Source organism: Variovorax guangxiensis, from assembly GCF_003952165.1.
GTDB lineage: Bacteria > Pseudomonadota > Gammaproteobacteria > Burkholderiales > Burkholderiaceae_C > Variovorax > Variovorax guangxiensis.
Window position 1 is genome coordinate 1,111,398 of record NZ_RXFT01000001.1, and the last position, 56,883, is coordinate 1,168,280.

Consider the following 56,883-nt stretch of genomic DNA (forward strand, 5'->3'; position numbering starts at 1 on the left):
TGCTCGACACACCGCCCGGCCCCTCGGTCTACCTGCAGCAGGCGCTGCGCGCGGCCAGCTTCGGCGTGGTCGCGGTGCTGGCCGATGCGGGCTCCTTCGCCACGCTGCCCATCGTCGAGCGCATGCTCGACAAGTACGCCCGCCCACGCGGCGGCTACCTCGGCACCGGCTACGTGGTGAACCAGATCGACCCGGGCAAGAGGCTCAACCACGATGTCTTCGAACTTCTGCGCCAGCGGCTGCGCCCCGAGCTGCTGGGCATGCTGCACCTGGACCAGGCGGTGCCAGAGGCGCTGGCCTCGGCCGCGCCGGTGCAGCGCTACGCGCCCATGAGCCAGGCGACGCAGGACATCGACGCCTGCGCCGAGCGCCTGCTCGAACGCCTCGACACCGCGCGCCAGGCGGCGTCCTTCCCGACCCTGCGGACCACGGAAACGAACCGATGAAACACGCCCAGTCCGCCGCGCCGGCCCAGCCGGAGCCCCGTCCGGCGCCGGCCATCCTGAAGCTGCTGCCGGTGCGCATCCTCGGCTGGATCGTGGCGCTCACGATGCTGCCCGCGCTGATCATCGCGCCGATGACCTTCGAGCAGCAGATCGTGCTGTCCGTGGGCATCTTCGTGGCGGCGCTCGTCACCAACCGCTTCCGCGGGCGCTTCGCCAGCCTGGTTCTGATCTTCCTGTCGGTGGTGGTGTCCTCTCGCTACACCTACTGGCGGGTGACCGAGACCATGTTCATGGACAACCCGCTCGACCTGGTGCTGGGCGTGGGACTGCTGATGGCCGAGCTCTATGCCTTCGTGGTGCTGCTGCTGGGCTACGTGCAGACCGCCTGGCCGCTCGAGCGCAAGCCGGTGCCGCTGCCGGAGGACCCGGCCGAGTGGCCCACCATCGACCTGTTCATTCCGACCTACAACGAATCGCTGTCGGTGGTTCGCTCCACGGTGCTGGCCGCGCAGCTGATCGACTGGCCGCGCGACAAGATCAAGATCTTCGTGCTCGACGACGGCCGGCGCGAGGAATTCCGCGTGTTCTGCGAACAGGTCGGCGTGACCCACGTCACGCGCGACAACAACCGCCATGCCAAGGCCGGCAACATCAACGCCGCGCTGAAGAACACCACCGGCGAATTCGTCGCGATCTTCGACTGCGACCACATCCCCACGCGCTCGTTCATGCAGATCGCCATGGGCTGGTTCGGACGCGACCCCAAGCTGGGCATGGTCCAGCTGCCCCACTACTTCTTCTCGGCCGACCCCTTCGAGCGCAACCTCGACACCTTCGGCACGGTGCCCAACGAGGGCGAGCTTTTCTACGGCCTGATCCAGGACGGCAACGACCTCTGGAACGCCACCTTCTTCTGCGGCTCCTGCGCGGTGCTGCGCCGGACCATCGTGGAAGAAGTGGGCGGCATCGCGGTCGAGACCGTAACCGAAGACGCCCACACCGCGCTGAAGATGCACCGCCTGGGCTACAACACCGCCTACCTCGCGCTGCCGCAGGCCGCGGGCCTGGCGACCGAAAGCCTCTCGGGCCACGTGGGCCAGCGCATCCGCTGGGCGCGCGGCATGGCGCAGATCTTCCGCATCGACAACCCGCTGTTCGGCCGCGGGCTGCACTGGGCGCAGCGCCTGTGCTACGTGAACGCGATGCTGCACTTCCTGTACGGGCTGCCGCGGCTCATCTACCTGACGGCGCCGCTGGCCTACCTGTACTTCGGCGCGAGCGTGATCCACGCCTCGGCCTCGATGATCTTCGCCTTCGCGCTGCCGCACATCCTGCACGCCAACCTGACCAACAGCCGGATACAGGGGCGATTCCGCTACCTGCTGTGGAACGAGGTCTACGAGGCGGTGCTGGCCTGGTACATCTTCCGCCCGACGCTGGTGGCGCTCATCAACCCCAAGCTGGGCAGCTTCAACGTGACGGCCAAGGGCGGCCTGATCCAGGAAGAGTATTTCGACAGCACCATCGCCAAGGCCAGCCTGGTGCTGCTCGCGCTGAACTTCGTGGGCGTGTGCCTGGGTGTGTGGCGGCTGACCTGGGTCGACTCTCAGCACATCGCCACCGTGTGGCTGAATCTCGCCTGGACGGTCTACAACCTGATGATCCTGGGCGCCTGCGTGGCCGCGGCCAACGAGTCGCGCCAGCTGCGCGGATCGCACCGCGTCGAACTCAACCTGCCGGCCACGCTGTACTTCGCCGATGGCCGCTCCCTGCGCTGCAACACCTTCGATTTCTCCAGCGGCGGCCTGGGCCTCGAGCTCCCGCAGGACCTGAAGCTGGACCTCGAAACGCCGGTAGAGGTGGCGCTGTACCGCAACGACCAGGAATCGCGCTTCGCCTCCACCGTGCGCTTCAGCAGCGGCAAGCGCCTGGGCCTGAGCTTCGTGCCGATGAGCTTCGCGCAGGAACGCGCGCTGGTGCAGTGCACCACCGCCCGCGCCGACATCTGGGCCGCGCGCTGGGGCAACCACCCGCGCGTGCCGATCCACCGCGTGCTCGGCCACATCATCAGCATCAGCGGCACCGGTTTCCGAGACATGTTCAGCCATTATTACCGTGCAGCCGCCTCGCGGCTGCGTCCCGTCAAAGCGAAGGAATCCACGTGACGACCCACGTGACGCCCAACCAGCGCGCGCATCGCCGCGCCGAGCATCCCGTCAGCGTGGCTTCGTCCCCGTTCGTCTCCCGCGCCGTGGCCCTCGCCGTGGCCCTCGCCGCCGCCGGCACGGCCTTCGCCCAGCCCCGGCCGGCCGAGCCCCAGGCTGCGGCCGCCGCTGCCGCCCCGCAGGCGGCGCCGGCTCCCATTGCTGCCGCGGCACCTGCCGGCGGCGCGGTGCGCGAACTCAACCTCACGCAACTCGGCATCGACTACGCGGTTCAGCTGCGCGGCATCAGCGGCACGGTGGGCATCCCGTTCAACGTGCGCGCCGACGAGCTGGTGACCGCCGCCTCGTTCAGGCTGAACTACGCCTACTCGCCCTCGCTGATCCCGGAGCTCTCGCACCTGAAGGTCACGGTGAACGACGTGCTGGTGGCCACGCTGCCGGTGCCCACCGCGGGCGCGGGCCGGCCGCAGACGGCCGACATCCCGATCGACCGGCGCCTGATCACCGAGTTCAACCGCATCAACGTCGAGCTCATCGGCCACTACACCCGCGAGTGCGAGGACCCGGCGCACACCAGCCTGTGGGCGCGTATCGACGCCACCAGCACGCTGAAGCTGACGGTGGCGCCGCTGAAGCTGGTCAACGACCTGGCCGCCCTGCCGCAGCCCTTCTTCGACCGCCGCGACGTGCGCCGCGCGCGCATTCCCTTCGTGTTCGGCACCGCCGCCTCGGGCCCGGTGCTGGAGGCCGCGGGCGTGGTGTCGTCGTGGTTCGGCGCGCTGGCAGATTACCGCGGCGCTACCTTTCCGGTGTCCGGCGGCGACCTGCCCACTGGCCACGCGGTGGTGTTCGTCACGCCCGATTCGAGCATTCCGGGCCTCACGCTGCCGGCCATCCGCGGACCGGGCCTGGCGATCGTCGACAACCCGCGCGACGCCAACGGCAAGCTGCTGCTGGTGATGGGCAGCACGCCCGCCGACCTGCGCACCGCCGCCGCCGCGCTGGCGCTCAACGCCAAGGCCTTCGCGGGCGCGACCGCATCGATCACCGCCTTCCAGGAGCCGCCCGCGCGCAAGCCCTACGACGCGCCGCGCTGGGTGCCGAGCGACCGTCCGCTGCAGCTGGGCGAACTCGCCACGGCGGCCGACCTCTCGGTGTCGGGCTACAACCCCGACGTGGTCCGCGTGAACCTGCAGCTGCCGCCCGACCTCTTCACCTGGCGCAGCCGCGGCATTCCGCTCGACCTGGAGTACCGCTACACGCCGCGCGTGCGGCCCGACCAGTCGACGCTGAACGTCAACGTCAACGAGAACTTCGTGGGCGGCCTGCCGCTGCGCTCGGCCAACCCGGCCGGCGACCGCTGGTGGAACCCGCTGGCGGTGAAGCTGATGCCCGACGGCACGCTGGCCGAACGCAAGGAAATCATCCTGCCGCCGCTGGCCATGGGCCCGCGCAGCCAGCTTCGCCTGCACTACTACTTCGAGCCGGTGGGCGGGCGCTGCGTGCCGCAGCTGGACAACGTGCGCGGCTCGATCGACCCGACTTCGAAGATCGACGTGTCGGGCTTCCCGCACTTCATCGCGATGCCCGAGCTGGCCGCCTACGCCAACGGCGGCTTCCCGTTCTCGCGCATGGCCGACCTGTCGGACACCGCCGTCATCCTGCCCGACCAGCCCAGCAGCAGCGACACCGAAATGTTCCTCGGCCTGCTCGGCCAGATCGGCCGCTCCACCGGCTACCCCGCGCTGCGCGTGAAGGTGGGCCGCTCGGGCGAGGCGCCGCAGTGGGCCGACAAGGACCTGCTGGTCATTGGCAACCTGCAGAACCAGCCGCTGTTCACCCAATGGGCCGACCGGATGCCGCTCAAGCGCAACGGCACCGCGCCCGAGCTGAAGCTCAACAGCTGGATCGACAACGCCATCGACTTCGTGATCGGCGCACGCACCCGCGAGGACCTGCCGGGCTCGATGCAGATCTCGGTGAGCGCCGACGGCCGCGACGCGGTGCTGGCCGGCTTCCAGTCGCCGCTGCAAAGCGGCCGCAGCGTGGTCGCCGCCATCACCAACAGCGAGTCGAAGGACGCGCTGCTCAACGCGCTGATGACGCCCGAGCTGCTCAAGAGCGTGCAGGGCAGCATGACCATCGTGCGCGACACGCAGGTCAACAGCGTGCTGGGCCAGGACACGTATTACGTCGGCCGCCTGCCGCCCGTCGCCTGGGTGCAGTGGCACCTCTCGCGCAGCCCGCTGATGCTGGCCGGGCTGGTGATCGTGCTGGCGCTGCTGGGCGCGGCCGTGTCGTACGCGGGCCTGCAGCTGCGCGCGCGCCGCCGGCTGTCGGTGAAGGCCAAGGGGAAGTAAGGAACTCATGCGACGCTCGAACACGGCGCCCCCACCCGAGCGGCTTGCGAGCCGGCGTGCCCTGCTGGGCGCGGCCGGGCTGGCGCTGGCGCTGCCCCGGCTGGCCGCTGCAGCGCCCACCGCCGCGCCCCCGGCGCCTGCCGCTGCTCCAGCAGCCGCACCGGCCTGCCACCCCGCCACCGACTGGGCCGCCTTCGCCGCGCGCCACATACAGCCCGACGGCCGGGTGATCGACTTCAACACGCCGCAGCAGCAGTCGACCTCCGAGGGCCAGTCGTACGGCATGTTCTTCGCGCTGGTCCACAACGACCGCGCCACCTTCTCTCGCGTGCTGGCGTGGACCGAGGCCAACCTCGCAGGCGGCAGCCTCGCCAGGCAGCTGCCGGCCTGGCAATGGGGCCGCAAGCCCAGCGGCGGATGGGGCGTGCTCGACGCCAACGCCGCCTCGGACGCCGACCTGTGGATCGCCTATTCGCTGATGGAAGCCGGCCGCCTCTGGAACGATGCCGCCTATCGCACGCTCGGCCGCGAGGTGCTGGCGCTGGCGGTGCGCGAGGAGATCATCAACGTGCCGGGCCTCGGGCGCATGCTGTTGCCCTGGCCCAAGTCGGTGGCGAGCGGGCCGCTGTGGCGCCTCAACCCGAGCTATGCGCCGCTGCAGCTGCTGCGCTACTTCCAGCAGGCCGACGCGGCCGGCCCGTGGAACGAGGTCATCGACAACACGCTGCGCATGTTCGGCGCCGTCACGCCCAAGGGCTTCGCGCCCGACTGGTGCGCCTGGTCGCAGGATTCGCGCTCTTTCGTTGCCGATCCACAGAAGGGCGTCACCGGCAGCTATGACGCCATCCGCGTCTACCTCTGGGCGGGCATGCTTTCCGAGCGCGACCCGGCGCGCAAGATGCTGCTGCTGAGCCTGCGCGGCCCGCGCCAGGCACTCGCCGAGAACCACGCGGTGCCCGAGTACGTCGACACCGTCACCGGCCAGGTCCGCGGCATGGCGCCGCTGGGCTTCTCGGGCGCAATGCTGCCCTACCTCAAGGCGCTGGACGCCGCCGACGCCCTGTCCGACCAGGTCGCCCGCGTGCCCGGCGGCCGCGCGGCGCCTCCCGCACCCAACGCAACGACGCCACCCGTGGCGCCCTTGCCGTACTACGAACAGTGCCTGTTGCTTTTCGGACAGGCGTGGCTCGACGGCCGCTATGAATTCGGCCGCAACGGCCAGCTGCAAACCTCATGGAGAACGCTATGCCGTCCCAATCGACCGGCCTGAAGCCCCGGCGCTCGCTCGGCGTCGCCCCCGGCTCGCGTCCTTTCCCGAGCCCTTTTTCGCTCTCTCCGCAATCCCGTCAATGGACGGCCTGCCTCGGCATGCTCGTCGCGCTGTGCGCCGCCAACCCCGCTCACGCGCAGGCAGACGCCAGCGCCGCGCTGATCGAGCAAGGCAACTACTGGCAGGCCCAGGGCCGTGCCGATCTCGCCGAGGAAAGCTGGAAGAAGCTGCTGAGCGTGCAGCCCCAGTCGACCGACGCGATGTACGGCATGGCGCAGGTCGAGCTCTCGCGCGGCAACTCCGAGGCCGCGCGCGGCTGGATCGCCCGCCTGCGCACCGCGAATCCGAACGACAGCCGCCTCGCGCGCCTGCAGCAGCAGTCGCAGCAGCCCGCCGGCGCGCAAAGCACGCTGCAGCGCGCCCGCGCCGCCGCGCGTGCCGGCCGTGCCGCCGAGGCAGTGGAGCTGTACCGCAGCCAGTTCGACAACCGCCCGCCGCCCGAGGCGCTGGCACTCGAGTACTACCAGGTGCTGGCCAGCACGCCCCAGGGCGCCGACGAAGGCCGCCGGGGGCTCGAACAGCTGGTGAAGGATCACCCGGAAAACACCAGCTACAAGCTCGCGCTGGCGCAGCAGAAGACATACAGCGAATCGACGCGCCGCGCCGGTATCCGTGAGCTGGTCGAGCTGACCCGACAGCCCGCCGTTGCCAGCGCCGCGCGCGCCGCGTGGCGGCAGGCGCTGATCTGGCTCGACGCCCGCCAGCCCGATGTTCCGCTCTACCAGGAATACCTGAGCAACAACCAGACCGACGCAGCCGTGGCCGCGCGGCTGGAAAGCCTCACCACCGCCAAGGCCGCGGCCACCAGCTCGCCCGGCGTTCCGGTGGGCGAAGGCTTCAAGGCGCTGGACCGCGGCGACGCGAGCACCGCCGAGCAGCGCTTCCAGCAGGCGCTTCGCACCAAGGCCGACGACACCGAGGCGCTGGGCGGACTGGGCCTGGTGCGCCTGCGCCAGGAGCGTTTCGCCGAGGCGCAGGAGCTGCTGGAGCGCGCGGTGCGCGGCGGCGGCAGCAAATGGAATTCGGCGCTGCAGAGCGCCAGCTACTGGGTGCTGGTCGGACAGGCCCGGGCCGCCCAGGGCAAGAACGACCTGCGCGGCGCGCAGTCGCTCTACGAGCGCGCGGTGTGCATCGATCCGCGCGAGCCGGTAGGCCAGAACGCGCTGGCCGACCTGCGCGCCGCCGCGGGCGACTACGCGCAGGCCGAGCAGGGCTACAAGCGCGTGCTCGAAAGCCGTCCGCAGAACACGCAGGCGCTGCGCGGACTGATCTCTGTCTACGGCCAGACTGGCCGCCCCGACGAGGCGCTGGCCCTGTCGCGCCGCCTCACGCCCGAGCAGGCCACGCAGCTGGGCGGACTGCGCGACATCCAGGTCGAGCAGGCGCGCAACCGCGCCCGCCAGCAGGCCGATGCGGGCGATACGGCCGGCGCGCAGCGCACGCTGGAAGACGCGATGCTCGCCGCGCCCGACAGCCCCTGGGTGCGGCTTGACCTCGCCAATCTCTACCGCAAGCGCGGCATGGTGTCCGAAGCGCGCGGCGTGATGGAGGGCCTGCTGATGTCGCAGCCCGACATGCCCGACGCGCTCTACGCCAGCGCCCTGCTCGCCTCCGAGACCGGCGACGCGGCAGCGGGCATCCAGTACCTCGAACGCATTCCCGCCGGCTCGCGCACGCGCGACATGGCGGCACTGCAGCGCCGCCTCTGGGCGCAGCAGCAGGCGGCACGCGCGCTGGCGCTGGCTCGCCAGGGCCAGGTGGATGCCGCACGCGGCGTGCTCGCGCAGGCAGAGTCGGCGCTCAGCGCCGACATGCCAGCCGAGCTCTGGGGCCAGCTCGCGGGCGCCTATGCCGAGATCGGCGACGCGCCGCGCGCCCTGGCCATGAGCCGCCAGCTGCTGGCGCGCTCGCCCACGCCGAGCACCGGCGACCGGCTGCTGTACGCCTCGGTGCTGCTCAAGACCAGGCAGGACATCGAGCTGTCGGCCGTGCTGCGCCAGCTGGCCACCACCAACATGACGGCCAGCCAGCGCGCCGACTTCGACAACCTGCGCATCGCCTTCGCGCTGCGCCAGACGGATTCGCTGCGCGAGGCCGGCAACCTGGAAGCCGCCTACAACGCGATGGCACCAGTGCTCGCCGAGCGCCCGGAAGATCCGCAGGCGCTGGCCGCGCTGGCACGCCTGTACTCGGCGGCGCGCGACGAAGGCCAGGCGCTCGCGCTCTACCAGCGCGTGCTTCAGCGCAACCCGACCGATCTCGACACCCTGCTCTCCGCCGCGGCCAGCGCCAGCGCGCAGCGCGACCACAGCTCGGCCGAGAACTACGTGATGGCCGCGCTCAAGCAGGCCCCCGACCAGTCGCGCGTGCTCGCGGCGGCCGGGCGCGTCTACCGCAACGCGGGCGAGAGCCGCAAGGCCGAGCAGTACCTGCGCGCGGCGGTCGAGGCCGAGCGGCAGGTGGCATCGGGCGGCTTCGCGCCCGGCGGCATGGCGGCCTCGCCGTTGCCGCCGGCCAATCCCTTCGCGGGCATGACGGGCGGCGCGCCGAGCGCGGCCGTGCCGGCCAGCTATCCGGCGGCCAACGGCAATCCATTCGCTCAGGCGCGCATGCAACCGGCGTCCTATCAGGCATTGCCGGTGCCGGCGGGTTACCCGGTCGCGCAGGCCTATCCGGCGGCGAACCAGGCGTATCCGGCCTATCCCGCGGCTGCGGCACCGAATGCCTATCCGCCTGGCGCGCTGCCCTGGAACCCGGGCGCTCCGGCGTCGAACGCCAAGGGCCGCACGACGGCGGCCAAGTCGTCGTCGACGCGCACGGCACGCAATGCCGCCGCGAACCCGAACAATGTGCCGCAGGCCTCCGCGTACATCGCGCAGCCGATGCAGCAGCCGTTACCCCAGTACCCGGTGCCCGGCACGCAGCAGGTCGCGCCGGTCTACATTCCGCCGGCGCAGCAGCCCGGCGGCTATCCGGCTCCCGGCTATCCGCAGGCGAATGCCGCGTATGCGCAGGCCAACACGCCGCGCGCGGACACCGGCTGGAATGCGCCGCCGCGCAGCGCGCCCGCGGCGAGCTCGGTGGCCGCCGAGCTGCAGGAGCTCGAATCGCAGCGCGCCGTGAGCCTCACGGCGGGCACGGTGTACCGCAACCGCGCCGGCGAGGCGGGGCTGAGCCGGCTGTCGGACTTCCAGCTGCCGATACAGGCGCGCTTCCCGGCGGGTGAAGGCAAGATCGTCGTGGGCGTGACGCCCACCGTGCTCGATGCCGGCACGCCCGCGAGCGACTACGCCACCGGCAGCCGCTTCGGCGGCGGCCCCAGCGCCGCACTGAACGCGCTGCGCAGCGGCGCCTCGGCCGGCCAGCAGAATGCGGCCGGCGTCGGGCTCAACGTGGGCTACGAGGGCAAGAACATCGATGCCGGCATCGGCACCACGCCGTTGGGCTTTCCCACCACCAACGTGGTCGGCAACGTGACCTTCAAGGGCAGCATCGGCGACTCGTGGAACTACAAGGCCGACATCTCCCGCCGCGCCGTGACCGACAGCGTGCTGTCGTTCGCGGGCGCCAAGGACGAGCGCACCAACGAGCGCTGGGGCGGCGTGGTCGCCACCGGCGTTCGCGGCGACATCGGCTATGACGACGGCACCTACGGCGTGTACAGCTACCTCGCCGCGCACGGCATCACCGGCAGGAACGTGCAGAGCAATTCGCGCGTGGAAACCGGTGGCGGCGCCTACCTGCACCTGCTGAACAGCCCGAACTCCAAGCTCACGCTGGGCATGAACATCGGCCTGATGGGCTACCAGAAGAACCTGAGCTACTACACCTTCGGGCAAGGCGGCTACTTCAGCCCGCAGAGCTTCGTGAGCGTGGCCTTCCCGGTCGACTGGAGCGGGCGCAGCGACAGGCTCTCGTGGCGCCTGAACGCCTCGCTGGGCGTGCAGTCGTTCACCCAGAAGTCGTCGCCCTACTTCCCGACGGACCCGTCGCGCAACGCGGCCGCATCGAGCGCCGCCTACCAGGCGCTGGCGCTGGGGCTGAGCAGCTCGGCCTACAACAACACCTACGCCAGCAGCTCCAAGACCGGCCTGGCCTACAACCTGGCCGCGGTGGTGGAGTACCAGCTGGCGCCGAAGATGTTCCTGGGCGGGGCGCTGGGCTTCAACAATGCGCAGAACTACCGGCAGTTCACCGGCAGCGTCTACCTGCGCTATGTGTTCGGCGGCTCCAGCAGCATCGGCGTGCCTGGCTACGGCACCGGAAGCGGCACCACGCTGAACCCGATGACCTCGCCCTACACGCCGCTGCTCTGATCCGGGAGGCCCAAAGTGGGCCACCCGTCGCGGCCCCACAGCGGGGCGCGCTCGTACTGGGCCACCCACGGCGCCACGTCCTTGGCCGCCATCGGCTTGCTGATGCCGAAGCCCTGTCCCAGCGTGCAGCCCATGGCCAGCAGCGCCTCGCCCTGCTTCACCGTCTCGACGCCCTCGGCGACGGCCGTGAGGCCCAGCGCGTGAAGCAGCGCGATGATGCCCTGCACGATGGCCCGGTCCTGGCTGTTGTCGAGCATGCCGCGCACGAAGGACTGGTCGATCTTCACCGTCGACACCGGCAGCTGGCGCAGGTAGGTCAGCGACGAGTACCCGGTGCCGAAGTCGTCGATGGTGACGCCCACGCCGAGCAGCTTGCAAGCTTCGACGAACAAGGCGACGTTCGCGAACTGGCTGATGGCCGTGGTCTCGAGGATCTCGAGTTCGAGCATGCCCTCGCCCTGCTTCGGAAACTGCGCGAGGTGCCGTGCCAGGCGCTCGACGAAGTCCCAGCGCATCATGTGGCGCGGCGCCACGTTCACGCTCACCGAGATCTGCAGGCCCGCGAGGCGCCACTGGTGCGCCTGCCACAGCGCAGTGGCGATGGCCCAGTCGCCGACCTGCTCGACCAGCGCGTCGTCTTCGATCAGCGGCACGAACTGCGAGGGCGGCATCAGGCCGCGCTCTGGGTGCTGCCAGCGGATCAGCGCCTCGACGCCGACCACCACGCCGCGCAGCATGTCGACCTTGGGCTGGTAGACAAGGAAGAACTCGCCCTGCAGCAGCCCTTCCTGGATGCGCTGGCGCTCGCGCACCACCTGCTCGTCGGCGCGTGCCTGCGGGGCGTCGAAGTAGTGGACCTTGCCGTCGGCCGCGCGCTTGGCGAAGAAGGCCGCGTGCTGCGCCTGGCGCAGCGCCGTCTCGGGGGGCGGGCCATTGCTGTCGAGCAGCATGGCGCCGATGCTCGCGTCGATGCTGGCCGACTGGCCGCGCCAGTCCCAGGGCTCGGCGAGCACTGCCTGGATGCGTTCCAGCACCTGCGCGCACTGGGAGGTTCCGAGGCCGGCGAACAGGGCCGCGAACTCGTCGCCGCCAACGCGCGCCATCACGCTTTCGCGCGGCAGCTCGGCCTTGATACGGCGGGCCACTTCCTCCAGGGCCGCATTGCCCGCGACCATGCCCAGGCGCGAATTCAGCTCGGCGAAGCGGTCGACATCGATGTAGCAGACCGCGGCCAGCCGCTTGCCGGCCCGGGCCCAGTCCGCCATCAGCGGGCGCAGCACCTCATCCGGCGGGAGGCGGGCCGATCCGTCGTAGTACGACGGCAACGAGACTGTGGGTTGCTGGTTCGACAAAAGACTGGAGCTCCGGAAGTCGCGGGCTATTGTTCTCCCAATTGGGACTGATCCACCCTTTGCCGCGAAGATTTGTTACCGGTACGTGTTTGCACCACAACACCTTCGTATACATCACGGTGGCGTGGTCCGGCGAAGTCCGCTAGCCGCAGTACGCGCCGACCACCCGGCCGGTGGGCTCGACCTGCACGTTGAGCCGCATCATGTCCTGCGCCGGGTCGGCCGGCTCGGTCGCGAGCACGCTGCGCGCCATGCGGGCGCCGGCGCGCTGGCGCATTTCCTCCAGCAGCTGCTGGGTGATGCGCAGCCCCAGTCCGAAGCGCACGGAGGCCGCCTGACAGGTCTCGGGCGGCGTGACGAAGCTCGGGGGTTCGGGCACTTCCGAAGTCAGGGGCCGGTCGGCGGGGGGCGCCTGGCAGGCGGCCAGGGCGAGGCAGAGGCCCAGGGCAGCCATGCCGGGCAGGTGTCGACCGTTCGCGTGGATGCGCATCTTTCTTGCTCCTTCGTCGTTCTTCATGCTGTGCGGAAGCTTATTCAACTCCGGGGGCGGCCCTGTGGCACAGGTTAAGCCAGCGGGCCTCGATGCATCAACTAAATCACGGGGGCGCGGCCCGGCGTCGCATTCGAGGGGTATGCTGAAAGCAACGCGCGCAGCCCATTGCAGTCAAGGCCCCTCGGGCACGAACCCATGACACAAACCCCTGCCACGGTCTTCCTGATCGACGTCGACAACACCCTGCTCGACAACGACCGCTTCATCGCCGATCTCCATGCCCGCCTCGACGAGGCTTTCGGCGCCGAGCTCGCCAGCCGCTACTGGACGGGCTTCGAGAAGCTGCGCGACGAACTCGGCTACGTCGACTACCTCGGCGCGCTGCAGCTCTTTCGCGCCGGCGCGGGCCGCAGCGGCATGAGCGACCCGCAGCTGCTGCGGATGTCCGGGTTCGTGGTCGACTACCCCTTCGCCGACAGGCTCTACCCCGGCGCGCTAGAAGCGCTGAAGCACCTGCGCCGCCACGGCCCCACGGTGATCCTCTCGGACGGCGACGTGGTCCTGCAGCCGCGCAAGGTGCAGCGCTCGGGCCTGTGGGAGGCCACCGAGGGCCGCGTGCTGATCTACGTGCACAAGGAGGAGATGCTCGACGCCGTCGAGCAGCACCACCCCGCGCGGCACTACGTGATGATCGACGACAAGCTGCGCATCCTCTCGGCCATGAAAGCCATCTGGGGACCGCGTCTTACAACCGTCTTCGTGCGGCAAGGGCACTATGCGCTCGACGCCGGGGCCAACGCGGCCCACGCACCCGCCGACATCACCGTCGAGCGCATCTCGGATCTCATCAACTTCGACTTCCCGTCCACATGAGCCAAGCAAGCAACCCTCTCGCGGGCAAGCCCGCCCCCATCGAACTGCTGGTCGACGTGCCGCGACTCGTCTCGGCCTACTACACCGGCCGGCCCGACCCGTCGGTGCCTTCGCAGCGCGTGGCCTTCGGCACCTCGGGCCACCGGGGCTCCTCTTTCGACGATGCCTTCAACGAATGGCACGTGCTCGCAATCAGCCAGGCCATCTGCGACTACCGCAGGCAGCAAGGCATCGACGGCCCCCTCTTCCTCGGCATCGATACGCATGCGCTCTCCACTCCGGCCTTCGGCAGCGCAGTCGAGGTACTGGCGGCCAACGGCGTGGAACTGATGATCTCGAAGGACGACGAGTACACGCCGACGCCGGCCGTCTCGCACGCGATCCTGGTCTACAACCGCGGCCGCACCTCGGGGCTGGCCGACGGCATCGTCATTACGCCCTCGCACAATCCGCCCGAGAGCGGCGGCTTCAAGTACAACCCGCCCAACGGCGGGCCAGCCGGCACCGACATCACCTCGGCCGTCGAGGCAGCCGCCAACAAAATGCTGGCGAACGGCCTCGAAGGCGTGAAGCGCATGCCGCTCGCGCAGGCGCTGCGCGCTTCGACCACGCACCGCCACGACTACCTGAACACCTACGTCGAGGACCTGGCCCAGGTGCTCGACATGGATGCCATCCGCGACGTGAACATCGACCTGGGGGTCGACCCGCTTGGCGGCGCCGGCGTGCGCTACTGGCCGGCCATCGCCGAGCGCTACAAGCTCAAGCGCCTGAACGTGCTCAGCCGCGAGGTCGACCCGACCTTCCGCTTCATGTCGCTCGACTGGGACGGCCGCATCCGCATGGACCCGTCGTCGCCCGACGCGATGCACAAGCTGATCGAGCTGAAGGACCGCTTCGGCATCGCCTTCGCCTGCGACACCGACCACGACCGCCACGGCGTCGTCGCCGGCAGCACCGGGCTGATGCAGCCCAACAGCTACCTCGCGGTGATGATCGACTACCTCTACACGCACCGCCCGAACTGGCCCGCGCAGGCGGCCATCGGCAAGACGGTGGTGAGCAGCCAGATGATCGACCGCGTCGCCACCCGGCTCGGGCGAAGGCTGCACGAGGTGCCGGTGGGCTTCAAGTGGTTCGTCGACGGGTTGGTCGACGCTTCGCTGGCCTTTGGCGGCGAGGAGAGCGCGGGCGCGACCTTCCTGCGCAAGGACGGCTCGGTGTGGACCACCGACAAGGACGGCATGGTGCCAGCCCTGCTGTCGGCCGAGATCGCCGCGCGCACCGGGCGCGACCCCGGCGAGCGCTATGCCGAGCTGACGCAGGCGCTGGGCAGGCCGGTGTCGAACCGGGTTGACGCGCCGGCCACGGTCGAGCAGAAGAAGCGGCTGTCGAGCCTGTCGCCGCAGCAGATTCGCTCCACCGAGCTGGCAGGCGACAGGATCGTCGAGGTGCTGAGCCATGCGCCGGGCAACGGCGCGGCCATCGGCGGCGTGAAGGTCGTGACCGCGAACGGCTGGTTCGCCGCGCGGCCCTCGGGCACGGAGAACATCTACAAGATCTATGGCGAGAGCTTCAAGGGCGAGGAGCATCTCGCGCGCATCCTCGAGGAGGCGCAGCAGGTCGTGGACGGTGCGCTCTCAGGAAACTGAAGCCGCATGCGGACGCTGGTGCTGCGGCTGAGCCCGGGCGACGACCTGCGCGCTTCGCTCGATTCGGCGCTGGGCCGAAGCGGGAGCGATGCGGCCTTCGTCGTCTCGGGCATCGGCAGCCTGAGCGGCGCGAGCATCCGGTTCGCGGGTGCGCCGACGCCGGCCCGCATCGAGGGCGACCTGGAAATCCTCACGCTGGCGGGCAGCCTGTCGCCGGACGGATCGCATCTGCACATCAGCGTGTCGGATGCCGAGGGCCGTGTCTCCGGCGGGCATGCGGCGCCGGGGTGCGTCGTGCGGACCACGGCCGAGATCCTCGTCGCCGTATTGCCCGACTGGCGGTTCGCGCGAACGCACGATCCGCTCACCGGCTATGCCGAGCTGAGCCCGCTCAGCCTTCCAGCGACTCCACGCGCAGGGTCGTGACCGGGGCCGCCACCTCGGAGCGCGCCTGCAGCGCATGCACGGCCAGGTCGAGCGTGCCCTGCTCCACCTGCCCGGTCAGCACCAGCACCTGCGGGCTCATGCCGGGCCGCTCGGCCGCCAGCGCGACCTGGCGCACCGGCACTTTCTGCTCGGCGAGGCTGGCAGCGATTGCCTGAATCTGATTGACCGCATGCACCGGCACGCGCAGGTAGTGCGATGTGTGGACGGCTGCGCGCGGCAGCACGGCCAGCGCGTTGGTCGCATGCGCATGGACGCCAAGGTGTGGCACGTGCTGAGCGGCATGGACGCCATCGAGACGCGCCACGTCGACCAGGTCGGCGATCACGGCGGAAGCCGTCTGCTCCGAGCCGGCGCCCGCGCCGTAATACATCGTGAGGCCGGCTGCGTCGCTCTTCACCATGACGGCGTTCATCGAGCCATTCACCTGCGCCATCAGGTGCGCAGCCGGCACGAGCACCGGCTGCACGCGCAACTCGACGCCGGCCGCCTGCCGGCGCGCGACGCCGAGCAGCTTGATGCGGTAGCCCAGCTGCTCGGCGCAGGCCACATCCATGCCCTGCAGCGCGGTGATGCCCTCCACCTGTGCGTCGGCAAAGCGAAGCGGCATGCCGAAGGCGTTGGCCGCCAGCAGGGTCAGCTTGTGGGCCGCGTCGATGCCCTCGATGTCGAAGCTGGGGTCGGCCTCGGCATAGCCCAGCGCCTGGGCCTGCGCGAGTGCGGCGGCGAAGTCCAGGCCCTCGTCGCGCATCTTGCTCAGGATGAAGTTGGTGGTGCCGTTGATGATGCCGGCCACCCATTCGATGCGGTTGGCGGCAAGGCCTTCGCGCAGCGCCTTGATGATGGGGATGCTGACGGCCACGGCGCCCTCGTAGGCCACGATCACGCCCTTCTCGCGCGCGGCGGCGAAGATTTCGGTGCCGTGCACGGCCAGCAGCGCCTTGTTGGCCGTGACCACGTGCTTGCCGTGCGCGATGGCGGCCAGCACCCAGTCGCGCGCCGGGCCGGTGCCGCCGGCCACTTCGACCACCACGTCGACGTCGGGATGCGTTGCGACCTGCATCGGGTCGGCCGTCAATGCGACGCTGTCTCCCACGATGCCGGCCGCTCGCTCCAGGTTGCGCGCGGCGACCATCACCAGCTCGATGGACCGGCCCGCCCGCGCGGCGATGTCGGCCCGGTTGCGCGCCAGCACGCGGAAGGTGCCCGAGCCCACGGTGCCGATGCCGATCATTCCCACGCGCAGGGTACGAATGGCCGCCTGGCGGTGGTGCAAGGGCTCTAGGGATTCAACGGGATCGCGGTACATGGACAACTCCTGACGAAAAAACAAAACCCAGCTGCCAGAGCTGGGTTCATTCGTTCGGGGAGAGAGCGATACACCAGGTGGCTGCCGGAACGGCCACCTGCGCGTGCTCAGGTGGCCGCGGTGGTAATGGTGGTAATCATTCGGGCAACGACCATCGCCTGCGCGGAGGCAGGCGGCATCATGCGGCCCATGGGGGCTGCGAAGGATGCGAAGGGGAAGCGTTGGCTCGACATGAAGCCCCGGAGTGTACAGGAGCCGGCGGCGCCACCGGTCAGGGCGCGGCCGACAGCCGCTTTTCGAGCCACACGCTGTAGCGCGAGAGCCCGAAACACAGCAACCAGTAGACCGCCGCGATGAAGAGATAGCCCTCGAGGTAGAACGGCCGCCAGGTCGGGTCGCCGCCCAGCGCCAGCCCCAGCGCACCCGTGAGCTCGAAGAGCCCGACCACGGTGACCAGCGAAGTGTCCTTCAGCGTACCGACCACGTTGTTGGTCAGCGCGGGCACGACGAGCCGCAGCGCCTGCGGCAGCACGATGTCGCGCTGCACCGGCCAGCGGCCGAAGCCCAGCGCCATCGCCACTTCGGTCTGCCCGCGCGGCACCGCCTGCAGGCCGCCGCGGATGATCTCCGCAAGGTACGCGGCCACGAAGAGCGCCAGGCCCGCGAGCACACGCACCAGCACGTCGGGCTGCCACCCGGCCGGCCACAGCAGCGGCAGCAGGAACGAGGCCATGAACAACACCGAGATCAGCGGCACGCCGCGCACCAGCTCGATGTAGCTCGCGCTCAGCGTGCGCACCACCGGCCAGCCGGAGCGCCGCCCCAGCGCCAGCAGCAGCGCCAGCGGAAACGCCAGCGCCAGCCCCACCACGGCGAGCCCGATGGTCAGCGGCAGGCCACCCCATCGGCTGGTCGGCACCGAACTCAGGCCCAGCGAGCCGCCGCGCATCAGCAGCACGAAGAGCAGCAGCGCGACGATCCACAACGGCACCAGCCACCAGCGCCAGCTGCGTGGCCAGGCGCTGAGCATCGTCACCGCCGACAGCACGACCACGGCGATGGCCGGGCGCCATTGCTCCTCGTACGGAAAGCGCCCGAACAGCATCGGCCGCCACTTCTCGGCCACCACGCCCCAGCAGGCGCCGTGCTGCACGGCGCGGCAAGCCTCGGCATCGGGCCGGAACACCGCGTGCACGATGCCCCATTCGACGATGTGGAAGCCGATCCAGGCGAAGAGCGCCACCAGCAGCAGCGTCGCAACCGCGCGCAGCGGCGAACCCCAGAGTTCGCTGCGCCATGCGATGGGCTCCTGCACGGCATTCCTCATCGCCAGCCCCGCAATGCGACGCGCGCGTTGTAGCGGTTCATGCCCAAGGAGATCACCAGCGACAGCAGCAGGTAGACCGCCATGATGATCGCGATGCACTCGAAGGCCCGGCCGTTCGTGCCGATGGTGGTGTTGGCCACCGACACCAGCTCCGGATAGCCCACCGCCACCGCCAGCGACGAGTTCTTGGTGAGGCTCAGGATCTGGTTGGTGAGCGAAGGCACGATCACCCGCAGGGCCTGCGGCAGCACGACGATGCGCAGCTGCTGCACCGGCGACAGCCCCAGCGCCTGCCCCGCCAGCACCTGCCCCTGGGGCACCGACAGGATGCCCGCGCGCACGATCTCGGCCACGAAGGCGGCCGAATAGAGGCTCAGGCCGACCACGATGGTCACGTACTCCGGGCTCAGCGCCGCGCCACCGCTCACGCCGAAATCACCGCGCTCTGGAAGCTCGAAATGCAGGCCGCCCTCGCCCATCATCGGCCACGGCACGCTGAGGCCGCCCTTGCTCAGCCAGACGCCCGGTAGCAGCCGCACGGGCTCCGTCGGATCGGGCAGCAGGTTGGCCATCGCGAAAGCCAGCATCAGCAGTTGCACCAAGAGCGGCACGTTTCGCACCAGCTCGACATACGCGGTACAGATGCCGCGCAGCAGCACATGCGGGGCCAGCCGGCCGATGCCGATCAGCGTGCCCAGCACCACCGAGAAGATGGCCGCCGGCACCGCCGCGCGCACCGTGTTGATCAGCCCCGCGAGGAAGGCGCGCCAGAACGGCTGGCTGGCATCGAAGTCGAGCCAGCCTTCGCTGATGGAAAAGCCCGTGGGCTCGGTCAGGAAGTCGAAGCCCGAGCGCACGCCGCGGGCACGCAGCACTTCGAGCGCGTGGTGCACCACCCAGACGGCGCCGGCCACCACGGCCAGCACCAGCAGGGCCTGGACGGCCCAGGCCAGCCAGACCCCGCGGCGCGAGGCCCGGTCGTTCATCGAACGGGGGGTGCGTAGATCAGGCCGCCCTTGCTCCACAGGTTGTTGGAGCCGCGCGGCAGCTTCAGCACCGACTTGGGCCCGACGTTGCGCTCGAAGATCTCGCCGTAGTTGCCCACGGCCTTGATGGCGCGGAAGGACCAGTCCTTGTCCAGGCCCAGCAGCTTGCCGAGGTCTTCACCGCTGCCCAGCAGACGCTGCTGTGCCGGGTCCTTGCTGCTGGCCTTGAGCTCGTCGGCGTTGGCCTGGGTGATGCCGAACTCCTCCGCCTCGATGAGCGCGTTCGGCACCCACTTGGCGATGGCGAACCACTCGTCGTCGCCTCGACGCACCAGCGGCGCCAGCGGCTCCTTGGAGATCAGCTCGGGCAGGATGACGTAGTCGTCGGGGTTGGTCGCTTCCTTGTTGCGCAGGCCGGCCAGCGCCGAGGCGTCCGTCGTGAAGGCCTGGCAGCGGCCCGAGAAGAAGGCCTTGAACGAGGCCTCGAAGCTCTCGAACACCACCGTCTTGACGGGAATGCCCTGCGCGCGGAAGTAGTCCGACACGTTCTTTTCGTTGGTGGTGCCCGACTGGGTGCAGATGGTGGCGTTCTTCAGCTGCCTGGCGCTCGTCACCTTCAGCTTCTTCGGCACCAGGAAGCCCTGGCCGTCGTAGTAGGTGATGGTGGTGAAGTTGAAGCCCAGCGAGGCGTCACGCGTGAGCGTCCAGGTGGTGTTGCGAGCGAGGATGTCGATCTCGCCGGCCTGCAGGGCCGAGAAGCGCTGCTGCGAGTTGAGCGGCACGAAGTCGACCTTCTTGCCGTCGCCGAGCACGGCCGCCGCGATGGCGCGGCAGGTGTCGACATCCAGCCCCGACCAGTTGCCCTGCGTGTCGGGCGCCGAGAAGCCGGCCACGCCGTTGGTCACGCCGCACTTGACGGTGCCGCGCTGCTTGACCGCGTCGAGCGTCTTGCCGGCAAAGGCCGGAGCAGCGAAGGCCATGGCGGCGATGCAGGCGCCTGCGAGCAGTGCCGGGCGGAATCGTTTGTTCATCATTGGTGTTCTCCTCAACAACGGTAAGCAAAAGGCAGTGTACGGGCCGACGCCGGACTCTGCCAAAGAACTCCGGGTTGAATGCATATGCGCCGCACAAGGCTGGATCGACAGGCCCAGGGTTCACTACCATACGGCCCTTCAACAACCACTTAATGGGAATCCACACAATGGTCAAATCCGACGACACCGGCAAGTTCATCCTGCGCGTTTCGCTTGGCGTGCTGATCCTGCTGCATGGCATCGCCAAGCTCCAAGGCGGCGTCGGCTTCATCTCCGGCATGCTGGCCCAGCACGGGCTGCCGGGCGCATTGGCCTACCTGGTCTACGTCGGGGAAGTGGTGGCGCCGGTGCTGCTGATCGTCGGCCTCTACACGCGGCCTGCGGCCTGGATCGTGGCCATCAACATGGTGGTGGCGATCGCGCTGGTCCATACGAAGGAACTGGGCGCACTCGGCAAGCAAGGCGGCTGGGCGCTCGAACTGCAGGGCATGTTCCTGGCCGCGGCCCTCGGCCTCGCTTTCATGGGTGGCGGCCGCTTCGCACTGAGCAGCAAGTACAACTGAGCCGATCCGGCTCAATCGTCGTCGGCAGCATCGAGGCCCGGGAACAGCACCTCGGTGTAGCCGAAGCGCGAGAAGTCGCGCACCCGCATCGGGTAGAGCTTGCCCAGGAGATGGTCGACTTCATGCTGCACCACGCGCGCATGAAAACCGGTGGCGACCCGCTCGATCGGATCGCCATACGGGTCGAACCCGGAGTAGCGGATGTTGGCGAAGCGCGGCACCACGCCGCGCAGGCCCGGCACCGACAGGCACCCTTCCCAGCCCTCCTCTTCCTCGCCGTTCAGCGGCGTGATGATGGGGTTCAGCAGCACGGTGCGCGGCACCGGTGGCGCATCGGGATAGCGCGGATTCACGACGTCGGTGCCGAAGATCACTAGCTGCTGGTCGACGCCGATCTGCGGCGCGGCAAGGCCGGCGCCATTGACAGCATGCATGGTCTCGAACATGTCGCGCACCAGCATGTGCAGCTCGTCGGTATCGAAGGCGGCGACCGGCTGCGCGATGCGCAGCAGCCGGGGGTCGCCCATTTTCAGGATTTCGCGGATGGCCATGGCGGGATTATCGCGATGGCTCCGGTTCTCCACTCCCGACGGGGAATCAGGGAGGGGTCTGAGTCTTGGAGTCGGGAGAAGTCCACAGTCGCGCGTTGCCACGCGGTGGTGTGGGGATCGAACCCGGACCGCCACCAGCGATCGGCGGCCGGGGCGGCACCACCACCGGCGGAGCTACCGGCCGGCCACCGCCACCCCAGACCGGCGGGCGTGCCGGATAGCCCGGACGGTCGTAGTAAGGCCTGTCGTAGTAGCGCGGACGCCGCTCGTAGTAGGCCCCGCCGTTGATGTAGACCGGTGCCGGCACCACCACAGGCGCGGGCTCGCTGTAGTAAGGCCCCGACGAATAGCCCCCGCCGTAGTAGGGATCGGCGGGCACGCCCACGCAACCCGACAGCAGCACGACGCCGCCGGCTGCAGCAAGGGCACCGAGAACTCGAATTTTTTTCATGAGGGACTCTCCTTGTGGCCTTCAATTAGCTTTCAACGCCAGGTTGTAGACCCTGTTGACTGCGCTCCGATGAAGTCGCGTAACGGCCGGTAAAGAGGGCCGGTGGCCGCCTTTGCCGACTGCGCCCCGTTCAGGCCGCCGGAACGCCGTTGGCGAGGATCTCCAGCATACGCGCCTCGTCGATGATCTCCACGCCGGCTTCGCGCGCCTTCTCGAGCTTGCTCCCGGCCTCTTCGCCGGCCACCAGGTAGTGGGTCTTCTTGCTGACCGAACCGGACACCTTCGCGCCGGCCGCCTCCAATTTATCCTTCGCTTCGTCGCGGCTCAGCGTAGGAAGGGTGCCGGTGATGACGAAGGTCAGTCCCGCCAGCGGCTTCGGCGCCCTGGCGGCCGGCTCGCCCTCTTCCCAGGTCAGTCCGCAGGCGCGCAGTTGCTCGACCACCTCGCGGTTGTGCGGCTGGTCGAAGAAGGTGCGCAGGCTCTGCGCGACCACCGGGCCGACGTCGTTCACCTCGAGCAGCTGTTCTTCGGTCGCGTCCATGATCGAATCCAGCTTGCCGAAATGCTTGGCCAGGTCCTTCGCGGTGGATTCGCCCACATGCCGGATGCCCAGTCCGAACAGGAAGCGCGGCAGCGTGGTCTTCTTCGAGGCTTCGAGGGCATCGACGAGGTTCTTCGCCGACTTCTCCGCCATTCGATCCAGTCCCGCCAGCGTGGTGAAACCCAGCTTGTAGAGGTCGGGCAAGGTGCGGATCAGGTTCGAATCCACGAGCTGTTCGACCAGCTTGTCGCCCAGCCCGTCGACGTCCACGGCGCGGCGCGCCGCAAAGTGCAGGATGGCCTCCTTGCGCTGCGCCGCGCAGAACAGGCCGCCGGTGCAGCGGTAATCGACTTCCCCCTCCTCGCGCACGGCTTCCGAGCCGCACACGGGGCACTTGTGCGGCATGGTGAAGACCGGGCCGCGCTTCCTGATGGATAGTCTCCATTTGACAGGTTCTCGCTTAGGCACAGGCCGCTTGAATTGCTGTCGCCGATTGGGTTGGTGCCGTTTGTGACGCGCGCGCTTCGGATGCCTATAGCTTGGAAAACGTACCCCCACAATTTCTGGAATCACGTCACCCGCACGCCGCACAATCACCGTGTCTCCTACCCGCACATCCTTGCGTCGAGCCTCGTCTTCGTTGTGCAAAGTCGCATTCGTCACAGTCACGCCACCGACAAAGACAGGAGCCAACTTTGCGACCGGCGTGAGCTTTCCCGTGCGCCCAACTTGGACCTCGATCGCCAACACCTGAGTTGGCTGTTCCTGCGCCGGATATTTATGCGCTACTGCCCAACGCGGCTCGCGCGAAACAAAGCCCAATTGGCGCTGAAGCTCCACGCTATTGACTTTGTATACAACTCCATCAATCTCGTATGGCAGCTCATCGCGCTGTAGACCCATGACCTCATGAAAAGCAACTAGTTCGTTGGCGCCATTGGCGAGTCGTGTCTGCGCAGCCACGGGAAAACCCCAAGCATGGAACTGCTGAAGCCAATCAAATTGAGTGGTGCAAATCGGACCGCCCTCTTCAGGCGGACTAACCTCGCCGAGGCCATACGCAAAGAAGCTCAATGACCGACTAGCTGCTATCGCAGGGTCCAACTGACGCACAGCACCAGCCGCAGCATTGCGCGGATTCACGAACATTTTCTCGTTCTTCTGACCGGCAGCGATTTTCAGACGTTGTCGCTCGTTCAGCGCGTCAAATTGGTCACGACGCATGTAGACCTCACCGCGCACCTCCACCACTGGTGGCGCAGTTCCGTGAAGGCGCAAGGGGATCTGTTTAAGTGTGCGGATGTTCTGCGTTACATCCTCCCCAACTTCACCGTCACCTCGCGTGGCAGCCTGCACAAGTACACCGTCTTCGTACCGAAGATTTATGGCGAGTCCGTCAAACTTCAACTCGCACACATACTCGACAGGCGGAGCGTCAGTTGGCAGACCAAGTTCCCGCCTTACGCGACCATCAAAGGCAAGAGCACCAGCAGCACTATTGTCTGTCTCGGTATGAATCGACAACATGGGAACTCGATGCAGGACTTTTTCAAAGCCCTCAAGCACCTGCCCACCCACACGTTGCGTCGGAGAATCTGGTGAAACTGACTCTGGATAGATGCTCTCTAATGCCTGCAACTCGCGAAACAACGAGTCATATTCCGCGTCGGAAACCGTTGGTCTGTCCAACACATGGTAACTGTGCCAATGAGCGCGCAGACTCGCGCGAAGTTCGTCGATGCGCCTTAAGTCGCGCTCATTTACATCGCGCTCTGGCTGCCCAAAAAGGTCAAGATTTGGCACTGGAGTATTAGCTGAAGAGCCGCCGCGCCAGCGGAGAGCCCGCCGCAAGGTCGCGCCCGTCGAGCGTGTCGTAGAGCTGTTCTAAGTCGGCGCCGATCACGTCCATGGTCTCGTCGCGCAGCAGCTGGCCGTCGCTGTCGGTGACCACGCCGTCCATCTCGCGTGCCAGCGTGGCGGCGGCTTCGCGCATGCGGCGGAAGGGTTCCTCGGCACGGTCGACCTGCGGCACGTCCAGGCTCAGGCTGAGTTCGCGGATGGCCGACTGGGCCGGATCGTCGGCCAGCGCGGCCTGGGTGTCGAAGGCCAGCCCGAGGATCGGCGGCAGGCCTGCCTCGCTGGTCGGCAGCACCATGCGGCCCGGGATGATGCCGGCCACGAAACCGAGGCGCGCGGCGTTTTGCTGCACGTAGCCCGGGCTCCAGGCCGCATGCAGCGCGCGCAGCACGAAGCCCAGCTGCGCATCGTGCGCGCTGGCGAACTGGTCGAGCTCGCGGGCGCGCGCCACCTCGTCGAGCATCTCGGGAAACTCGGGCGCGCCGTTGACGGCATCGGCAAAGGCCTGGGCCTTGACCACGAACTCGGAGTACTCGATCTCGTTGAGCGCCCCGGTGCGGTTGGCCAGCTGCACGCCGACCTGGAAGGCGCTGTAGCGCTGGCCGGGCACGGGCGGCTCCCACTGGCCGGTGTGTTCGTTCAGGCCCTCGATGGCCACCGGCTTGCTGCCCGCGCGGCGCGTGGGCGGCATGGCGGCGATGGCGGCGTCGCCCGAGGCCAGGCCATCGAGCGAGATCGGCGCGATCACGTCGATCAGCGGATCGAGCCCGCCGCGGCGCTCGGCCGCGGGCGCGGGCACGCCGCTGGGCGCAGGAAGATCGGGGTCGAACAGCGGCTCATGCCGGTCGGAGCCCTGCACCTTGTTCGGATCGGCGTGCAGCACCGGCTCCACGCCGTCATCGCCAGCGGCCAGCGCGCGCTCGGCCTCGTCGAGCGCAACGTCGACTGCATCGGGTTGGCGGGGCGCGTTGCGGCGCGACATCATGGCCTCGTAGCCGACAACGGCCGCGAGAACGAGGCCGCCGAAGATTGCCAGGGCGAGTGTGAGATTGCTCATGGATCGTTGCCGCCCGGCCTATGCGGCTTCGACCATCGAGACCGCCGACTCCATGTCGACAGCCACGATGCGCGACACGCCCTGCTCCTGCATCGTCACGCCGATCAGCTGTTCGGCCATTTCCATGGCGATCTTGTTGTGGCTGATGAAGAGGAACTGGGTTTCGCGGCTCATGGCGGAGACGAGTTTGGCATAGCGCTCGGTGTTGGCGTCGTCCAGCGGCGCGTCCACTTCGTCGAGCAGGCAGAAAGGCGCCGGGTTCAGCTGGAAGATGGCGAACACGAGCGCGATGGCCGTGAGCGCCTTCTCGCCGCCCGACAGCAGGTGGATGGTCTGGTTCTTCTTGCCGGGAGGCTGCGCCATCACCTGCACGCCGGAGTCGAGAATTTCGTCGCCGGTCATCATGAGCTTGGCGTTGCCGCCGCCGAAGAGCTCCGGGAACATGCGGCTGAAGTGTTCGTTGACGATCTTGAAGGTGCCGCCAAGCAGGTCGCGCGTCTCGGCGTCGATCTTGCGGATGGCGTCTTCCAGCGTGCCGATGGCTTCGTTCAGGTCGGCCGACTGCGCGTCGAGGAAGGTCTTGCGCTCGCTGGCAATGGCGAGTTCGTCCAGGGCTGCCAGGTTCACCGCGCCGAGCGCCGCCACCTCGCGGTTGAGGCGGTCGATCTCGCCTTGCAGGCCGGTGAGCCGCACCTTGTCGGTCTCGATCGACTTCTCGATCGCCTCGAGGTCGGCGCCGGCGTCGTCCAGAAGCTGCTGGTACTGCTCGACGCCCAGGCGCGCTGCCTGCTCCTTGAGCTGGAACTCGGTGATGCGCTGGCGCAGCGGGTCGAGCTCGCGCTCGAGCTGCAGGCGTCGCTCGTCGCTCGCGCGCAGCTTGAGCGTGAGGTCGTCGTACTGGCTGCGCGCCGCGCCCAGCGCAGTCTCGCGTTCGAGCTTGAGCGCGAGCGCATCCTGCAGGCCGGCCTGCGCGGCCGCATCGGACAGGCGGCCCAGCTCCGCGCGGGCGCGCTCGTCCTCGTCGGTCAGCGCCACGGTCTGCTGCGCGGCGGTCTCGATGGAGCGGTTGAGTTCGGCGCGGCGGGCTTCGAGCGTGCGCTGCGAGAAGGTGGCTTCCTGCGCCTGGCGTTCGAGACTGCGGTGCTGCTCGCGGCTTGCGGCCAGCGCACGGTTGGCCTCGATCACGCGTTCGTCGAGCTCGGCGTGGCGCTCCTGGGCATCGGCCAGCTGCATGTCGAGTTCCTCGAAGCGGCCCTCGGCGGCGATGCGCCGTTCCTGCAGTTCCTCGAGTTGTGCGTCGACTTCGCCGATGTCGGCGGACAGCTGCTGGCTGCGGGCACGGGTCTGCTCGGCCAGCTGCGTCATGCGCAGCGTCTCGACCTGCAGCTCGTGCGCGCGCGACTGGGTTTCGGCCGCTTCACGCCGGGCCGTGACGAGGCGCGAGGCGGCGTCGGCATAGGCGGCTTCGGCACGGACCAGCGCGGTGCGCGCTTCCTCGGTGATGAGCGTCTGGGCGCGCAGCTGGCGCTCAAGGTTTTCCATTTCCTGCTGGCGCGCCAGCAGGCCAGCCTGCTCGGAATCGGGTGCGTAGAAGTTGACGCTGTGCGCGGAGACGGCATGGCCGCTCTGCACGTAGATGACCTCGCCCGGCTGCAGCGAGCCGCGCTGGGCCAGCGCCTCCTCGAAGCTCGCGGCGGTGTAGCAGCCGTGCAGCCAGTCGTTCAGCAGCGCCTGCTGACCGGCATCGTTCAGCCGCAGCAGGCTCGACAGGCGCGGCAGCGTTGCCGAACCCTCGGGCACGCCTGCGGCCGGCGGGCTGTAGAAGGCCAGCTTGGCAGGCGGCGCATCGTTGCCGAAGGCGCGGACCATCTCCAGCCGGCTGACCTCGAGCGCTCCCAGGCGCTCGCGCAGCGCGGCCTCGAGCGCGTTCTCCCAGCCCTGCTCGATGTGGATGCGGCTCCACAGGCCCTGCAGGCCTTCGAGGCCGTGCTTGGCGAGCCAGGGGGCCAGCTTGCCGTCGGTCTTGACCTTTTCCTGCAGCGCGCGCAGCGCCTCCAGGCGGGCCGAGAACTCGGCGTGGCGGGCGCCCTCGGTGTTGACGGCCTGTTGCTTCGTACGGCGGTCGTCGTCAAGCTGCGGCACGGCTTCGAGCAGCTCCTGCAGGCGCGCATCGGATTCGCTCGCCGCCTCCTGCGCCATCGCGTACTGCTCCTGCATGTCGAGCAGGCGGGCCTCGTCGGGCGCGGCCAGTGCGTTCTGGTCGGCGCGCAGGCGTTCGCTGCGCTGCATGAGCTGGCGGCTCTGTTCCTCGATGTTGCGCTGGTCGGCGGCCAGCACCTGGATCTGCTGCTGCACCTGCGACACGGTCGTGCGCTGGGCGTTGGCTTCGTCCTGCGCGCGCTGCACAGCTTCTTCGAGCTCGGGCATGCGCGCATCGTGCTCCTCGAGCTGTGCGGCCAGCATGATGGCCTGCTCCTCGGCATCGACGCCCGCGCCGGCCAGGGTCTCGATCTCGGCTTCGGCTTCCTCGCGGCGGCGGCCCCATTGGCCCATCTGCTCGCGCAACTGGACGAGGCGCTGCTCGACGCGCTGGCGGCCCTCGACCACGAAGCGGATCTCGCCTTCGAGCCGGCCGACTTCGGCGCTGGCCTCGTAGAGCTTGCCTTGCGCCTGGTTGACCTGGTCGCCGGCGCCGTAGTGGGCCTGGCGTACGGTTTCGAGCTCGGCCTCGATGTGGCGCAGGTCGGCCGTGCGCGATTCGAGGTCGTTGATGGCACGCTCGGAATCGGCCTTGATCTTCGCCTGGTCGGCATTGCTCTCGCTGCGCTTGAGGAACCACAGCTGATGCTGCTTCTTCGTGGCATCGCCCTGCAGCGCGTTGTAGCGGGCGGCCACCTCGGCCTGCTTCTCGAGCTTTTCGAGGTTGGCGTTGAGTTCGCGAAGAATGTCTTCCACTCGCGTGAGGTTCTCGCGCGTGTCGCCCAGGCGGTTCTCGGTTTCGCGGCGGCGCTCCTTGTACTTGGAGACGCCGGCGGCCTCCTCGAGGAAGAGGCGCAGCTCCTCGGGCTTGGATTCGATGATCCGGCTGATCGTGCCCTGCCCGATGATGGCGTAGGCGCGCGGGCCGAGGCCGGTGCCCAGGAACACGTCCTGCACGTCGCGGCGGCGCACCGGCTGGTTGTTGATGTAGTAGCTGCTGGTGCCGTCGCGGGTCAGCACCCGGCGCACCGCGATCTCGCTGAACTGGTTCCACTGGCCGCCGGCGCGGTGGTCGGCGTTGTCGAACACCAGTTCCACGCTCGAACGGCTGGCCTGCTTGCGGGTCGTCGTGCCGTTGAAGATCACGTCCTGCATCGACTCGCCGCGAAGCTCCGAGGCGCGCGATTCGCCGAGCACCCAGCGCACCGCATCCATGATGTTCGACTTGCCGCAGCCGTTGGGCCCGACGACGCCCACCAGTTGGCCCGGCAGCATGAAGTTGGTGGGTTCGGCGAACGACTTGAAGCCCGATAGCTTGATGGAATTAAGACGCACGACTTGTCGGCCTGCCTTGGCTGTAGAGCCAAGGTATTGATTTGTAAGGAAAATTGCACGGGCCCGCAGCTTGCAGCAGGCCGCCGCCCCAGCCGTGGATGATAACGTCAGGGCATGCACGATTCCCCGGTTTCACCCCTCGCCGCACGATGGGCCCGCCGCCCGGCGCGCATGGCCACCCGGCTTGCCGTTCTGCTCGCCGCCCTGGTCGGCATGGCCGGCTGTTCGTCGATGCGCGACACCGAGCGTGCCGAGCCCTACACCAACCAGGAGTGGCTGCAGTCCGGCGCCAACCGCATCGCCAATCTCTCGCTGCGCGACAACCTGCAGTCGGTGCGGCGGGTGCAGAGCACGCTCTACAAGCGCAACCCACGCGAATGGCGCAAGTCGGCCGCCAGCATGGACGAAGCCATCCAGCGCGCCTGGGATGCCGTGCTCAAGGGCCCGCCACTGCCCGAACTCAAGGGCGCCAGCGGCATCGACGCCATCCGCATGGCCTTCGACACCACGCCGCAGGGCTACCAGGGCGACCGCGTCGCGGCGCTGGTCTACGGCTGGGCCACCATGCTCAAGCAGGCCAACGGCGACACCTGGGACCAGACCATGCTCGACGGCGTCAACGCCGAGAACAGCTTCCGGGCCGCGCGCAACTTCGAGATCTCGCTGTGGCTGATCTCCTCCAAGACCGGCCCCGACGGCCAGCCACTGCTGCTGGCCACCGAGATCAGCGACCGCGGCCGCAATCTCGTGGCCGACCGCGAACTGTCGAAGGTGGTGGCGCGCCTCGACCTCATGGCTGCACAGGCGGACGAGAAATACCGCCGGGCTGCGCTCGACTTCGGGCAGAACTGGGTGATGGGGGTGGTCATGCCCCTGTTCACGCTCGTGCCCAAATGAGCCGGGCGGGCGCGTCTCTTGCTGCACGCCGTTACGCGATGGCCGCGGGTGGCAAGCCGAAGCAGAAAACCGCCCCCTAGAATGGCCCGGCCCTCCCCCTCTCTTCCTCAACCCATGCGAGGCAGCAGCAACTCATGAGCTCCATCAACTTCATCGGCGGCGAAAAAGGCGGTGTAGGCAAGTCGGTCACCGCGCGGGTGCTGGCCCAGTACTTCATCGACCACAGCCGGCCCTTCACCGGCTTCGACACCGACCGCTCGCACAGCTCCTTCACCCGCTTCTACGAAGGCTTCGCCTCGCCGGTGGTGGTCGACAGCTTCGAGGGCCTGGACACGGTCGTCAACGGCTTCGAGACCAATCCGCAGCAGAGCGTGATCGTCGACCTCGCGGCGCAGACGCTGGCGCCGCTGGCGCGCTGGATCAAGGAATCGGACCTCTTCGACGTGTTCGCCGAAATCGGCGTCACCGTCAACTTCTGGCACGTGCTGGACGACGGCAAGGACTCGACCGACCTGCTCGGCACGCTGATCGACACCTTCGGCAACCGCCCCAACTACATCGTGGTGCAGAACTACGGACGCGGCAGCGACTTCGGCATGCTGCTGGGCTCGCAGTCGCTATCGAAGGCCACCGCGAACGGCGCCCGCGTGATCGCCCTGCCGCGCCTGCACGACGCGAGCATGCGCAAGATCGACGCGCAGAACACCAGCTTCTGGAAGGCCGTGAACGACCGCGACGGCCCGCATGCGCTGGGCCTGCTGGAGCGCCAGCGGGTGAAGTCGTGGCTGGCCACGGCCTACGCGGCCTTCGACACGCTGCCCCTTTGAGCCTTCGCCCGGTCGGTCGAGGCTGCGCGCGCTCGGGCAGACCCTGCATCCCACAAGAACAGAAAGAGGGAGATTCGCCTTGCACATCCACGTCAACCGGAACGGCCAGGCCTTCGGCCCCTACGAAGAGAGCGAGGCCAGGGCGCTCTATGCCCGGGGCAACATCGCCGCCACGGACATGGTCTGGCGCGAGGGCATGGCCGAATGGCAGACGGCCCTGCAGATGTTCGGCGATCGGGCGACGCAGCCCGGTGCGCCTGCCGCCGTCTCGCCACCTCCCTTGCCGCCGCAGCAGGTGCCCGCGGTGCCGGGCTACGCCGCGCCGCCGTCCTCCTACGGAAAGCAGACCGTGGTCCCGCAACAGGACCTGCCGCCCAGGCTGCATTGGGCGCTGGTCCTGTTGTTCACGGTGCTGAGCTTCGGCATCTTTGCCCTCGTCTGGCCCTTCATCCAGTCGACCTGGGTGCGCAAGATCGATCCTCGATCCAATGCGACCCTGTACCTGATCGGCTACATGATCCTGGCGGTCATCGGGGGCCTGATGGACAGCGCCTCCGACTCCTCGGGCAACCAGGGGCGTGACCTGCTGCTGCAGATCCTGTCGTACGTGCTCTTCTATTGCGGGTGCTACTCGATGAGGCGCTCGATGATCGAGCACTACAACAATGTCGAACCGATCGGACTCAGGCTCTCCGCAGCCATGACCTTCTTCTTCGCCATCTTCTACCTGCAGTACCACATGACGCGGATCGCCAGGTGGAAGGCGACCGGAGACATCACGCCGCAGTAGCCGCCGCCGTGTTCCGGAGCAGGGTCCCTCAGATCATTCCGCCGTTGATCGAGATCACCTGCCCCGTGATGTAGCCCGCATCCTCGCTCGCGAGGAACGAGGCCAGCGCCGCCACTTCCTGCGGCGTCCCGGCGCGCTTCACCGGCACCATCTGGTTGATGACGGCGGGGTCGAACACCGCATCGGCCATCGGCGACGAGATGATCCCCGGCGCGATGGCGTTCACCGTCACGCCGCGCGAGGCCACTTCGAGCGACAGCGCCTTGGTCGCGCTGTTCAGCGCACCCTTGGCCGCGGCGTAGTTGACCTGCCCCCTGTTGCCCGCGATGGCCGCCACCGACGAGATGTTCAGGATGCGCCCCCAGCGCGTGCGCATCATCGGCAGCAGCAGCGGCTGCGTGACGCGGAAGAAGCCGTTGAGCGACACGTCGATCACCTTGTGCCACTGGTCGGCGCGCATGCCGGGCAGCACGGCGTCGTCGTGCACGCCCGCGTTGTTGACGAGGATCTGCACCGGCCCGCCTTCGAGGATGCGCGCGCAGGCGGCTGCCGAAGCCTCGTCGCTGCACAGGTCGAAGACGTGGCATTCGGCCTTGCCGCCCGAAGCCGTGATCGATGCCGCCAGCTGCTCGACCGCCTCGGGCCGCGAATTGGCGTGCAGCAGCACCGTGGCGCCGTCGCGCGCCAGGCGCTCGGCCATGGCGGCACCGAGCGCGCCGCTGGCGCCCGTGATCAGTGCGCGTTTTCCTTCGAGGCTCATGGAGACGGCGTGCTTTCTTGTGCTGCCGCGGCGAGCGGCGTGTTCAGGACCACCACGGCGCGGCCTTCGGCCAGCATGCGGCCGTCCTCGGCCGCCACCGTGAATTCATAGAGGATTTGCCGGTCGTCGCCCGACAGGCGCCGGGCCCCGACTTGCAGGGCGCCGGCCACGTCGTCCAGCCGCGCCACCGCCAGCCTCACGTTGCGCGCGCTCGCGAGAAAGCCGGCCGACGGCGCGCTGCCCTCCTCTGCCAGCAGGCAGCCATGCAGGGCCATGGCCTGCGCGGCGTATTCGATGGCGTTCGGCGCCAGCAGCCCGCTTTCGGTGCGCAGAGGGTTGTCTGCCAGCGCGTGGGTGGTGGTGGTACAGCGGATGGATTCGGTGTCCCAGCCTTCGAGCCGCTCCAGCAGGCACATGCTGCCGCTGTGCGGAATGCGCAGGGCGATGCCCGCGCGGTCGAGCGTCTGTGGCGCGGTCAAGCGGCCGGCTCCAGGTCGGCCACCAGCAGCACGTTGGCGAAGGGAGTGCCTTCGCTCATCGGAATGCTCTGCACTCGGAAGCCCAGGCGGTCCAGCACAGCCGTCCACTCGGCCAGCGGACGGCCCCAGGTCGGCGAGACCTTGTGGCCGCGGATGCGCGTGACCGTGCGGTCCACCCACTGGCTGATGGCGAAGCCGCGCCGGCTGGACGCATCGCCCACGCGCAGCAGCAGCCGCGCGTGCGGGTTGCCGCCACGGCGCAGTGCGTCGCGCACGCGCAGCAGCACGCCCTCCTGCGCTTCGAGGTTGACGTAGTGCAGCACGTCGAGGATCACGACGAGGTCGCACTCGGGCAGATCGGCCTTGCACATGTCGGCGCAGACCAGCCGGGGCGTGGGCTCCAGGTGGCCGATGGAGGCCTCGGCGCGCGCCACGTCCTTGGGCATGAGCTCGATGCCGGTGTAGTCCGCGCCGTGCGGCGTGGCGTCCCACGACGAGGGCCATCGGCCCTGCTTCTGCATCGCGCTCATCGAGGCCAGCAGGCTCGCGAAAAGGCCCTGGCCGCAGCCGATGTCGACCACGCGCTGGTGCTGCGCGCCGAAGAGCCGGCGTTCGAGGAGCCCGCGGAACACCGGGTCGCGTCCCAGCTTCCCGCGCGCGAAGTGCCAGGCGAAGTTGCCACCCTTCTTGTACGGAATGGTGGCGGCCTCGTGCAGCTCGCGCCACGCGACCTCGGTCGAAAGCGAAGGCGACATCGCGGCGTTCATGGTTTCAGCCCTTCCGGCAGGGTCACGGAGCGCAGTCCATCGGCGCGCAGGCGTTCGAGCAACAAGGGCAATACCTCCAGCAAAACAGGTTGTCCCGCAGCGGTGCGCGCGGCGTTGCCGTCATGCAGCAACAGGATGTCGCGCGCCTGCAGGTTGCGGCTCAGGCGCGCCATCACCTTGGCGGCGTCGCCCTCGCGGGTGTCGAAGCCGCGCCGCGTCCAGCTCACGAGCGAGAGGCCGAGGCGGTGCAGCACGGGTTCCAGGAACGGGTTGCGCAGGCCGGCCGGCGCGCGGAAACAGGTCGGGCGCTGGCCGGTGACCTCGGCGAGGATGTCCTGCGCCCGCGCGATCTCGGCGGCGAAACCGCGCGGCCCGAGAAACGAGAAGTTGTGCCGGTGCCGCGCCGTGTGGTTCTGGATGCTGTGGCCACGCGCGACGATCTCGCGCGCCAGCGCCGGCTGCGCCAGCACCCGCTCGGCGATGCAGAAGAAGGTGGCGCGCTGGCCGTGCGCATCGAGCAGGTCGAGCACGCGTGGCGTGACCTCGGGCTCGGGGCCGTCGTCGATGGTGATGGCGACTTCGCGCCGCGCCGCGGCCGCCTCGGGCAGCCGGGTGACGTTCGGGCCCAGCAGGCTGCTGCGCGGCGTGAGGCCCGCGCCGGTGATCAGCGCGTGGTTCAGCACGATTGCGCCCACGGCCCACGGCAAGGCGCCCGGCACCAGCACGCCCGCGCCGATGGCTGCCACGTGCCAGGCCGCGCTGGCGCGGATGGCCGGCGGCCAGGGCCAGGATTCGTTGGTGGACGCGGGAGCGGAAGACATGGCGCCGGATTTTCCCCTCATGCGCCGCGCGAAGCCTTCGAAGGCCCCACTCGCCGCGCGAAAGCCGCCGACAGCAGCAGCGCCAGCAGCGCCCCCGGCGCGACCACCCGGCCGATGGACGACAGCGCCGGAATGTCGGAGATCGCGATCAGCCCGAAGGACACCACGGTCGTCAGGTTGGCCAGCATCAGCGAGGCCAGCGTGTCTTCGTCGGCCCTGCCGGTCGTGCGCAGCTGGTCGAAGAAGAGCGCGTAGTTCGAGCCCACCGCCACGATCAGCAGCAGCCCCACCAGGTGCAGGATGCCCAGCGCCGCCTGCAGCACCGCCATGCCTCCGAGCGTGAGCACCACTGCGAACAGCAGCGGCTGACACACGGCCAGCAGCCGGCGCCACGAGCGCAGGTAGATGCCGAGCAGCACCACCACCGCCAGCGCGCCGAGCAGCACCTGCACGAAGGCCTCGTGCAGGTAGCGCTGGTACAGGCTGGCCAGCTCGCGCCCCACGTCGACCACCTGCACTTCGGGCAGACCCGCCAGCGCCGCTTCGAGGCGGCCCTGGTCGAACTTCGCGCCGGGGTGCAGCACCACCAGCGTGCCCCAGCCGCCGCCAGGGCGCTGGTACATCAGCGTGTTCAGGACCGGCCCCAGCGGCCCCTCGGCCAGTTCGGCGCGCTGCACCGGCGGCAGCTTGCGCGCGGCCTCGATGTCGGCCAGGAAGGGCTCGAGCCGCGAGGCCGGCAGCGGCAGGCCCTTGGTGGCCTCGGCCAGATTGGCGCGCAGGGTCGCGGCATCGGGCAGGCCCGCGATGCGCGCGAGCTGCACCTCCATGCTCGGCAGCACGCGGGTGACGGTCTCGTAGCCGACCAGTTCGCCGCTGTCGACCAATGCATCCAGCTTCGCGGCGGCCGCCTCGGTGTGGCGCAGCGCGGCCTGCTCGTCGTCGCCGAAGGCGACCACCAGCACGCCGCCGTCGCTGGCGCCGATGTCGTTGCGCAGCATTTCGTCGAGCTGCTGGGAAGCCTTGGGCACCGGGCTCATGGCGCCGAGGTCGGCGCGCCACAGGTGGCCGCCCTGCCACAGCACCAGCGCCAGCGCCGCCACGCCCAGCGCTGCCAGCGGCCAGCGCAGGCGCGGCAGGCCGCGTACCAGCGCGCCTGCCAGCTGCGCCATGTAGCGGCGCATGCCCATGCCGGTGGCGCCATCGGGTGCCAGCACCGGCAGCACGTAGCGCGTGGCCAGCGCGGCCGAGACGAGCCCGGCGATGGAGAACACGCCCAGTTGCGCCAGCCCCGGGAAGCCCGAGAACACCAGCGCCGCGAAGCCGCACACCGAGGTCAGCAGCCCCAGCCGCACGGTGGGCCAGTTCAGGTCGCGCCAGCGCTGCCAGCCGGTACCGGCCACCGCGCCCGCGCCGACCTGGCGCGCCTGGATCAGGTAGTAGATGGCGTAGTCGACCGTCTCGCCGATCAGGGTGCTGCCGAAGCCCAGCGTAAGGCCGTGCACGGAGCCGAACACCAGGCTCACGCTCGCGGTGCCGATCACCACGCCGGTGGCCACCGGCAGGAAGGCGATCACCAGCGCGCGCGGCGAGGCGAAAGCCAGAAGCAGCAGCCCGCCCATGACGATGCCGCCCACCACGGCGAGATGGATCGCCTCGGTCTTGATCTTGTCGCGGCTCATCACCGAGAACACCGGCGGGCCGCTCAGCAGCAGCTTGGGAGCCTCGGCGCCCATGCCGCGCGTCGCGGCCTCGTAGGCCGAGTGCACGCGGGCGATGGCGACGGCCTGCGCGTCGAGGTCGCTGCCGGCGGCGCGCGTGGTGGCGATCATCAGCGCGCGCGGCGCGGTGCGCGACATCCACACGCCGTCCTCGCTGCGCGGCGAGCTGGCCGGCACCAGCTCCATGGCGATGCGCTGCGTCTCGCCGGTCGGGTCGCGGTCGAGGAAGGGCTTGATCACGTTGCCGGCCGGCGTGCCCAGCATCGACAGAGTCTCGTTGATCGCGTCGCGCAGGCCCTCGACCGTGAAATGCCCCGGATTCATGCCCGGCGAGAGCTGGTAGCGGTGCTGGAACACCCAGGTGCCGCTGTCGCTCCAGTCGCTCACGTCGCCGTTCTGCACCAGCTCGAAGAGCTTGCTCTCGCGCATTTCCTTCGCAACCGCGCGCGACACGGTGGCCCGCTGCGCCGTGCTGCCGCCTTCGATGCCCAGCATCAGCGTGCGCGAGGCAACGCCGCTTTGCAGCTGCTCGATCAGCACGCGCTGGCGCACGTCGGGGCTCTTGGGCAGGAAGGCCGAGAGATCGGCGCCGATCTGCGTGCGCGCGATGACCACCACGCCGCACAGCAGCACCAGCAGCCATGCCAGCAGCACGGCCGCCCTGCGCCTCCAGGCCGGCGGACCGCCCGCCTGCTGCAGCTGCCCCGGCTGCATCACGGCGTGGTGCGTCCGGGAGCGCCGGCCGGCGCTGGAGCCGGCCCGGGGCCGGCGGCGCCCGGCGTGATGTTCATGACCGAGCGGTCGCCGCCGACGAATTCCATCTCGAGCCCCAGCACGTCGCTCGCGCGGCCGCTGATGCGCATGCTGCGCACCTGCGCGGCAAGGCGGCTGTCCAGCGGCGCGAGGTCGAGCGTCCACTTGGCGGCGGAGCCCGACACGGTGCTGCGGAAGTAGCGTTGCAGCGTGGCGCCGTCGCCCGTCAGCGTGCCGCGCATCGCTTCGACCAGGCCGAGCAGCTCGGGCATGCTGTCGAGCGCGAGCGTGCGGTTGCGACCGCCGCGCGAGAGCGTGAGCGTGTTGCCTTCGACCGCCATCGTCTCGACGCGCGGCGACAGCGTGCGGCGCACCAGCTTGTCGGGCGCGTCGAAGCTCAGCGTGCCGCTGGCGTCCAGCGGGCCTTCGAGGCCGTGCACGAAGCGCTGCTCGGTGAAGCGGGCCTCCCCGCTCTTCTGTTTGGCCAGCAGCGTCATCAGTTCGGGCAGGTCGAAGGCCGCCCAGGCCGGCACGGCGCAGAAGGCCAGCGCGAGCACGAATGCCCTGCAGAGCCGGTCAAGCCGCATCTTCGAGCCAGAAATCATGGAAATTGAACCAGTTGTAGGGGTACGCACGGCACATCGCCTCCAGGCGTGCCACGTAGGCTTCGACCGCCGCGCGGATGCGCTGCTCGCGCTCCGCCGGGCTGGCGGCCCGCTCGCCGAAATCGGCCAGCGGATCGAACCGGACATCGTAGCGCGCGCCGCCGCCGTACAGACCCGCCATGAAGAACACCTTGCGGCGCAGCAGCGCGGCCAGGCGGAAGGGACCGTCGTTGAAGACGGCAGGCTGCCCGAGGAAAGGCAGCACGATGTTGTTGCCGCGCTGGTGCGCGGGCTGCTCCTCGCCGCCGGGCAGCGTGCGGTCGGCCAGCATGCCGCCCATGCCGCCGCTGTCGAGCCAGTCGCGAAGCTCCAGCATCGAATGCGGCCGGCCCAGCGCGATGACGTGGGGGCGCAGCTCGGGCACCGCGATGGCGTTGAGGATGCCCGTGATGCGCCGCGCGTTGTCCGGGTACATCAGCATCGCGACGCGCAAGTGGCGCTGGTGCGTCTGCTGCTTGCAGGCGCCCAGCGCCTCGAAGCTGCCGACGTGGGCGCCGAGCAGGAAGGCGCCCCGCCCGTTCGCCATCTCGAGGTCGAGCGGCTCGTTGCCCCGGATCTTCACCTGGAACAGGTCCATGCGCCCGCGCAGGAAATACACGCGGTCGAGCACCGTCGAGGCGAAGGCATGCAGCAGCCGGAAGCCGTCGACCCAACCCGCCTGCGGCCCGATGGCGCGGAACAGGTAGCGCTTGATGTGCCGGCGCTGCGCCGGTGCGAACAGCAGGAAGTACAGGGCAATGGGCGGCAGCAGCAGCCGCGTGATGTGCCGGCCGAACACCAGCGCCATCATCACGATGAAGCGCAGCGCGAGCATGTTGCTGCGCTCCGGCGCGCGTGCCCAGTCGCCGCCCTCGCCACGCTCCCCCTTGGGTTCCGCCTGGCCGGTGCGGGAAGCCTCGTCCAGGGCGCGCCTCTCGACGTCGGTGTGCTTCATCAGCCCGACTCTTGCACGCCGGTCCAGCGGCCGGTGACAGCCACCACGCCGTCGCAGCGAACGTCGAATCGCACGCCGCGCGAGGCGCCGGCCTCAGGATTCAGTTCGATGGAGAGCACGGCGCCGGGCCGCACGGGCGCGAGGAACTTGGCCGCGGCCAGCGTGGGATGCCCGCCCAGCCGAGTGACCAGCGCCGGCACGCGGCGGATGGCCTCCATCACCTCGGCCAGCACCAGCGCGCCGGGCAGCAGCGGCTGGCCCGGAAAATGGCCGGCGAACACGGGGTGATCGGCCGGCACCGCATGGGCCATCTGCACCGGCGTATCGTCTTCCGCGAGCTGCGCCAGCGCGAATTCGCGCAGTGCCCGCACTGTGAGCTTGCCCGTGCCCTCGCGCGGGAAGGACTTCACCTGCACCACGCGGCGCGGCACGAAAACCGCCTCCAGCCGCTGGCGCAGCGCGGCGATGATCTCGCCCGCCGACAGCGTGGGCGCGACCACGAAGGCCACCGGCCGCACCACGCCGTCGGCCACCTCGTCGGGCAGCCAGAAGGCGCCGTCGTCCACGCCGGGGATGCTGTTGAGGTGGAAATTCAGGTGCGCGAGCGAACTGCGCCGGCCCGCCACGTGGATCAGGTCATTGGCGCGGCCGAAGAGCCGGAAGCGGCGCTCGTCCAGCAGCTCGAGCACGTCGGCCATGGGCGTGGGCTCGGGCATGAAGTCGCCGCTGAAGATGAAGCGCTCGGGCCCGCCGTCGGCCGAGGGCTCGGCATGCACGCGGATCTCGCCGAAGGTTTCCCAGATCTCGTTGTCGGTGGTGCGGCGCGTGGCGACCTGGCCCGACTCGGTGCTGCCGTAGATTTCGAGCAGCACGCCGCCCATCGCCTGCTCGGCCTGCTGCGCGAGCTGCGGGGACAGCGGCGCGGTGGCCGACAGGATCAGGTCGACCGGCGGCAGCTCGATGCCCGAGAGCAGCAGCGTCTTGAGGTGGAACGGCGTGGTCACCAGCGCGCGCGGGCGCGGCACCGAGGCCAGCGTCTTCGCGACGTCGGCCGGGAAGAATGGCCGGCCGCTCTCGAAGGCCGCGCCGCCCAGCATCGCCAGCAGCACCGACGACTCCAGGCCATAGCTGTGCTGCACCGGCACCGTGGCGACCAGGGTCAGGCCTTCGAGCGTCGGGCGCTCCAGCACCCGGCACAGGCGCTTGACGGCCACGGCCACGTCGCCCACCAGCGTGCGCCAGGTCTTGGCGTGCGGCTGGGGGACGCCGGTGGAGCCCGAAGTCAGCAGGCTCGCGGCGTGCATGCCCGCGTCGATGCGCGGCACGTCCACGGGAGCATCATCCGCGGGGCCGGCCAGTCCTTCGAGCAGCAGGCACTCGATACCCGGCGTCTGAATGTGCGAGGCGTCGGTGTGCGCGAAAAGCGGCGAGCCGTGCGATTCGAGCAGCCGCGAGATCGTGTCGGGCCGCGCGTCGGGCGGCAGCATGCTCGCACGGCCGCGCACCAGCGCCGCGCCGAGGCTCACCGCGAAGGCATAGCGGTCGCCGCAGAGATTGACGGCATCGCCCTCCGCGGGGAGCGTGGGAGCGAAGCGGGCCACGTCGGCCAGGAACTGGCGCGCGCTCACGGGAACGCCCGCGCGCCATGCGAGGGGTGCGTCGGGGTCGCGGTTCGCGAGCAGTGGCAGGAATCGGTTGTCGTCTGTCGTCACGCGGGCGGGGCCTGTGTCGAGGCCTGTTTCATTGGCCGCCGGGGCTGCTGTCAACCGACGACGTGCCATAGAACGCGCGCACCGCGTCCACGAGGCGCGTGCGTTCGAATTCGGGATGCAGCCGGTAGCGCACCAGGTGCTCGCCCACGAAGAGCAGCGTCACCATCACCGGCGACAGCACGTTGGCGAACAGCGACCAGTCGGAGAACGGCCGTGTCAGGTAGATGATGACCGAGGCCAGCACCATCACGGCGAAGAAGCCGGTCCAGATGCGCGTGAGCTGCGTGGTGTAGGAAAGCATGTGGCCGCGCAGCGGATGCACGCGCTGCGCGAACTGCGTGATCAGGGGCAGTCCCTTGCCGCGCAGCGTGGAGCCGAACCAGCCGCACAGCGCGCCGTTGATGGCCACGTGCTGCATCACGTACAGCCGGTTGGGGTCGCCCGCCTCGCCGAGGAAGACGAGCGAGAAGCCGCCGATGCCCACTGCAGCAGCAATGGCGACGCCCCAGCGGCCGAACCAGCTGCCGGCCAGGCCCATGGCTGCGAGCCACAGCGGACCGAGCAGCACGACCACCGCCCACGGCTGGGTCGCGTGGAACAGCGTCATCCAGTGGGAGAGGCCGGCATATGCGACCCCCACCACCAGCAGGAGCGCTATTCGCCATCGGGACATGGGATCAGGTGGCTACGCGATGCTGGGCGACGTGAGCCGCGAGCGTGCGCAGCGACTGGAAGATCTGCTGGTTGCGTTCGTCGTCGGAACGCAGCTGGAAGCCGTAGCGGCGCGAGACTTCGAGCGCCACTTCGAGGATGTCGATGGAGTCGAGGCCGAGACCTTCGCCGTACAGCGGTTCGGTCGGCACGATGTCCTCGGGAGCGACCTCGAGATTCAGCGCGTTCACGAGCAGCACGGCCAGCTCTTTTTCGATCGGCGACTGTTCGGAGGCGTCGCCGTTGGCGGGAATGGGGGGCTGGGCAGTCGATGACAAAAAAACCTCCTAAAACTTTTTCCTGAACCACCGTGCGGGCCGTGGATTATAGGAGTGCCGGTTGATTAGACTGCCCGCTTCCCATACGACGGAGCGCCCCATGGCCGACCCTCTTCTGATCGCACGGCACGACACCATCGAGTGCAACCTCCTGCCCGGCCTGGCCAACCGCCATGGCCTCATCACCGGCGCCACCGGCACCGGCAAGACCGTCACGCTGCAGACCATCGCGCAGAAGCTTTCCTCCATCGGTGTGCCGGTGTTCATGGCCGACGTCAAGGGCGACCTGACCGGCATCAGCCAGAAGGGCAGCATCGGCGACAAGCTGGCCGCCACGCTGAAGGAACGCGGCATCGAGCTGCCCGAGCCCGCCGCCTGCCCTGTCACGCTCTGGGACGTGTTCGGCGAACAGGGCCACCCGGTGCGCGCCACGGTCTCCGACATGGGCCCGCTGCTGCTGGGCCGCATGCTCGACGTGAACGAAACGCAGGCCGGCGTACTGAACCTGGTGTTCAAGATCGCCGACGACAACGGCCTGCTGCTGCTCGACCTGAAGGACCTGCGCGCGATGCTGCAGTACGTGGGCGAGAACGCGAGCCAGTTCACCACCCGGTACGGCAACATCAGCGCCGCCAGCGTGGGCGCCATCCAGCGCGGGCTGCTGCAGATCGAGACCCAGGGCGGCGACAAATTCTTCGGCGAGCCGATGCTCAACATCGCCGACTTCATGCAGACCGTGGGCGGCAAGGGCGTGGTCAACGTGCTCGCGGCCGACAAGCTCATGAATTCGCCGCGGCTGTACGCCACCTTCCTGCTGTGGATGCTGTCGGAGCTCTTCGAGCAGCTGCCCGAGGTCGGCGACCCCGAGCAGCCCAAGCTGGCCTTCTTCTTCGACGAGGCCCACCTGCTGTTCAACGAGGCGCCCAAGGCACTGGTGGAACGGATCGAACTGGTCGTGCGGCTGGTGCGCTCCAAGGGCGTGGGCGTGTATTTCGTTACGCAGAACCCGCTGGACATTCCCGACACCGTGCTGGCCCAGCTCGGCAACCGCGTGCAGCACGCGCTGCGCGCCTTCACCCCGCGCGACCAGAAGGCCGTGAAGGCGGCCGCCAGCACCATGCGCCAGAAGCCGGGCCTGGACATCGAGACCGCCATCACCGAACTCGCGGTCGGCGAGGCGCTGGTGAGCCTGCTCGACGAAAAGGGCCGCCCCAGCGTGACCGAGCGCGTGTTCGTGCTGCCGCCGGCCAGCCAGCTCGGCCCGATCACGCCCGAGCAGCGCAAGGCGCTGATCGACGGCTCGCTGGTCGCGGGGATCTACGAGAAGTCAGTGGACCGCGAATCGGCCTACGAAAAGCTAAAGGGCCGTGCCGAAAGCGCGCCGGACGCCCCTGCCCCTGCCGCGCCGGGCGCCGCCAAGGGCCCCGCCGAATCCTCGGGTTCGGGCATGGGCGGCATGCTCAACGACATGCTCTTCGGCACCACCGGCCCGCGCGGCGCCAAGCACGACGGGCTGGTGCAGACCATGGCCAAGTCGGCGGTGCGCACCATGGGCACCTCGGTGGGCAAGGAGATCCTGCGCGGCGTGCTGGGCGGGATCTTCGGCAGCAAGAAGCGCTGAGAGCCCAGGAACCGGCCCGCCTGACTGCTGCCTACCAGCGCAGCAGGCGCGGCCCCAGCAGCGCCCCCACCAGCACGGGCACCGCGATCCCGCTCACGTACCACACGGCGAGGAACGGCGCGGTCAGTTCCATGCAGTGCAGCGCATAGACCGAGGCTCCCACGCCACCTGCCAGCGCGCCGGCCGCCGCGCCCGCCAGCGCGGGCCGCGTGGGCGCCATGCCCTTGAGCGCGACAAGGGCGGCCGCGAACACCGGCAGCGCCATCAGCCCGATGCTCGCCGCGCAGATGCGCCACGACTGTCCCATCAGCGCCGGCATGCGATCGTCGGCCGGCATGGTGAACCAGGCAATCGCCGCCAGAAGCCACACCCCGAGCACCGGCAGCACCGCGCCCATCCAGGCATGCCGGGGCTTCACGCCCGGCCGCGCGAGCCGTTCGGCGGCCACGAAGCCGGCGGCCGCGATGCACAGCGGAAACAGCACCTTGACCCAGAACATCGGCCAGAACATGGCCTGCACGATGTCGTGCCGCACGCCGTAGCCGGCGAGCAGGATCGCGAACGAGAACGGAAGCCCCAGCAGCACCGCCAGCCAGATGCGCGAACTGGCGCGCCGGCGCGAGACGGCCACCTCGCCGTTGGCCAGCATCGAGACGAGGTCGTCGGTCTTCATGCCGCAGCCCCCCAGCCATGTCCGAAGCGGGCGGCCAGCGCCTTCAGCCCCCGGTGGATGCCGACCTTGACGGCCGATTCCGACATGCCGGTCAGGCTCGCGGTCTCGGCCACCGAGCGGCCCTCGATCTTGACGTGCACGATGGGCAGGCGCTGGCGCTCGGGCAGGGTCTCGAGCAGGCCACCCAGGTCGCGCTTGGCGTCGCTGGCCTCCTCGGCGGATTCGGCGAACACGGCCAGGTCGTCGTCCAGCGGCTCATGCAAATCTTCGCGGGCCGACTTGGCGCGCAGCAGATCGATCATCTTGTAGCGCGCGATGGCGTGCACCCAGGCCGTCAGCGGCTGGTCGCTCTGGTAGGTATGGCGCTGGTTGTGCATGGCGAGCAGGCATTCCTGGACGAGGTCTTCCACTTCATCGGGCCAGCCAAAGAGGCGCTTGCCCAGAAAGGCGCGCAAATGCGCGCTGAGCTGCAGCAGGAAGTCGCGGTAGGCCTTCGCGTCGCCGTCGAGGCCGCGGAGGAACAGGCCGCGCAGCGCCGCTTCCACGTCGCCGGGGTTCTTCCTGCTGCCTACGGTGTTTCGTTCCATCGGGCTGGCTGGTTACAGCCTTGTCGAAAAAGTTCCGGCCGATTGTGCCGGGGCCGGCGGCGCCGGCAGGGGCTGCTTCAGGGTTGCTTCAGGCACTGCTGGATGATCGGGCCGATTCGCGCCCCGACCTTTTCCTGGTCCTGCAGGTCGGCCACGGAGGTGTCCTTCATGACGCTGTCGGCCGCGCAGGTGCACAGCTTCCTGCGCTCTTCCTCCGACTTGTTCCCGCGCTCGCCCGCGCTCTTGACGCAGCTGCCGATGAAGCTCTCCCGGAAACTGGCCCTGAAGGCGGTATCGAAGCCTTCGGAGAAACCCTCCTTGGCCTTGTCACAACCGCTCAGGCCGAGCAGGCCCAGGGCGAGAAATACACAGGGAAGCACACGCATCGTTCTTTCCTCCATCGCATCCGGTCCATCCGCCGTCCCCGCGCATTGTTCCCCATTCGCGCCGCGGCTCGCGCGTGGCCCGTTGCTTGCAAGCCGCACGCCTGATCGGTACATTGCATTTTTTGAGGGCCACCAATGTCTGCTGACAGCACAACGATCCCTTCCGTCCCCGGCGGCGCCACCGGCGCGATGCCCCTCCCCCCGCTGCACCCCTCCACGTCGACCGGCCACATCCGGCTGACCTCGCACGCCGGCGGCTTCGGCGCGCTGCCCATCCGCTGGGGCGCAGCCACGGCAGCCGAGCGGGGGCCGGTGGTCGGCACCACCACCAAGCGGGCGCACCGCAACGTGATCGGCACGCACAGCGGCTCCTACAGCGTCTACCGGGCGCTCGCGGTGGCGGCCGGCGCGCTCAAGCGCGAGCACAAGGCCGACCTGACCAACACCGCGCCCACCGACACGATCGGCCCCTATCCGCAATGGAGCGAGCCGGGGCGCATCGTGTCGCTGGACCCGTGGGGCGCGCAGGTGGCCGAGGTGTTCGCCACCGAACTGGCGGCGGGCTACGACATCCGCCCGACCATCGCGATCACCAAGGCGCACGTGATCCTGCCGGAGGTGATCGAGGCGCTGCAGAAGGGCCGCCTCAAGGCCGACGGCAAGTTCCTCACCGCAGGCGGCGCCGCGATGGTGACCAAGGCCGCCATCGAGCCCGTGTGGTACCTGCCCGAGGTGGCGCGCCGCTTCGGCTGCTCCGAGACCGACCTGCGCCGCACGCTCTTCGAGGAGACCGGCGGCATGTACCCCGAGCTGGTCACGCGCTCCGACCTCGAGGTGTTCCTGCCACCCATCGGCGGGCAGACGCTCTACATCTTCGGCAACCCGCGCGACCTGGCCAACCCCGAGGTCGAGCTCACCGCGCGCATCCACGACGAGTGCAACGGCTCGGACGTGTTCGGCTCCGACATCTGCACCTGCCGGCCTTACCTCACGCACGCCATCGAGGAGTGCATCCAGGGCGCGCAGCGCGGCGGCGTCGGCCTCATCGCCTACTCGCGCAAGGAAGGCCGGGCGCTGGGCGAGGTGACCAAGTTCCTGGTCTACAACGCGCGCAAGCGCCAGGTGGGCGGCGACACGGCCGACCAGTATTTCGCGCGCACCGAGTGCGTGGCCGGCGTGCAGGACATGCGCTTCCAGGAGCTGATGCCCGACGTCTTCCACTGGCTCGGCATCAGGAAGATCCATCGGCTGGTGTCGATGAGCAACCTGAAGTTCGACGCGATCACCGGCTCGGGCATAGAGATCGGCGAGCGCGTGAACATTCCCGATGAACTGATTCCCGCGGACGCCCGCGTCGAGATGGACGCCAAGATGGCGGCGGGCTATTTCACGCCCGGCCCGGTGCCGGACGCCGAGGAACTCAAGAAGGCCAAGGGCCGGGGATTGAGCGAATGAGCAAGAACAGCAACAGCAGCAACGACGACCCCAACCTGCCGGTCGACGGCTCCGGCAGCCTGCCGCCCGGCGGCGCGGGCGAGGTCGATCCGTCCATCGAATTCAACGCCGACACCGCCCACCCGTCGGGCGCGGCCACGCTGCTGCGCACCACCGCGGCCATCCGCCAGCGCGCGAACGCCCTGCTGGCGCGCGCGCGGCGCGGCGAATCGCAGTGGTTCCGCATCGGCGGCGACGACGCGCTCGAGGACGCGGCGCGCACCGTGGCCGAGGTCACGCGCGAGCGCTATCCGTGGGACACCATCCCGTACCACAGCCGCTGGCGCCACTTCGAGGCCGGTGGCGTGAACCGGGTCGAGGAACTCGACAGGCTGCTCGGCAAGGTCGACGCACGCCAGCGCGCCAGCGCGCACATCGACCTGGTGCTGGTGAGCGTGCTGCTCGACGCCGGTGCCGGCGCCGGCTGGCACTACACCGAATCGGCCACCGGCCAGCGCTTCACGCGCTCCGAGGGGCTGGGCGTGGCGAGCTTCCACGCGTTCACGAGCGGCCTCTTCTCGTCCGACCCCGACCGGCCTTTCCAGGTCGATGCGGCCGGCCTGCGCGGCCTGGTCACCGAGCGGCTGGGCGACGCCTTCCAGGTGAGCGAGGTCAATCCGCTGGTCGGCCTCGCGGGCCGCGCTGTGCTGCTGCGCCGGCTGGGCGAGGCGATGAGCGAGCAGCCCGAGACCTTCGGCGACGAAGGCCGGCCCGCCGGCATGTTCGATGCACTGGTGGCGCCTTTCGGCGCGGCCACGCCACCCACCGCCGAGATCACGGCGCACCAGATCCTTTCGCTGCTGCTGGAGACGCTCTCGCGCATCTGGCCGGCGGCCAACGCGGTCGACAGCATCGCGGCCGACGGCAGCGACAGTCCGGGCGGCATCGGCTCGGGCGACCCGGCGTTGGCGCTCGGCGACTGCTGGCGCCACAGCGCCGTGCGCGGCCCCGGCCTCACCAATGGCTGGATGCCCTTTCACAAGCTCTCGCAGTGGCTCACGTACTCGCTGCTCGAACCCTTCGAGTGGGCCGGCGTGAAGGTGCGCCATCTCGACGCGCTCACCGCCTTGCCCGAGTACCGCAACGGCGGCCTGCTGATCGACAGCGGCGTGATCGTGCCGAAGGACCCGACCTTCCTCTCCCGCACCTGGAAGGTGGGCGACGAATTCATCGTCGAATGGCGCGCGCTCACCGTGGCGCTGCTCGACGAGGTGGCGCCGCGCGTACGCAAGGTGCTCGACCGCACCGAGGAGGAGCTTCCGCTGGCCTGCGTGCTCGAAGGCGGCACCTGGGCGGCGGGCCGCGCGCTGGCACAGCGCTTGCGTGACGGTGCTCCGCCCCTGCTGATCGAGAGCGACGGCACCGTCTTTTAGACTCTCGGGTTCCCTGTCTTTCAGCAACGCCACAAAGAACTCCAATGAGCAGCAACGTCCACCTCCTCGACCACCCCCTCATCCAGCACAAGCTCACGCTGATGCGCCGCAAGGATGCGTCCACCAACAGCTTCCGCCGGCTGCTGAACGAAATCAGCATGCTGATGGCCTATGAGGTCACGCGCGACATGCCGATGCAGGACATCGAGGTCGAGACCCCGCTCGAAACGATGCAGGCCAAGGTCATCGACGGCAAGAAACTGGTGCTGGTGTCCATCCTGCGCGCCGGCACGGGCATCCTGGACGGCATGCTCACCGTGGTGCCCGGCGCGCGCGTCGGCCATATCGGCCTGTACCGCGACCCCAAGACGCTGACGGCCGTGGAGTACTACTTCAAGATGCCCGGCGAGATGGAGAACCGCGACGTGATCGTGGTCGACCCGATGCTGGCCACCGGCAACTCGGCCGTGGCGGCGGTCGAGCGGCTGAAGGAGCTCAACCCCAAGTCGATCAAGTTCGTCTGCCTGCTGACCTGCCCCGAGGGCGTGGCGACGATGCAGAAGGCGCACCCGGACGTGGCGATCTACACCGCCGCGATCGACCGCGAGCTCAACAGCCATGGGTACATCCTCCCTGGCCTCGGTGACGCCGGCGACCGCATCTTCGGCACCAAGTAACCCCGCCCTCCAGCGCACACGCCATCGTCCGGTGGCCGCGGGCTGCCGGTGAGGCGGCCCCACAAGAAGATTTCCATACCTCGAGGAGAAGTACCGTGACCGCACGCCGTCAATTGATCATCCGTTCCGTCGCCGTTGCCGCAGCGCTTGCCGCGGTTGGCGCCCCGGGCCTCGCGCTCGCGCAGGCCAAGCTGAAGGTGGCGGCGGTGTACACCGTGCCCTTCGAGCAGCAATGGGTGGGCCGCATCCACAAGGCGCTGAAGGCGGCCGAGGCGCGCGGGGAGATCGAGTACAAGGCCACCGAGAACGTGAGCAACGCCGACTACGAGCGCGTGATGCGCGAGTACGCCACCGGTGGCAACCAGTTGATCCTGGGCGAGGTGTTCGGCGTGGAGGCCGCGGCGCGCAAGGTGGCGAAGGACTTCCCCAAGGTCGCCTTCCTGATGGGTTCGTCGCTCAAGCCGCAGGCGCCCAACTTCAGCGTGTTCGACAACTACATCCAGGAGCCCGCCTACCTCAGCGGCATGGTGGCCGGCGGCATGACCAAGAGCAACCGCATCGGCATGGTCGGCGGCTTCCCCATTCCCGAGGTCAACCGCCTGATGAACGCCTTCATGGCCGGCGCGAAGGAGACGAACCCGAAGGTGGAATTCAGCGTGAGCTTCATCAACAGCTGGTTCGACCCGCCGAAGGCCAAGGAAGCGGCCTTCGCCATGATCGACAAGGGTGCCGACGTGATGTACGCGGAGCGTTTCGGAGTCTCGGATGCCGCCAAGGAAAAGGGCAAGCTCGCCATCGGCAACGTGATCGACACCCAGAGCCAGTACCCCGACACGGTGGTGGCATCGGCCCTGTGGAACTTCGAGCCGGCCGCCGACCGAGCGATCAAGCTCGTGAAGGAAGGCAAGTTCGCCGCCGAGGACTACGGCGTTTACGCGCAGATGAAATACAAGGGCTCCGAACTCGCGCCGCTGGGCACCTTCGAGAAGAAGGTTCCGGCCGACATCGTCGCGAAGGTGAAGGCCAAGCAGGCTGACATCCTCTCGGGCAAGTTCACCGTGAAAGTGGACGACTCGCAGCCGAAGTCCACCGCAAAATGAAGTACACCCCCAGGCTCCGCGCACTTCGTGTCGCTTCTCCTACCCCCTTGCAGGGGGCAACACCTGCGGCCCGGCAAAGCCGGTTCCGCGGTGTTCCCCGAACAGTCAGAGGCGTTCTTGCCGCCGCGGTACTCGGTATTTCGCTGACCGGCTGCGTGGGTGTCTACAAGGGCGGCGCCGTCGCCATCAACAGCAGCACCCGGCTCGACGACACGCCGCGCATCGCGGTGCTGTCGGCCTTCGAGCCGGAGCTGAAACTGCTGCTCACACGCCTGCAGGGGCCGGCGAAGCACAGTGTGAACGGGGTGGAGTTCACCACCGGCACGCTGGAAGGCAAGCCGGTCGTGCTGTTCCTCTCGGGCATCAGCATGACCAACGCCACGATGAACACGCAGCTGGTGCTCAACCGCTTTCGCGTGACCAACATCGTGTTCAGCGGCATCGCCGGTGGCGTGAACCCGTCGCTGCACGTGGGCGACGTCACCGTGCCGGCGCAATGGGGCCAGTACCTCGAGGTGCTGATGGCGCGCGAAACCGCGCCCGGCAAGTACAGCGCGCCACCCTTCATCACCGACGCCACGCTGCCCAACTTCGGCATGATGTTCCCGCGCCCGGTAGAGGTTCGTTCGGCGGCGCACCCCGAGATCCAGCGCAAGTTCTGGTTCGAGGCCGACCCGAAGATGCTGGAAGTGGCGCGCAGCATCCGCAACGTCGATCTGGCCAACTGCAGCGCAGGCAAGTGCCTGCCGCGCAAGCCGCAGCTGGTGGTGGGCGGCAATGGCGTCTCGGGCCAGGCCTTCATGGACAACAAGGCCTACCGCGAATACACCTACAAGACCTTCCAGGCCAACGTGCTCGACATGGAGACCGCCGCCGTGGGCATGGTCGCCTACAGCAACGGCGTGCCCTTCATCGCCTTCCGCTCGCTCAGCGACCTCGCGGGCGGCGGCGACGGCGAGAACGAGATGGGCACCTTCATGGGCATCGCGGCGGACAACTCCGCCAAGGTCATGCTGGCCTTCCTGGCCGCGTGGAAGTGACGGCACCTGCGTCGCCGCTCCCTCCGGCGGGGGGAGCAAGTGCCACCGTCCTGCGCCTGCAGGGCATCACCAAGCGCTTCGGCAGCCTCGTCGCCAACGACGCGGTCTCGCTCGACCTGAAGTCCGGCGAAGTGCTCGCGCTGCTCGGCGAGAACGGCGCGGGCAAATCCACGCTGATGTCCATTCTTTTCGGCCACTACGTCGCCGAAGAGGGCGGCATCGAGGTCTTCGGCGCGCCGCTGCCGCCGGGCAACCCCAAGGCAGCGCTGGCGGCCGGCGTGGGCATGGTGCACCAGCACTTCACGCTGGCCGACAACCTGAGCGTGCTCGACAACGTGATGATGGGCACCGAGCCGCTGTGGCGCCCGGTGTCGCGCCGCGCCGCCGCGCGCGAGCGGCTGCTCGACGTGGCGAGGCGCTTCGGCCTGCCGGTGCAGCCCGACGCGCTGGTGGGCAGCCTCTCGGTCGGCGAGCGCCAGCGCGTGGAGATCCTGAAGGCGCTGTACCGCGGAGCGCGCATCCTCATCCTCGACGAGCCCACCGCCGTGCTCACGCCGCAGGAGAGCGAGGCGCTTTTCGCCACGCTCGCGCAGATGGTGGCGCAAGGGTTGTCGGTGATCTTCATCAGCCACAAGCTCGACGAGGTGCTGCGCGTGTCGCACCGTATCGCCGTGCTGCGCGGCGGCAAGCTGGTGGCCGAGGCACGCACGGCCGACACCACGCAGGCGCAGCTCGCGCTGTGGATGGTCGGGCACGCGGTCGAAGCGCCGCAGCGACGGCCCGCGAAATCGGTGGGCGATGCCGTCTGCGTGCTCGACCACGTGAGCACCGCGGCCTCCGTCAAGGGCGACGGACGCGACCGGCTGCGCGAGGTGTCGCTGACGCTGCGCGCCGGAGAGATCACCGCCATCGCCGGCGTCTCGGGCAACGGACAGGTCGCGCTGGCCGAGCTGCTTTGCGGCACGCGCCGCGCGACCTCGGGCACGGCGCAGCTGATGGGCCGCGCGCTGCCGCCCTCGCCCGCCCGGCTGGTGCAGCGCGGCGTCGCACGCATCCCCGAAGACCGCCATGCGGTCGGCGTGGTCGGCGACCTGCCGGTGTGGGAGAACGCGGTGTCGGAGCGGCTGCGCAGCCCCGTGTTCTCGCGCTGGTCGTGGATCGTGAAACGCGCCGCCGCCCGCCTCCATGCGCGGCGCATCGAAAAGGCCTTCGACGTGCGCGGTGCCGGCCTGATGGCGCCGGCCCGCTCGCTCTCGGGCGGGAACATGCAGAAACTGATTCTTGGACGCGCCCTGCTGGCGCCCGAACAACCCGAGCCCGATGCCGGCCAGGACAAGGCCGACAGGAAGCACCCCAACCGAGCCCCGCGCCTGATCGTCGCGCACCAGCCCACCTGGGGCCTGGACATCGGCGCCGTCGCGTACGTGCAGCAGCAGCTGATCGCTGCGCGAGACGCGGGCGCCGCCGTGCTGGTGATTTCCGACGACCTCGACGAAGTGCTCGCGCTGGGCGACCGTGTGGCTGTGATGCACGGCGGCCAGTTGGGCGAAGCTCGTCCCGCCTCGGCCTGGACGCGCGAGGCCATCGGGCTGGCCATGGCCGGTGCGAAAGGAGCCTCGTCATGATGCGGCTCGAACGACGCCACGAAACCTCGCGCACGGCGCTGGTGCTCGCCCCCATTGGCGCGATCGTCTTCACGATGGCGATCAGCGCGCTGCTGGTGCTGTGGGCCGGCGCGCCGGTCGGCCGCACCTACGCGCTGCTGCTGCAGGGCGGCTTCGGCTCGGTGTTCGCGTGGAGCGAGACGCTGACGCGGGCTATTCCGCTGATCCTCACCGGGCTGGCGGTCACGGTCGCCTTCAAGGCGCGGCTCTTCAACATCGGCGCCGAGGGGCAGCTCTACGCGGGCGCGCTGGCTGCCGTCGCCGTGGGCGGCATGCACGGCGGCACCGGCTTCGAGCTGTCGCCGTGGCTGCTGTTTCCCTTGATGATGCTGGCCGCCGCCATCGCCGGCGCACTGATGCTGCTGGGCCCGGCGCTCATGAAGAACCGGCTGGGCGTGGACGAGGTGGTGACCACGCTCTTGATCAACTTCATCGTGCTGCTGGGCGTGTCGGCGCTGCTCGACGGGCCGATGAAAGACCCGACCGCCATGGGCTGGCCGCAGAGCGTGTCGCTGCAGTCCGACCTGGAGCTCGGCAAGCTCGTCGCGCAGACGCGGGTGCACACCGGCCTGCTGTGGGCGGTGTCGCTGGCGGTGATGGTCTGGGCGGTCTTCAAGTACACGGTGCTGGGCTTCGACATCCGAGCCGTGGGCGCGAACGCGCGCGCCGCCGCCTTCGCGGGGGTGCCGGTGACGCGCACGGTGGTGATGGTGGCGCTGCTCTCGGGTGCGCTGGCCGGGCTGGCGGGCGCCATAGAGGTGGCGGGCCGCACCAGCTACGTCACGCTCGACATGTCGCCGGGCTACGGCTACACCGGCATCGTCATCGCGATGCTGGCGGGGCTGCATCCGCTGGGCGTGATCGCAGCCGCCGTGTTCGTGGCGGGCGTGCTGGTCGGCGCCGACACCATGAGCCGCGCGGTGGGCGTTCCGACCTACATCGCCGACGTGATCGTCGCGGCCTCGCTGATCGCGGTGCTGGTGGCGACGCTGCTCACGCAGTACCGGGTGAGGATGTCGAAATGAGCGACCTCCTCGACATTCTTTCCAACGCCGCCTTCTGGGTCGCGGTGCTGCGCATCGCCACGCCGCTCATCCTCGGCACGCTCGGCGTGCTGCTGTGCGAGCGCGCGGGCGTGCTCAACCTCGGCATCGAGGGGATCATGGTCGCGGGCGCCTTCACCGGCTGGCTCGCGGTGTATGCCAGCGCACCGCTGTGGGTGGGCGTGGGCGTGGCCGCGCTCGCGGGCATGGTGTTCGGGCTGCTGCACGCCTTCCTGACCGTGGGGCTGGCGCTATCGCAGCACGTCTCGGGGCTGGGCATCACGCTGCTGGCGACCGCGCTGAGCTACTTCGGCTACCGCGTGAGCTTTCCGAAGGTGAACACGCCGCCCACCATCACGCCCTTCTCGCCGATGGACTGGCTGCCCATCCCGATCCTGAACGCACAGACCGCGCTCACCCTGTTCGCGCTGCTGCTGGTGCCGGTGGTGGGCTGGGTGCTGTACCGCACGCCGCTGGGCCTGGCGCTGCGCATGGCCGGCGAGAACCCGCAGGCAGCCGAAAGCCAGGGCGTCTCGGTCGCGGCCACGCGCACCGGCGCCATCGTCGCGGGCTCGGCGCTGATGGGCATGGCCGGCTCCTTCCTCACGCTGTCGGCCTTCAACGCCTTCTTCTTCAACATGGTGAACGGGCGCGGCTGGATCTGCGTGGCGCTGGTGGTGTTCGCCTCGTGGCGCCCGGGCAAGGCCCTGCTGGGCGCGCTGCTGTTCGCCTTCTTCGATGCGCTCCAGCTGCGACTGCAACAATCCGGCGACGCCGTGCTGCCCTACCAGATCTACCTGATGCTGCCCTACCTGCTGTCGATCCTGGCGCTGGTGCTGGTGGCACGCAAGGCAAGCTACCCGCAGGCGCTGATGAAACCGTACCGCAAGGGGGAACGCTGATGACCACCAGGACCGCCACCATCGCTCGAGGCGCCCTGCTCGCGGCGCTGCTGGCGCTGGGCGGCACGAACGTCGCGCGCGCACTGGGCATGAACTACGGCTACGAGGCCTTCAGCACAGCCGACGCCGTGACCTGGGTGCAGATGTGCGGCACCTGGGGCAAGGACCACCAGGGCACCTACCGGGTGGTGCACGCCGAGCAGTACGCCCAGTCCTTCCTCTACGTGCAATGGATGACGCGCGATGCCAACGGCAGCCTGCGCGTCGAGCACACGGTGGCAATTGCAGAACTCGACAACGACCACGCGGAAATCTCGCTGTCCGACCTCACCTGCCGCGCCACGCCACGCGGCATCGTCGTCACGGCAAAGGCCGATTCGGGGCACGACGAGAAGCTGCGCCGCGTGACCATCGAGGTCGGGCCTGCGCCAGGGCAGTACCGGTACCGGGCGCAGAACACGCGCTGAGACGCTGGCATCCGGGCGGTGAGGTGAACACGGCACTCCATCTGGACACGACGAACGGCTGTCTCTCGGCGGCCGGCGTCGTTGCCTGTACCGACACCCGCGCCGACAGCCTGCCAGACTCTTTCGCACGGACGGCCCAGGCCGTGCTTGTCGAAGGCCGGCTCGTCGACTGCGTCTTCGCACGCGCAACCACGACATCCGGCGACATGGCCGTGCAGCTCATGCTGCGCTTCGAAGAACTGCTGTTGGTCAGCTGCTCCCTGACTCTCACGACGCCCGCCCTGCGCAAGCTCGAGGAAGCCGACTTCTACGGCAGCGTAGACCAGCGCTATCGCTTCCACGAGCGCTGGCTGGCCTCCATGGGCGTTTCCCGCAACCCGGCGGCATTCCCCTGGGGCCGTGCCGGCGTCGCCCGCGACCGCAGCGACAACGTGTACATCTACATCCACAACCGGAACAACCGCTGGGCTCTCCGATAGCCTCGCGAGGAACAGGAAAAGGCCCCCACGATGCTCGACCTCCTCATCACCAACGCCACCCTCCCCGACGGCCGCACCGGCATGTCGGTCGCCGTGCAGGGCGGACGCATCGCCGAAATCACTCAGGGCCTGGATGCGCCGGCACACGAAACGCTCGACGCGCAGGGCCTGCTGCTCGCGCCCCACTTCGTCGACCCTCATTTCCACATGGACGCCACGCTGAGCTACGGCCTGCCGCGCGTCAACCAGAGCGGCACTCTGCTCGAGGGCATCGCGCTATGGGGCGAACTCAAGCCGCTGCTGACGGCAGACGCGCTGATCGAGCGCGCACTGGCGTACTGCGACTGGGCGGTGGCCAAGGGATTGCTGGCCGTGCGCTCGCACGTGGACACCAGCGACCCCAGCCTGCTGGCAGTCGATGCGCTGCTGGAGGTCAAGCGCAAGGTGGCGCCGTATCTCGACCTGCAGCTGGTCGCCTTTCCGCAGGACGGCGTGCTGCGCTCGCCCGGCGGCGTCGAGAACCTGGAGCGCGCGCTCGACAAGGGCGTGGACGTGGTCGGCGGCATTCCGCATTTCGAGCGCACCATGGCCGAGGGAGCGGCGAGCGTGAAGCTGCTGTGCGAGATCGCCGCGGCGCGCGGCAAGCTGGTCGACATGCACTGCGACGAGTCGGACGACCCGCTTTCGCGCCACATCGAGACGCTGGCCTTCGAAACCCAGCGCCTCGCGCTGCAGGGCCGCGTGACCGGCTCGCACTGCACCTCGATGCACTCGATGGACAACTACTACGTGAGCAAGCTGCTGCCGCTGATCGCGCAGAGCGGCGTGTCGGTGGTGTCCAACCCGCTCATCAACATCACTCTGCAGGGCCGCCACGACACCTACCCCAAGCGCCGCGGCATGACGCGGGTGCCCGAACTCATGGCGGCCGGCGTGAACGTCGCCTTCGGCCACGACTGCGTGATGGACCCCTGGTACGGCATGGGCTCGGGCGACATGCTCGAAGTGGCGCACATGGGCCTGCACGTGGCGCAGATGACGAGCCAGGACGGCATCCGCCAGTGCTTCGAGGCGGTGACGACCAACGCGGCGCGTGTGATGCACCTGGAGAACTACGGCCTCGAGGCCGGCCGCGACGCGAGCTTCGTGCTGCTGCAGGCGCGCGACCCGGTCGAGGCGATACGCCTGCGCGCCGCGCGGCTCAAGGTGTTCCGCAAGGGCCGCCTGCTGGCCGAGACGCCGGCCGCCACGGCCAGCCTGCACCTTCCGGGCCGGGGCGCCTCGACGAGCTGGATGGCGCCGAAGCGCCAGGGCTGAGTCCGAAGGCTACGTGCCGCCCGGCACGATCTGCATCGGCAAGCGCAGCCGTGCATGCAGGCCCGCACCGGGCGGCGTCTCGAGCTCGAGCCACCCGCCGTGTGCCTGCGCGACGCGCTGCACGATCGCCAGGCCGAGACCCGCGCCGGCCACGCCGCTGCGGTCAGCCTGACCGCGACGGAATGCCTGCCTGAGCTCGTCGGCCTCGCGGGGATCGATGCCATCGCCACGGTCGATGACCTCGACGATCACCTCTTTTCCATCCACCCTGGTCGACAGCGTGACCGGCGGCCTGCCGTGCCGCCAGGCGTTCTCGATCAGGTTGTCGATGGCGCGCCGCATGGCTTGCGGGCGCAACGCGAGCGCGGGCACGCCGCCCAACTGCAGCGCCACCGGGCGGCCATGGTCGGCGCAGGCTGCCGCCAGCGAGCGAGCCATGTCGTCGAGCGACGTCGCTACCGGCCTCTCGTCCCCCTCGCTTCGCGCAAAGTCGAGAAACTGGCCCACGATGGCGTCCATTTCCTCCACGCTGCGCGTCATGCTGCTCACGAGTTCAGGCTCCATGCGCTCGCGCAGTATTTCCACCCCCAGGCGCAGCTTGGTGAGCGGTGTGCGAAGGTCGTGGGAGATGCCGGCCAGCATCAGGGCGCGCTCGCGTTCGGTCTGGCGCAGGCTGCTCACCAGTTGATTGAAGCTGCGGCTCACGGTCGCCACCTCGGTCGGGCCGTCTTCGGGCAGCGGCGGGGGCTCGCGGCCCCCAGCCAGCGTCTGCGCGGCCTGCACCACGCGCACCAGCGGCCTGTTGAGCCGGCGCTGGAACCACAGCGCTCCCGCCAGGGCGAGCAGCGCACTGCCTATCGACACCGCCACCAGCGCCCCCGTGAACTCGCGCGCCGGCAGCACGCCCGGCATCACGATCCAGTGCTCGCTGCCGTCGAGCGTCAGCCGCAGGGCGAGGCCGCCGTCCTCCTCGCGGCGCCAGACGGCCTCGACACCGAGGCTGGCGATACGCGCCGACACCGAGCGCACGAAGCTGCGCTCCAGCGGCGTGAGCATCGGGCGCGGGCCCTCACCCACCTCACCCGCCTCGCTCGCCCGCCTTGCGCGATCGGCCCGGCCAGCCAGCGCCTGGCGATTGAAGCCCTCGACGAAGGCCGGCCGCTGCGCGGGCGGCAGCGCCAGCAGGCCGGAGCGGATCGCGCCCACATTGCGCGCCACGCTTTCGGCGATCTGGTCCAGGCGGGGCTTGAGCACCATCTCCCGAAGCAGCAGCGCGCCGCCGAGCTGGCCCAGCACGATCAGCAGGA

Annotated in this window: 49 protein-coding genes (2 of these 49 running past the window's edge); 24 read left to right on the forward strand and 25 right to left on the reverse strand. The window is 69.2% G+C overall.

Annotated elements, in window-relative coordinates:
* The 5 genes in view from bcsQ to EJP67_RS05330 are tightly spaced (at most 7 nt apart) and all read left to right on the forward strand, a layout consistent with a single transcriptional unit that may run on beyond the window.
* On the forward strand, positions 1–446 hold the 3' portion of the coding sequence (gene bcsQ, locus EJP67_RS05310; protein ID WP_165909551.1) for a cellulose biosynthesis protein BcsQ. The gene continues 367 nt to the left of window position 1, outside the view; 446 of the gene's 813 nt are visible here — the last part of the coding sequence; its start codon lies beyond the left edge, outside the window; its stop codon occupies positions 444–446.
* Positions 443–2,611 (forward strand): UDP-forming cellulose synthase catalytic subunit, encoded by a 2,169-nt coding sequence (gene bcsA / locus EJP67_RS05315; protein WP_126020194.1) that lies wholly within the window; start codon positions 443–445, stop codon positions 2,609–2,611. Before bcsQ ends, bcsA begins: the two co-directional genes overlap by 4 nt.
* Positions 2,608–4,971 (forward strand): cellulose biosynthesis cyclic di-GMP-binding regulatory protein BcsB, encoded by a 2,364-nt coding sequence (bcsB, locus tag EJP67_RS05320; protein WP_126020196.1) that lies wholly within the window; start codon positions 2,608–2,610, stop codon positions 4,969–4,971. The genes bcsA and bcsB overlap by 4 nt, the downstream gene beginning before the upstream one ends.
* Before the next feature lie 7 nt (positions 4,972–4,978).
* Complete coding sequence (bcsZ, locus tag EJP67_RS05325) at positions 4,979–6,241, forward strand: cellulose synthase complex periplasmic endoglucanase BcsZ (protein ID WP_126020199.1); 1,263 nt, start codon at positions 4,979–4,981, stop codon at positions 6,239–6,241.
* Positions 6,217–10,617, forward strand: a complete 4,401-nt coding sequence (locus EJP67_RS05330; protein WP_240650501.1) for a cellulose biosynthesis protein BcsC — start codon at positions 6,217–6,219, stop codon at positions 10,615–10,617. Before bcsZ ends, EJP67_RS05330 begins: the two co-directional genes overlap by 25 nt.
* Here EJP67_RS05330 and EJP67_RS05335 read toward each other — a convergent pair.
* Both EJP67_RS05335 and EJP67_RS05340 read right to left on the reverse strand, forming a co-directional pair.
* Complete coding sequence (locus EJP67_RS05335) at positions 10,599–11,969, reverse strand: putative bifunctional diguanylate cyclase/phosphodiesterase (protein ID WP_126020203.1); 1,371 nt, start codon at positions 11,967–11,969, stop codon at positions 10,599–10,601. The genes EJP67_RS05330 and EJP67_RS05335 overlap by 19 nt on opposite strands.
* Positions 11,970–12,111: 142 nt before the next feature.
* A complete protein-coding gene (locus EJP67_RS05340; protein WP_240650503.1) occupies positions 12,112–12,486 on the reverse strand; it encodes a hypothetical protein in 375 nt (124 codons plus the stop codon).
* A 171-nt stretch (positions 12,487–12,657) separates the two neighbouring features.
* Here EJP67_RS05340 and EJP67_RS05345 point away from each other — a divergent pair, with 171 nt between their 5' ends.
* From EJP67_RS05345 to EJP67_RS05355, 3 genes are read left to right on the forward strand one after another with little or no spacing between them, the layout of a single operon-like run.
* Positions 12,658–13,335, forward strand: a complete 678-nt coding sequence (locus tag EJP67_RS05345; protein WP_126020204.1) for an HAD family hydrolase — start codon at positions 12,658–12,660, stop codon at positions 13,333–13,335.
* Positions 13,332–14,987 carry a phosphoglucomutase (alpha-D-glucose-1,6-bisphosphate-dependent) gene (gene pgm, locus EJP67_RS05350; RefSeq protein WP_126020207.1) on the forward strand — a complete coding sequence of 552 codons (1,656 nt, stop codon included), beginning with the start codon at positions 13,332–13,334 and terminating at the stop codon, positions 14,985–14,987. Before EJP67_RS05345 ends, pgm begins: the two co-directional genes overlap by 4 nt.
* Before the next feature lie 6 nt (positions 14,988–14,993).
* On the forward strand, positions 14,994–15,413 hold the full coding sequence (locus EJP67_RS05355) for a PPC domain-containing DNA-binding protein (protein WP_126020210.1): 420 nt from the start codon (positions 14,994–14,996) through the stop codon (positions 15,411–15,413).
* Here EJP67_RS05355 and EJP67_RS05360 read toward each other — a convergent pair.
* The 4 genes from EJP67_RS05360 to EJP67_RS05375 form a co-directional block, all read right to left on the reverse strand.
* Positions 15,379–16,740: a homoserine dehydrogenase gene (locus tag EJP67_RS05360; protein WP_126020213.1), complete on the reverse strand. Its 1,362-nt coding sequence runs from the start codon at positions 16,738–16,740 to the stop codon at positions 15,379–15,381. The genes EJP67_RS05355 and EJP67_RS05360 overlap by 35 nt on opposite strands.
* Before the next feature lie 271 nt (positions 16,741–17,011).
* On the reverse strand, positions 17,012–18,067 hold the full coding sequence (locus tag EJP67_RS05365; RefSeq protein ID WP_126020216.1) for an amino acid ABC transporter permease: 1,056 nt from the start codon (positions 18,065–18,067) through the stop codon (positions 17,012–17,014).
* Positions 18,064–19,053, reverse strand: coding sequence for an amino acid ABC transporter permease (locus EJP67_RS05370; RefSeq protein ID WP_126020219.1), 990 nt, complete (start codon positions 19,051–19,053; stop codon positions 18,064–18,066). Before EJP67_RS05370 ends, EJP67_RS05365 begins: the two co-directional genes overlap by 4 nt.
* Positions 19,050–20,084: an amino acid ABC transporter substrate-binding protein gene (locus EJP67_RS05375; protein ID WP_126020455.1), complete on the reverse strand. Its 1,035-nt coding sequence runs from the start codon at positions 20,082–20,084 to the stop codon at positions 19,050–19,052. The genes EJP67_RS05370 and EJP67_RS05375 overlap by 4 nt, the downstream gene beginning before the upstream one ends.
* Positions 20,085–20,254: 170 nt before the next feature.
* Here EJP67_RS05375 and EJP67_RS05380 point away from each other — a divergent pair, with 170 nt between their 5' ends.
* Positions 20,255–20,650 (forward strand): DoxX family protein, encoded by a 396-nt coding sequence (locus tag EJP67_RS05380; RefSeq protein WP_126020222.1) that lies wholly within the window; start codon positions 20,255–20,257, stop codon positions 20,648–20,650.
* Between the two features lie 11 nt (positions 20,651–20,661).
* Here the strand turns inward: EJP67_RS05380 and def are convergent, their stop codons facing one another.
* The 5 genes from def to smc all read right to left on the reverse strand — a co-directional run bounded on the left by def (position 20,662) and on the right by smc (position 28,641).
* Positions 20,662–21,201 carry a peptide deformylase gene (def, locus tag EJP67_RS05385; RefSeq protein WP_126020224.1) on the reverse strand — a complete coding sequence of 180 codons (540 nt, stop codon included), beginning with the start codon at positions 21,199–21,201 and terminating at the stop codon, positions 20,662–20,664.
* A gap of 46 nt (positions 21,202–21,247) precedes the next feature.
* A complete protein-coding gene (locus EJP67_RS05390; RefSeq protein WP_126020226.1) occupies positions 21,248–21,652 on the reverse strand; it encodes a hypothetical protein in 405 nt (134 codons plus the stop codon).
* A 130-nt stretch (positions 21,653–21,782) separates the two neighbouring features.
* Positions 21,783–23,996, reverse strand: coding sequence for an NAD-dependent DNA ligase LigA (gene ligA, locus EJP67_RS05395; RefSeq protein WP_165909552.1), 2,214 nt, complete (start codon positions 23,994–23,996; stop codon positions 21,783–21,785).
* A gap of 7 nt (positions 23,997–24,003) precedes the next feature.
* A complete protein-coding gene (locus EJP67_RS05400; protein ID WP_126020229.1) occupies positions 24,004–25,107 on the reverse strand; it encodes a cell division protein ZipA C-terminal FtsZ-binding domain-containing protein in 1,104 nt (367 codons plus the stop codon).
* A gap of 18 nt (positions 25,108–25,125) precedes the next feature.
* A complete protein-coding gene (smc, locus tag EJP67_RS05405) occupies positions 25,126–28,641 on the reverse strand; it encodes a chromosome segregation protein SMC (RefSeq protein ID WP_126020231.1) in 3,516 nt (1,171 codons plus the stop codon).
* Between the two features lie 171 nt (positions 28,642–28,812).
* Between smc and EJP67_RS05410 the strand changes: the two genes are divergently transcribed.
* The 3 genes from EJP67_RS05410 to EJP67_RS05420 all read left to right on the forward strand — a co-directional run bounded on the left by EJP67_RS05410 (position 28,813) and on the right by EJP67_RS05420 (position 31,155).
* Entirely contained in the window at positions 28,813–29,538 is a 726-nt protein-coding gene (locus EJP67_RS05410) for a hypothetical protein (protein WP_240650504.1), read from the forward strand.
* A gap of 134 nt (positions 29,539–29,672) precedes the next feature.
* Entirely contained in the window at positions 29,673–30,365 is a 693-nt protein-coding gene (locus EJP67_RS05415; RefSeq protein WP_126020235.1) for a P-loop NTPase family protein, read from the forward strand.
* Between the two features lie 79 nt (positions 30,366–30,444).
* Positions 30,445–31,155 carry a DUF4339 domain-containing protein gene (locus EJP67_RS05420; protein ID WP_165909553.1) on the forward strand — a complete coding sequence of 237 codons (711 nt, stop codon included), beginning with the start codon at positions 30,445–30,447 and terminating at the stop codon, positions 31,153–31,155.
* A 28-nt stretch (positions 31,156–31,183) separates the two neighbouring features.
* Here EJP67_RS05420 and fabG read toward each other — a convergent pair whose 3' ends face one another.
* The 10 genes from fabG to EJP67_RS05470 are packed head-to-tail and all read right to left on the reverse strand — an operon-like array spanning position 31,184 to position 40,753.
* A complete protein-coding gene (fabG, locus tag EJP67_RS05425) occupies positions 31,184–31,915 on the reverse strand; it encodes a 3-oxoacyl-ACP reductase FabG (RefSeq protein WP_126020239.1) in 732 nt (243 codons plus the stop codon).
* A complete protein-coding gene (locus EJP67_RS05430; RefSeq protein ID WP_126020241.1) occupies positions 31,912–32,394 on the reverse strand; it encodes a hotdog family protein in 483 nt (160 codons plus the stop codon). The genes fabG and EJP67_RS05430 overlap by 4 nt, the downstream gene beginning before the upstream one ends.
* A complete protein-coding gene (locus EJP67_RS05435) occupies positions 32,391–33,161 on the reverse strand; it encodes a class I SAM-dependent methyltransferase (protein WP_126020243.1) in 771 nt (256 codons plus the stop codon). Before EJP67_RS05435 ends, EJP67_RS05430 begins: the two co-directional genes overlap by 4 nt.
* Positions 33,158–33,982, reverse strand: a complete 825-nt coding sequence (locus EJP67_RS05440; RefSeq protein WP_206169447.1) for a polysaccharide deacetylase family protein — start codon at positions 33,980–33,982, stop codon at positions 33,158–33,160. The genes EJP67_RS05435 and EJP67_RS05440 overlap by 4 nt, the downstream gene beginning before the upstream one ends.
* Positions 33,983–33,999: 17 nt before the next feature.
* Entirely contained in the window at positions 34,000–36,414 is a 2,415-nt protein-coding gene (locus tag EJP67_RS05445) for an MMPL family transporter (RefSeq protein ID WP_126020247.1), read from the reverse strand.
* Positions 36,414–37,058, reverse strand: a complete 645-nt coding sequence (locus tag EJP67_RS05450; protein ID WP_240650505.1) for an outer membrane lipoprotein carrier protein LolA — start codon at positions 37,056–37,058, stop codon at positions 36,414–36,416. The genes EJP67_RS05445 and EJP67_RS05450 overlap by 1 nt, the downstream gene beginning before the upstream one ends.
* Positions 37,030–38,052, reverse strand: a complete 1,023-nt coding sequence (locus EJP67_RS05455) for an acyl-CoA synthetase (RefSeq protein ID WP_126020249.1) — start codon at positions 38,050–38,052, stop codon at positions 37,030–37,032. The genes EJP67_RS05450 and EJP67_RS05455 overlap by 29 nt, the downstream gene beginning before the upstream one ends.
* A complete protein-coding gene (locus EJP67_RS05460) occupies positions 38,052–39,764 on the reverse strand; it encodes an AMP-binding protein (protein WP_126020251.1) in 1,713 nt (570 codons plus the stop codon). Before EJP67_RS05460 ends, EJP67_RS05455 begins: the two co-directional genes overlap by 1 nt.
* Before the next feature lie 28 nt (positions 39,765–39,792).
* Positions 39,793–40,437 (reverse strand): COG4648 family protein, encoded by a 645-nt coding sequence (locus tag EJP67_RS05465; RefSeq protein WP_126020253.1) that lies wholly within the window; start codon positions 40,435–40,437, stop codon positions 39,793–39,795.
* A gap of 4 nt (positions 40,438–40,441) precedes the next feature.
* Positions 40,442–40,753, reverse strand: a complete 312-nt coding sequence (locus EJP67_RS05470; protein WP_093194980.1) for a phosphopantetheine-binding protein — start codon at positions 40,751–40,753, stop codon at positions 40,442–40,444.
* A gap of 100 nt (positions 40,754–40,853) precedes the next feature.
* Here EJP67_RS05470 and EJP67_RS05475 point away from each other — a divergent pair, with 100 nt between their 5' ends.
* A complete protein-coding gene (locus EJP67_RS05475) occupies positions 40,854–42,374 on the forward strand; it encodes a helicase HerA-like domain-containing protein (RefSeq protein WP_126020255.1) in 1,521 nt (506 codons plus the stop codon).
* Positions 42,375–42,405: 31 nt separating this feature from the next.
* On the opposite strand, the gene EJP67_RS05480 is transcribed toward EJP67_RS05475, so the two are convergent.
* From EJP67_RS05480 to EJP67_RS05490, 3 genes are all read right to left on the reverse strand, one after another.
* Positions 42,406–43,047 carry an NrsF family protein gene (locus EJP67_RS05480; protein ID WP_126020257.1) on the reverse strand — a complete coding sequence of 214 codons (642 nt, stop codon included), beginning with the start codon at positions 43,045–43,047 and terminating at the stop codon, positions 42,406–42,408.
* Positions 43,044–43,634, reverse strand: coding sequence for a sigma-70 family RNA polymerase sigma factor (locus EJP67_RS05485; RefSeq protein ID WP_126020259.1), 591 nt, complete (start codon positions 43,632–43,634; stop codon positions 43,044–43,046). The genes EJP67_RS05480 and EJP67_RS05485 overlap by 4 nt, the downstream gene beginning before the upstream one ends.
* 77 nt (positions 43,635–43,711) lie before the next feature.
* A complete protein-coding gene (locus tag EJP67_RS05490; RefSeq protein WP_126020261.1) occupies positions 43,712–44,020 on the reverse strand; it encodes a hypothetical protein in 309 nt (102 codons plus the stop codon).
* Between the two features lie 135 nt (positions 44,021–44,155).
* Here EJP67_RS05490 and EJP67_RS05495 point away from each other — a divergent pair, with 135 nt between their 5' ends.
* The 11 genes from EJP67_RS05495 to EJP67_RS05545 all read left to right on the forward strand — a co-directional run bounded on the left by EJP67_RS05495 (position 44,156) and on the right by EJP67_RS05545 (position 55,576).
* Positions 44,156–45,475: a GTP cyclohydrolase II gene (locus tag EJP67_RS05495; RefSeq protein ID WP_206169448.1), complete on the forward strand. Its 1,320-nt coding sequence runs from the start codon at positions 44,156–44,158 to the stop codon at positions 45,473–45,475.
* A complete protein-coding gene (locus tag EJP67_RS05500) occupies positions 45,472–46,887 on the forward strand; it encodes a URC4/urg3 family protein (protein WP_126020263.1) in 1,416 nt (471 codons plus the stop codon). The genes EJP67_RS05495 and EJP67_RS05500 overlap by 4 nt, the downstream gene beginning before the upstream one ends.
* Positions 46,888–46,931: 44 nt before the next feature.
* Positions 46,932–47,564 (forward strand): uracil phosphoribosyltransferase, encoded by a 633-nt coding sequence (upp, locus tag EJP67_RS05505; RefSeq protein ID WP_093194973.1) that lies wholly within the window; start codon positions 46,932–46,934, stop codon positions 47,562–47,564.
* 95 nt (positions 47,565–47,659) lie between these two features.
* Entirely contained in the window at positions 47,660–48,664 is a 1,005-nt protein-coding gene (locus EJP67_RS05510) for a BMP family protein (RefSeq protein WP_126020265.1), read from the forward strand.
* A 155-nt stretch (positions 48,665–48,819) separates the two neighbouring features.
* The gene (locus EJP67_RS05515; RefSeq protein ID WP_240650506.1) at positions 48,820–49,704 is read left to right on the forward strand and encodes a 5'-methylthioadenosine/S-adenosylhomocysteine nucleosidase; all 885 of its coding nucleotides are present in this window, start codon (positions 48,820–48,822) and stop codon (positions 49,702–49,704) included.
* The gene (locus tag EJP67_RS05520) at positions 49,695–51,329 is read left to right on the forward strand and encodes an ABC transporter ATP-binding protein (RefSeq protein WP_240650507.1); all 1,635 of its coding nucleotides are present in this window, start codon (positions 49,695–49,697) and stop codon (positions 51,327–51,329) included. Before EJP67_RS05515 ends, EJP67_RS05520 begins: the two co-directional genes overlap by 10 nt.
* The gene (locus tag EJP67_RS05525) at positions 51,329–52,393 is read left to right on the forward strand and encodes an ABC transporter permease (RefSeq protein WP_206169457.1); all 1,065 of its coding nucleotides are present in this window, start codon (positions 51,329–51,331) and stop codon (positions 52,391–52,393) included. Before EJP67_RS05520 ends, EJP67_RS05525 begins: the two co-directional genes overlap by 1 nt.
* Entirely contained in the window at positions 52,390–53,313 is a 924-nt protein-coding gene (locus tag EJP67_RS05530) for an ABC transporter permease (protein ID WP_126020271.1), read from the forward strand. Before EJP67_RS05525 ends, EJP67_RS05530 begins: the two co-directional genes overlap by 4 nt.
* Complete coding sequence (locus tag EJP67_RS05535) at positions 53,313–53,780, forward strand: hypothetical protein (RefSeq protein ID WP_126020273.1); 468 nt, start codon at positions 53,313–53,315, stop codon at positions 53,778–53,780. The genes EJP67_RS05530 and EJP67_RS05535 overlap by 1 nt, the downstream gene beginning before the upstream one ends.
* A 23-nt stretch (positions 53,781–53,803) precedes the next feature.
* Positions 53,804–54,259, forward strand: a complete 456-nt coding sequence (locus tag EJP67_RS05540; RefSeq protein WP_126020275.1) for a hypothetical protein — start codon at positions 53,804–53,806, stop codon at positions 54,257–54,259.
* 30 nt (positions 54,260–54,289) lie between these two features.
* Positions 54,290–55,576, forward strand: a complete 1,287-nt coding sequence (locus tag EJP67_RS05545; RefSeq protein ID WP_126020277.1) for an amidohydrolase family protein — start codon at positions 54,290–54,292, stop codon at positions 55,574–55,576.
* 9 nt (positions 55,577–55,585) lie between these two features.
* Here EJP67_RS05545 and EJP67_RS05550 read toward each other — a convergent pair whose 3' ends face one another.
* Positions 55,586–56,883 carry the 3' portion of an ATP-binding protein gene (locus EJP67_RS05550; RefSeq protein ID WP_126020278.1) on the reverse strand. It continues 49 nt past the right edge of the window, so only the last 1,298 of its 1,347 coding nucleotides appear in the window; the start codon falls outside the window, past its right edge — the gene reads right to left on this strand; its stop codon occupies positions 55,586–55,588.

What these genes read in the sequence shown, in the direction of transcription:
- EJP67_RS05480 (WP_126020257.1), bottom strand. Translation starts at nt 43,047, where the DNA reads ATGAAGACCGACGACCTCGTCTCGATGCTGGCCAACGGCGAGGTGGCC.
- EJP67_RS05410 (WP_240650504.1), top strand. Translation starts at nt 28,813, where the DNA reads ATGGCCACCCGGCTTGCCGTTCTGCTCGCCGCCCTGGTCGGCATGGCC.
- EJP67_RS05525 (WP_206169457.1), top strand. Translation starts at nt 51,329, where the DNA reads ATGCGGCTCGAACGACGCCACGAAACCTCGCGCACGGCGCTGGTGCTC.
- EJP67_RS05465 (WP_126020253.1), bottom strand. Translation starts at nt 40,437, where the DNA reads ATGTCCCGATGGCGAATAGCGCTCCTGCTGGTGGTGGGGGTCGCATAT.
- EJP67_RS05370 (WP_126020219.1), bottom strand. Translation starts at nt 19,053, where the DNA reads ATGAACGACCGGGCCTCGCGCCGCGGGGTCTGGCTGGCCTGGGCCGTC.
- EJP67_RS05450 (WP_240650505.1), bottom strand. Translation starts at nt 37,058, where the DNA reads ATGATTTCTGGCTCGAAGATGCGGCTTGACCGGCTCTGCAGGGCATTC.
- bcsA (WP_126020194.1), top strand. Translation starts at nt 443, where the DNA reads ATGAAACACGCCCAGTCCGCCGCGCCGGCCCAGCCGGAGCCCCGTCCG.
- EJP67_RS05440 (WP_206169447.1), bottom strand. Translation starts at nt 33,982, where the DNA reads ATGTCTTCCGCTCCCGCGTCCACCAACGAATCCTGGCCCTGGCCGCCG.
- bcsZ (WP_126020199.1), top strand. Translation starts at nt 4,979, where the DNA reads ATGCGACGCTCGAACACGGCGCCCCCACCCGAGCGGCTTGCGAGCCGG.
- EJP67_RS05435 (WP_126020243.1), bottom strand. Translation starts at nt 33,161, where the DNA reads ATGAACGCCGCGATGTCGCCTTCGCTTTCGACCGAGGTCGCGTGGCGC.
- pgm (WP_126020207.1), top strand. Translation starts at nt 13,332, where the DNA reads ATGAGCCAAGCAAGCAACCCTCTCGCGGGCAAGCCCGCCCCCATCGAA.
- EJP67_RS05495 (WP_206169448.1), top strand. Translation starts at nt 44,156, where the DNA reads ATGTCTGCTGACAGCACAACGATCCCTTCCGTCCCCGGCGGCGCCACC.
- EJP67_RS05380 (WP_126020222.1), top strand. Translation starts at nt 20,255, where the DNA reads ATGGTCAAATCCGACGACACCGGCAAGTTCATCCTGCGCGTTTCGCTT.
- EJP67_RS05490 (WP_126020261.1), bottom strand. Translation starts at nt 44,020, where the DNA reads ATGCGTGTGCTTCCCTGTGTATTTCTCGCCCTGGGCCTGCTCGGCCTG.
- EJP67_RS05340 (WP_240650503.1), bottom strand. Translation starts at nt 12,486, where the DNA reads ATGAAGAACGACGAAGGAGCAAGAAAGATGCGCATCCACGCGAACGGT.
- EJP67_RS05485 (WP_126020259.1), bottom strand. Translation starts at nt 43,634, where the DNA reads ATGGAACGAAACACCGTAGGCAGCAGGAAGAACCCCGGCGACGTGGAA.
- EJP67_RS05390 (WP_126020226.1), bottom strand. Translation starts at nt 21,652, where the DNA reads ATGAAAAAAATTCGAGTTCTCGGTGCCCTTGCTGCAGCCGGCGGCGTC.
- EJP67_RS05330 (WP_240650501.1), top strand. Translation starts at nt 6,217, where the DNA reads ATGCCGTCCCAATCGACCGGCCTGAAGCCCCGGCGCTCGCTCGGCGTC.
- EJP67_RS05530 (WP_126020271.1), top strand. Translation starts at nt 52,390, where the DNA reads ATGAGCGACCTCCTCGACATTCTTTCCAACGCCGCCTTCTGGGTCGCG.
- EJP67_RS05475 (WP_126020255.1), top strand. Translation starts at nt 40,854, where the DNA reads ATGGCCGACCCTCTTCTGATCGCACGGCACGACACCATCGAGTGCAAC.
- EJP67_RS05375 (WP_126020455.1), bottom strand. Translation starts at nt 20,084, where the DNA reads ATGAACAAACGATTCCGCCCGGCACTGCTCGCAGGCGCCTGCATCGCC.
- EJP67_RS05415 (WP_126020235.1), top strand. Translation starts at nt 29,673, where the DNA reads ATGAGCTCCATCAACTTCATCGGCGGCGAAAAAGGCGGTGTAGGCAAG.
- upp (WP_093194973.1), top strand. Translation starts at nt 46,932, where the DNA reads ATGAGCAGCAACGTCCACCTCCTCGACCACCCCCTCATCCAGCACAAG.
- EJP67_RS05535 (WP_126020273.1), top strand. Translation starts at nt 53,313, where the DNA reads ATGACCACCAGGACCGCCACCATCGCTCGAGGCGCCCTGCTCGCGGCG.
- EJP67_RS05455 (WP_126020249.1), bottom strand. Translation starts at nt 38,052, where the DNA reads ATGAAGCACACCGACGTCGAGAGGCGCGCCCTGGACGAGGCTTCCCGC.
- EJP67_RS05345 (WP_126020204.1), top strand. Translation starts at nt 12,658, where the DNA reads ATGACACAAACCCCTGCCACGGTCTTCCTGATCGACGTCGACAACACC.
- EJP67_RS05365 (WP_126020216.1), bottom strand. Translation starts at nt 18,067, where the DNA reads ATGAGGAATGCCGTGCAGGAGCCCATCGCATGGCGCAGCGAACTCTGG.
- EJP67_RS05360 (WP_126020213.1), bottom strand. Translation starts at nt 16,740, where the DNA reads ATGTACCGCGATCCCGTTGAATCCCTAGAGCCCTTGCACCACCGCCAG.
- EJP67_RS05400 (WP_126020229.1), bottom strand. Translation starts at nt 25,107, where the DNA reads ATGAGCAATCTCACACTCGCCCTGGCAATCTTCGGCGGCCTCGTTCTC.
- def (WP_126020224.1), bottom strand. Translation starts at nt 21,201, where the DNA reads ATGGCCATCCGCGAAATCCTGAAAATGGGCGACCCCCGGCTGCTGCGC.
- EJP67_RS05445 (WP_126020247.1), bottom strand. Translation starts at nt 36,414, where the DNA reads ATGCAGCCGGGGCAGCTGCAGCAGGCGGGCGGTCCGCCGGCCTGGAGG.
- EJP67_RS05355 (WP_126020210.1), top strand. Translation starts at nt 14,994, where the DNA reads ATGCGGACGCTGGTGCTGCGGCTGAGCCCGGGCGACGACCTGCGCGCT.
- EJP67_RS05500 (WP_126020263.1), top strand. Translation starts at nt 45,472, where the DNA reads ATGAGCAAGAACAGCAACAGCAGCAACGACGACCCCAACCTGCCGGTC.
- fabG (WP_126020239.1), bottom strand. Translation starts at nt 31,915, where the DNA reads ATGAGCCTCGAAGGAAAACGCGCACTGATCACGGGCGCCAGCGGCGCG.
- EJP67_RS05545 (WP_126020277.1), top strand. Translation starts at nt 54,290, where the DNA reads ATGCTCGACCTCCTCATCACCAACGCCACCCTCCCCGACGGCCGCACC.